Source organism: Deinococcus marmoris DSM 12784 (assembly GCF_000701405.1).
Taxonomy (GTDB): Bacteria; Deinococcota; Deinococci; order Deinococcales; family Deinococcaceae; genus Deinococcus; species Deinococcus marmoris.
Genome location: NZ_JNIV01000036.1, coordinates 1 through 42,641, shown reverse-complemented (window position 1 = coordinate 42,641; position 42,641 = coordinate 1). Strand labels below are relative to the sequence as shown.

The window sequence follows — 42,641 nt, the reverse complement described above, 5'->3', positions numbered from 1 at the left end:
AACGCCAATCCTGCCGCGCCCCCAGTGCCAGGCCGCCGGGGAAAACCCAGGCAAACTCCGGGCCGGAATTTGGCCTTGCGGTGTCAGAAGCACCGAGATGCGGTGCTTCTGTTTCTCGAACGGGACGACGTTCCCTTCGACAACAACCAGGCGGAACGGGATATTCGGATGTTCTGTATCAAGCGCAAAGTGTCAGGTGGGTTTCGGTCTCTGACTGGTGGAGCGGCGTTCTGCCGGATTCGCAGCTATATCTCCACACTTCGCAAGCAGGGCATACATGTCTGGCAGGGCCTCGTGAGTGTATTTCGCGGTGACATCCTCATGCCCGACTTCTCGCGCTGAGTAGTTACCATTGTACTTCGCCGTACTCGTGCGTTCAGCCCTGTTCTTTAGGATGAATATCAATCAAGCCGCCTAGATAGAGGATTATCTAGCTACTTCCGTTCCAAGCTAACTCATTCCAATTCTAATAGAGCTAGATGGATTCAGGCTTGAATCGGTGACATTTTTAAAACGTTCTATTTTTGCACAAAAGGAGACCGATATGTTTAAGAAGACCACACTGATGTTAACGGGTGCGCTGATGCTTTCCGCCGTGGGGGCCGCACAGGGAACGACGGCGGCTGCGCCCACCCAGACGATTGCCGAAATCGTTTCCACCAACCCCGATTTCAGCACGCTGCTGGCGGCAGTCAAGGCCGCCGGACTGGTGGAGACCCTGAGCGGCGCTGGCCCGTTCACCGTCTTTGCGCCCAGCAACGCAGCCTTCGCCAAGATTCCCGCCGCCGACCTGAACGCGCTGATCAACGATCCAGAAAAGCTCAAGTCCATCCTGCTGTACCACGTCGTGGTGGGCAAGGCGACGGCCGCCGACGTCATTGAACTGAACACGGCCAAAACGGTCAACGGCGCGGCGGTGAATCTCAAGGTCAACGGCGGCAAAGTGATGGTCAACGATGCCACCGTGACCCAGGCCGATGTGCAGGCCACCAACGGCGTGATCCATGTGATCGACACCGTGCTGATGCCAACCGCCAACGCGGCGGCGGCTGCGCCCACCAGCACGGCGTCGGCTGAGCCGACACAGACCATCACGGGCATCGTCTCGATGGACCCCAATTTCAGCACCCTGCTGGCGGCGGTCAAGGCCGCTGACCTGGAAGCCACCCTGCTGGGCAAGGGACCCTTCACGGTGTTTGCGCCCAGCAATGCGGCCTTCGCCAAGATTCCCAAGGCCGATCTGGACGCCCTGCTTGCGGACCCGGAAAAACTCAAGGCTGTCTTGCTGTATCACGTCGTGGCCGGTCAGGTCATGGCCGCCGATGTCGTGAAGCTCACCACCGCCGACACGGTGAACGGCGCAGCAGTGGATATCCAAGTCGATGGCAGCACCGTGATCATCAACAACGCCACGATCACCAAGGCCGATGTGCCCGCGATCAACGGTGTGGTTCACGTCATCGACACCGTGTTGATGCCGCCCGCGAAGTAAAACCAGCGCTCATTCCTTCCCACACACCGCGAGTCAGGCACACTGCCGACTCGCGGTGTTCCTTTTGTCGGTTGCTGCCGCAGATTGTCCCCGATAAATGAAGCGGCATTGCGTCTCTGGCCTGCTCTGGCACAGGACTGGGCATTGCCCCACCGCCCGCGTGCCCCGTGAACCGCCACCGGCCCACCGTTGACGATTCGCCAAAAGCCCTAGAATGCCCGGCATGTTGTTTCTGTCGGCCCTGTTGTTGCTGGTGGCCTTTCTTGTGGGCAGCCTGCCGCTGGGGTACCTGCTGCTGAGCCGCGCCGGGGTCAATACCCGCCTGAGCAATGCCCACAACCTGGGTGTGGAAAATATGCTGCGGCTGGTGGGGCCGGGGCTGGCCACCGCCTCCGCCGTGCTGGACGCGGGCAAGGGCCTGCTGGCGGTGCTGATGGCCTCCAGTCTGGGCCTGCCGGAAGTGACCGTGCTGGCGGCGCTGGCGGCGTATCTGGGGCATCTCAATCCGCCGAACGCTCTTTACCTGCCACTCTACGGCTCAGCTTTTGGACGGGTGCCGCCGCGCGGGCGCGGGAATCTGGTGCTGCTGGGCGTGCTGGCCGGGGTGGCGGTCACCGGGGCCGTGCCGCTGTGGGCCGCCGCCCTGCCCGTGGTGGTCTATGCGGGCGTCACCGGCTACTGGGGTTACGTCAGCGCGGCCACGCTGGCAGGACTGGCGGCCTTCGCTGCCGTGGTGGCACTGCTGCCGGTCGGCGTTCCCGCCAAGCTGGGGGCACTGGGACTGCTGGTGGCGGCGGGCTGGCGTTTCAAGGAAAACATCGGGCGGATGCTGGACGGCACCGAGCCGAAATTCGGCGAGGAAGTGCCGCTGGCCGGAAAGCGCGGCGACGAGGTGGTGGCCGCCTTCATGATCCACCCGATGACGCTGGAGAATTTCTGGTCTGCCCAGCGCTTCGCGTGGCTCAGACCGCTGGTGGAACGCGGCGTGATCAGCGAGGCGACCGTGCGTCAGATGGCCGCCAACCTGCGCCCCATGAAGATCGGCGAGCTGCGCGGCATCCGCACGCCCGAGGGCCAGAGCATCCGCTGCTACCTGCTGTCCAGCCCACTGCTGCCGGACGTGTTCGACACCCAGCCGGAACTGGCCACCCGCCGGGCCATCGAGGGCGCGCGGCTGGCGCATGAGCTGGGCGCGGAAGTGTTCGGGCTGGGCGCGTTCTGGTCCGTGGTGGGCAACAAGGGCGTGGATGTGCAGGCCGCCGTGCCCGAAATCACCGTGACCAACGGGGGCGCTTACACCTCCGGGACCATCAAGGCCGCCATTCCGGGCATCCTGAAACACTTTGAATCCGGGGGCCGGGACCTGAAAGCTGCCACCGCTGGCATCGTGGGCGCGAACGGCGTGGTGGCCTTTGGTATCGCGCGGACCATTGCGCCGCAGGTGGCCAAACTGATCATGCTGGGGCGCAACCTGGACAAGCTGGAGCGCAGCGCCGCCACCCTGCGCCGCGCGAATAAGGACACCGAGATCATCACCACCACCGACTACGCCACCCTCAAGGACGCGGACCTGATCTTCACCGCCACCAGCGACCCGCTGCCTGTCATCTTTCCGCAGCACGTCAAACCCGGCACCTGGATCTTCGACGAGGGCCGCCCGGCAGATGTGGATGAAAGTGTGGCGGGCATTCCCGGCGTGCGCATTATTCCCGGCGGCGTGGTGCGCCCGCCCGGCGGCATGACCAGCAACATCGACCTGCAATTCGGCGAGGGCGCGGTGCCCGCCTGTCTGGCCGAGACGCTGATCATCGCCGCCACGGGCGAGCATCACCGCAAGAGCCTGGGGCCGCAGACGTTGAGCGAGAACATCAATTTCTTTGTGGAACAGGCCGCGCGGCTGGGCTTTGAAGTGGTGGACTAGAGCGGCTGCCGCGAGAGCCGTCGGTTGCTGTCCAAACAAATCGAGGAATTGTGACCTACCAACGGATAAATCCGTTGGCTTCTCAGGCAACGCTTGCGTTGACTACCGCTACGTTGATGCCTGATGGGACGGCCCGCCCCAGGATGTTCCGCGCTGCGTTCAGGTCCGCATTCTCCTGATGACCGCAGGCGACACACCGAAACCGCGATTGACTGGCCCGGTTCTCCCGGCAGGTGTGGCCGCATTGGTTGCACGCCTGTGAGGTGTATCGGGGGTCTACGGCGACAACCTTTCGAGCGGCCCATGCTGCCTTCTGCGAAAGGAGAGAAAAGAACTGACCCCAGCCGACATCGTGGATAGACCGGGCCAGATTGCCCCGCGCCATCCCACCGACATTGAGGTCTTCGTGCGCGATCAAGTCGTTCTCCCGGACGAGTTGGAGAGCGGTCTTGTGGTGGAAGTCCAACCGCTGGCGGCTGACCTTGCGGTGCAGCTTGGCGACCCGCTGCACGGCCTTCCGCCTGCGGTTGCTGCGTTTGTTTCGCTTGCGGGCGACCGCACGCTGAGCGACCCGCAACTTCTTCATGGCGGTCTGGAAGTGCCGGGGGTTCTCCACAAACTCGCCATCGGAGGTGATGGCAAACCATGTCGTTCCCACGTCCACCCCCACTGAGCTTCCCGTTTCGGGAAGTGGTTGAGGCTCCACTTCGCAGACGTAGCTGACGTACCACTCAACGCAATCGCGGGTGATGGTAGCCGTCTTGATCTTGCCTTCCAGCGGGCGGTGCAACCGGATTCGGATGTTGCCGATCTTGGAAAAGAACGCCGTCTTCTCGGAGACGCTGAATCCCGACTGCGGGTAGCACATGGAGTCGTACCTGTCCCGGCCCTGGAAGCGGGGATAGCCGGGGGTCTGCCCTGCCTTGACGCGCCGAAAGAACGCCTGGAATGCTTTGTCCAGCCGCTTGAGAACGTCCTGCAACACCTGCGAATAGACGCCCTTGTATTCTGGCAGTTCCGCCTTGATCTCGCTGAGATGCTTCATCTGATCGTATCCAGTCAACGTCTTTCGGGCCTTCTTGTATGCCGTTTTGCGCTCCTCCAACGCGGCGTTGTACAGGGTGCGGCAAAGACGCAACTGTTCGTTCAGCGCAGCTTCCTGCACTTTCGTGGGGCAGAGACGGTAGCGGAAGGCTTTCAGCATTCAGTCTCTCGTCTTCTGAGCGGCGATGTACTTCTCGATGGTTTCGGCGCTGACGTTGCCCGCCGTGCTGACCCAATAGGAACGTGTCCACAGGGACGGCATGGTTTGCAGCTTGGGGAACTCCTGACGCAGAACACGGGAGGTGTAGCCCTTGAGGGCGTGCATCACCTGAGTAGGCGATACGTCCGGGTCTGTACCGATGAACAGGTGGACATGATCAGGCATGATCTCCATTGCCACGATGCGCCAGCCCAGTTCGGCGATTTTGTCTTCCAGAAGTTCCTTGAGCCTCAGCGCCACGTTTCCCACCAAGACCTTTCTGCGCCGCTTGGGACACCATACGAAATGGTATCGCAACAGCGAGACAGAAGTGTTCTTGTGAAGATAGGACGTCGACACTTCCACAGTTTAGCACGACGGGGCGGCGTGTGGGTAGCGCCTCGGCATCAACGTTCAGCATCAGCACGACCTCCCTATCGGGAGGCGTGGGCTATCCATCCCAGGGTTAAAACCCTGGGCTTTCCGCCCACACCCTTTGTTGTAAGTTTCTTCCCCCCTGCACGCTGACCATCACTTGACTTTCACTTGACCTCCGCGCCCAACCTGACGACTCTCTGAGAACGTTCAGGACGTGCCTTGAAGTGCGGCTACGCGGGAGTTCAGCGCGTCTATGCTGCGGCGTGATCTTCCGCGCCCTGCGTCCACTCCTGACCCTGGTGGCCCTGGCCTGCGGCGGGTGGGGGCGGGCGGCGGAGGTGCCACTTTTTCTGGGGCCGGTGCTGCCCGCTGCGCCCCTGACCGACCCCATCTGTGCCCCGCCCACCGACCCGCTGGAGCTGGCGCTGTGGACAGTGGTCACGGCGAATGGTCAGCCGGACCTGAGTTGCGACAATGCCTTCGTGGGGTATCTGCGGACGCCGCGCAGCCTGACCACACCGCTGGACGCTTTCGAGGTCACGGCCAGCGGAATCGCCAACGCCCGGAGCGAGGTGCTGCTGGCCAGCATGGAATGGCGCGGCGGTCCGGGAAATCCAGGCTGGATCTTCGCGCAGGCGGTGGCCAACCTGTACGGGCGGGTACGCGAGGATCCAGCCGCGTACCCACAGGGCATGACGGTGCGGGCGCTGCTGGGCGGCTACCCGGACCTGCTGCGCCCGGACGGCAGAACGCAGCCGCTGGCCCTGCTAGACGATCTGCTGGGGCTGGGCGTGCCGCTGGAGGACGCCCGCGTGGGCTGGAAACTCAGCGTCCTCAATTACCGCTACCTGCCGCACAGCCACGTCAAGCTGCACGTCATCGACGGCCAAGACCTGACCGTGGCCGGGTACAACTACACCGACTGGCATCTGCCCGCCTCCGAACCGGGGGGACGCGGTCTACATGACCTGGGACTGCGGATGACCGGGCCAGTGGCGCAGAGCGGCGTGGCCGCCTTCGACGACCTGTGGCGGCACAGCTCACAACTGCGCTGCCCGGAAGGGGTGACGCGGGCGCAGGCCGAGGCGCTGTGCCAGATGACGCCACCGGACCCGGTGACGCACCCGGCAACCGTGCGCAAGGCTGTGCCCACCGGCACGGCGCGGGCCTTCATGCTCTACCGCCGTCCCGGCCATGACGAGGCGGACCTCGCCCATCTGGCGCTGCTGGGCGCGGCAAGAGGGGAGATCGAGCTGATGCAGGCGGATTTTGGCCCCACGCTGAACTGCTGGGGCGCGTACCTGAACCCGCAGGGCTGCGGCCCGGAGTCGTGGCCGGTGTACATGACCGCCGTGCTGGGGGCGCTGGAGCGTGGGGTCCGTGTCCGGCTGCTGACCGTGGATTACGGGATCGGCGCGGCCCCCAACCGCAGTGGGATCACCCTGCTGCGTCAGGAGTTGCGCCGCCGGGGCATCGAAAGCCGCTTCGAAGCGCGCTACACCACCTTCAACATGCACACCAAGGCGCTGACGGTGGACCGCCGCGTGGTGGTGGTGGGCAGCATGAACTTTCACTTCAGCGCGTGGGGCAGGCTGGGACTGGCCGAGGCCGCGCTGGCCACGGGCGATCCGGCAGCGGTGCAGGAGCAGCAGACCAGCTTCGAGACCATCTGGAAGACCGCCAGCCGCCCCGTGCCGGACGAGTGGTGGCTGAAGAACGTGACCCCTGATCTGACGCCAGAACCCGCTGCCGGGACAGCCGACACGGTCACGCCCCGCCCCGGCCCGTAAACTGGGGCCATGACTGACCTCTCCCCCGTTCTGCCCACGCGTGCCTCACATGGTTGAGCGCCTGTATCTGGCCAAGCCGCGCGGCTTCTGCGCGGGCGTGGTCATGGCCATCGGCGCGGTGGAGCGGGCCGCCCGGACCGAGGAAAAACCTGTGACGGTCTACCATTCCATCGTCCACAACCACACCGTCGTGGACCGGCTGGCACGCGACCACAGCGTGCATTTCGTGGAAAATCTGGACGATATCGAGGCCCTGCCGGAAGGCGGCGAAACGGTGGTGTTCTCCGCGCACGGCATCAGCCCCCTGGTGCGCGAACGGGCGCGGGCGCTGGGTTTGAGTACCATCGACGCCACCTGCCCGCTGGTCACCAAGGTCCACACCGAGGCCAAGAAATACGCCCGCGAGGGCTACACCATCCTGCTGATCGGCGACAGCGCCCAGCATCAGGAGGTGATCGGCACGCGCGGCGAGGCCCCGGGCAGCACCATTCTGGTGGGCGTACTGGGCAAGCGCGGCGAGGGCCTGCATGACCCGCACACGGTCACGGTGCCAGACCCCGACAAACTGGTGGTGCTGACCCAGACCACCCTGAGCGTGGACGACACGCGGCGCACGGTGGACATCCTCAAGGCCCGCTTCCCAGAACTGATCGTGCCCCCCAGCGAGGATCTGTGTTACGCCACCAAGAACCGCCAGGACGCGGTCAAGGCCATCGCGCCCAACGTGGACGCCTTTCTGGTGCTGACCAGCACGCATTCCAGCAACGGCATGCGGCTGCTGGAACTGGCCGCCGACACCTGTGGCCGCGCTGAGCGCCTGGAAACGGTGGCCGATCTGGCGCACCTCGATTTAAGCGGCGTGCGGAACATCGGCATCACCAGCGCCGCCAGCACGCCCGACGATCTGGTGCAGGAGGTGGTGGCCCACTTCCGCGCCCTGAATCCCGAATTACAGGTGACCGAGGAGGGCGAGTGGGAGAACATCGAATTCCGCGAGCCGAAGAAGATTCTGGCCAGCCAGCCCCTGCCGCGCACGATGGGCTGAGGCGGGCGGTCAGCGGATAAAGCGCCGGGTGGTGACCCTGAACCACCGCAACGGGTCACGCTTTTCCGGGGCCAGGGTCAGTTCAGCGCGGGCGGCGATGATCTGCGCCACCTGACTGATCCTGAGTTCCCCCGTGTTCAGGTGGGTGGCGAAGGCCGGATGCTTCAGATCGCTCAATCTCGCCTCGACCTGCCGTCCGGCCCACGACTGCCGTCCCTGGGCGCGGCGGCGCAGACGGCTGTGGATCACATCCGGCGGGGCCAGCAGGGTGAAGTGGTGAACGCCCAGGCCCCTGTCCCGTAGCCCCCCCAACAGGGCCGCGTGACGGGCCAGGTCCGTGACGGTCATGGGAACCATCACCGCGCCGTGGGCCACCGTGGCGGCATGCTCCAGGGCGTCCAGCACGAACGGCACCCACAGCGGGTGACGCTGAAAATCACCACTGGACCCCGGCGTCAGGTGCTGGAGCGTGAAGCCGAGTTCCTCTGGATCGAACAGAAAACTGCCCTCCACGCGCTCTTGCAGGTGCGCGGCGGTATGCGTTTTGCCCACACCGAAGGGACCGTTGATCCAGATGACAGGCGCGCTCATCTGCCCAGCTTAAGGGCGCGACACCCGGCCAGGAGCGCGCTAGCATGCCCGGCATGAGGGTACGAGTTTGATTGTGGTCAAAGTGGGCGGCAGCGCCGGGATCGATTACGACGCGGTGTGCGCCGATCTGGCGGCGCGCTGGAAGGCGGGAGAGAAATTGATTCTGGTCCACGGGGGCAGCGGCGAGACCAACCGCGTGGCCGAGGCGCTGGGCCACCCGCCCAGATTCGTGACCAGTCCCAGCGGCTACACCTCCCGTTTTACAGACCGCCAGACCCTGGAAATCTTCGAAATGGTCTACTGCGGCAAGATCAACAAGGGCATCGTGGAGCGCTTGCAGCGCCTGGGCGTCAACGCGGTGGGCCTATCGGGCCTGGACGGGCGCATCTTCGAGGGCCGCCACAAGGACAGCGTGCGCGCCGTGGAGAACGGCAAGGTGAAGATCCTGCGCGGCGATCACACCGGAACGGTGGAGAAGGTCAACACGGGCCTGATCGAACTGCTGCTGGGCGCGGGCTACCTGCCAGTATTGACCCCCCCCGCCAGCAGCTATGAGGGCGTGGCGATCAATGTGGACGGGGACCGCGCCGCCGCCGCGCTGGCCGTGGCCCTGAAAGCCGAGGCGCTGCTGCTCCTCTCCAACGTGCCGGGACTGCTGCGCGCCTACCCGGACGAATCCAGCCTGATCCGCCAGATTCCGGCGAATGACGTGGAATCCTACCTGGAATTCGCCCAGGACCGCATGAAAAAGAAGGTGCTGGGGGCGGCGGAAGCAGTGGCGGGCGGGGTCAAGCGCGTCATCTTCGGGGACGCCCGCGCCGGGCAGCCGATCACGGCGGCGCTGGACGGGGCCGGAACGGTGGTGTCGTAAGCATGGACACTGGAGGGCAAGGAGACACATGGACAAGATCATGATCACCACCGCCAACGAACTGGAGGGCTTCCGCATCGTGCGGCAACTGGGCGTGGTGCGCGGCCTGACCGTGCGCTCGCGCAGCGTGCTGGGCAACATCGGCGCGTCGCTCCAGACCCTGCTGGGCGGCAACATCACCCTGTACACCGAACTGGCCGAGAAAGCCCGTCAGGAGGCGTATGACCTGCTGTTGCAGCACGCCCAGGAGCGCGGGGCCAACGCCATCATCGCCATGCGTTACGACGCCAACGACATCGCCGACGGCGTGACCGAGGTGCTGGCCTACGGCACGGCAGTCGTGGTGGAACAGCGCTGAACTTGACACCCACCGAACTCCTGAACTTTCTGAATGCCAGGGGCGGTCAGGAATACCGCGCCACCGCCCTGCTGCATGTAGGCAGGGGCAAGAAGGCCAGCGTGCGCGAGCTGGGCGAATACCGCCTGAACATGCGCGGCAGCCACGTCCAGGCCACCGGCCCCAGCGGGCAAACGCGGCTACTGGACCGGGGCGAGTTCATGGCCGTCTTCAGCAGCTACTCGTTCAGCCCCGCGACGCCCACCGGGGAAATGACCGATCTGGGACCGCTGTTCGGGTAGGCGAGCCTGTGCTTTTCGGCCTCACTTTCAAATGTCCGGCACAGCAAAAAGAAGAAGGGGGCAGAGGTCACAACCCCCCGCCCCACTTCTCCCACCCGGTCTGGATTTACTGCTGTTGCGCTTCCGGGAAGGCCACGTCGCCCAGATTGACCGTGACCTCGCGGGTCTGGCCGCCGCGCACGACGGTCAGCTTCACGCTGTCGCCCATGCTCTTGCCCAGGATGGCGCTCTGGAGGCTGTTGTCGTCGGTGATGGGCTGGCCGTCAATGGCCGTGATCAGGTCACCGTCGGTGGACACCGTGGTGGTCTGGCCCGTGGCGGGGTTGGTCAGCCTGATGCCGCCGTTGCTGCCCGCCTGCAAGCTGGCATTGGCGGCGGGGCTGCCCGGCACCACTTCCTGAATCAGCGCGCCGCTCTCGGGCAGTCCGGCGGTCGCGCGCTGGGCGTCGGTCAGGCCGCTGACGTCGGTGAACTGGATGCCCATGCGCGGCGGCTGCACCACGCCGCCCTGGCCCGCCTGAAGCTGGGGCAGCAGCTTTTTGACCGTGTTGACCGGGATGGCAAAGCCCACGCCCGCACTCTGGCCCGCGCCCCCGGTCAGGATCTGGGTATTGACGCCGATGACCTCGCCGGAGCTGTTCAGCAGCGGCCCGCCGGAGTTGCCGGGGTTAATCGCCGCGTCGGTCTGGATCAGACTCTGGTAGATGCCCTGCGCGCCCACCGGGGCGGTGCGTTCCAGGCTGCTGATAATGCCCTCGGAGACGCTGAAGTCCAGGCCGAAGGGTGCGCCCATCGCCACCGCTTTCAGGCCCACGTCCAGCTTGCTGCTGTCGCCCAGCGGAATCGGCTGGATCAGGTTCTTGGGCAGGCCCTCGGGGCGGATCAGCGCCAGATCGAAGTCGGGGGCGCGGGCAATGACCTTGGCCTTGTACTCGGTCTTGTCGCCGTGGACACGGATGGTGATCTCGCTGGCTCCGTCCACCACATGGTTGTTGGTGATGATGTCGCCCGCAGCAGAGACGAAGAAGCCGCTGCCGGTGCCGGTCTGGGGCCGGGGCGTGCCACCACTGCCGTCCTCGCTGCCATCGCCAAACGGAAAGCCGAAGGGCATCTGCTCCTGCATGCGCTTGCGGAGCTGGGCCTCGGGGCTGCCGGAGCTGTCGGCCTTCTCTGTCACGCTGATATAGACCAGCCCGCCCTGCCGCTGCTTGACCACGTTCACCGTGTTCGTCTCGGACTCGGTGCGGGCGCGGCTCCCGCCAAAGGTCTGGGTCTGGGGGACCTGGGGTGGCGTCGCCAGGGTCTGAACGATTTTTCCCTGGGTGTTTTGCGCGGCGGTGGCGGGCGAGGCGGTCTGGGCGTCGCTGCGCTCATTGATGCCGTAACCGACAAACGCGCCGAGGGCCAGTGTGCCCGACAGGGCCAGGATAGATAGGTTCTTCTTCATGCCCGCAGTGTGGCGCGGCCCGGTTACACGGCGGTTAAAGCCCTGGCAAAAAAACTACGGTGGCAAACTTGACTTGCTAGACTCCCGTTATCGTGGCTCGCCAACATCGTCGTCATGCCCCAGACCGAGAAGAAACGCTGCACCGACTGGCTCCGGTGTGTCCCATCTGCGGCGCATTCGCGCCTCTGGATTACCACAACAGCCGTTGTCTCGTCGGGATGCAGGAGCAGGTAAGGTACACCCTCAAGATTCGTCGCTGTCAGAACCAGGCGTGTGGCTGGTTCCGTAAACCCCTCCGCCCAGAAGCAGAAGGGCGATTGGCCCTTCCATACAGTGAATATGGTTTTGATGTCCTGGCTTTCATCGGCCAGGAACGCTTTGCGTTCCACCGCACTGTCCCGGAAATCCACACCCTGTTGGCTCAGCGGCAAGTGGATATCAGTCAGCGTCAGGTCACCCACCTGATCGCCCGTTACGAGGAATTGCTGGCATCCAAACTGATGCGCCCGGATCACTGGCAGGCCAGGTTGCGAGAGCAAGGCCGGGTCATCCTCAGCTTGGACGGCTTACAGCCCGATGTCGGTCACGAAGTGCTGTGGCTGATTCGGGAGGTCCTTTCAGGAGAAGTCCTGCTGGCCCGGCCCCTGGTGACGAGTTCGGAAGATGACCTTGCTACGCTGCTGACCGAAGTCAGAGAGGCGCTCGGTGAGCGCCTCCCCGTGCTTGGGGTCATCAGCGATGGACAGCGGGCCATTCGCCTGACGATCCAGCAGGTCTTTCCAGGTGTTCCCCATCAGTTGTGCCAGTTCCATTCGCTACGCGAAGCCGCCCGGCCACTTCTGGAGGTGGACCGTCATGCCAAAGTGCAACTGAAAAAGCGCCTGCGCGGCATCAAGAAGATCGAATCTGCTCTGGAACAGCGCTCAGACCCCCAGGCGCGCATCTTGCTGAACTATGCCCTGACGGTCAGAAGCGCCCTGACCGATGACGGGCGTCCACCACTCGTTGCCAGCGGGTTACGGCTTCAAGACCGGGTTCACCGAATTCATGACTCGCTGGAGCGCCTTGAAACTGCGCCTCAGAAAAAAGGGGGGATCAAACGGATCAAGAACTGAGTCGTCTCCGACGACATCTTCAGAAAGCCCTTCAGGAAGATGATCAACCCTGGCAGGTGCTGAGCGACGCACACAACGCCATCATGCGTGTGGCACAGGTTCTTCAGAATCCCGGTGAGGACGACGCGCACGTCGTCCAGCAACAGTTTCAGCATGTTCTGGCGCAAATACAGCCCCGGTCACAAGGCCTGCCTGAGATTTCGGGTGCGCTGGCGCACTTCGTCAAGGTGTTGACCGCTCAGCAGGACTGGCTCTTTCATTGCTACCGCGTGCCGGGTTTGCCCCGAACAAACAACGCACTGGAACAATATTTTGGCTCGGCCAGGCGGTATGAACGTCGGATCAGCGGTCAAAAATCAGCTTCACCAGGGCTGGTGATTCGTGGGCAGGTCCGTCTGGTGGCCGCAGCGGCCACCAGAAACAGCGTCATCACGCCACAAGATCTTCAGCCCACAGATGTGGAGGATTGGCGTGTTTTACGTCAAAAACTGGAAACCCGTCATGAAACCCGCCGCCTTCAGTCGCGATTCCGACGTGCCCCCCAGGCTTGCCTGGACCAACTTGAGGCAGAGTGGGACAAGCTAGTTTTGCCACCGTAGAAAAAAAACTCCCGGCTACAGGGAGCCGGGAGAACTGAAGCCAAACCAGATTTATTTCTTGCGTTTGGTGCTGGTGCTGCCGCTGCCGGGCTTCTTGGGGCCGCCCGTGGTGGTGCGCTCCTTGGCGTCGCGCATGAAGGAGCGCAGCTTGGCCTCGAACTGCGGACTCTGCCGCCCGATGGCGCGCGGACGCGGCACTTCTTCGGGTTCTTCGAGCAGTTCCTTGATGGACAGGTCCAGACGGCCCCGCTCGTCACGGCCCAGCACCTTGACCTCAATGTTCTCGCCCTCGCGCACATGATCGTGGATGTTTCGCACGAACGAATGGGCGATCTGCGAGATGTGGACGAGGCCCGTCTCACCGTTCTCGAACTGGATAAACGCGCCAAAATCGGTTACGCGAGTAATGCGGCCCTCGGCCACCGCGCCAGAATCAAGTTGCACTAAAGGGTTTCTCCTAGGGAAAGCATGGCTCATATGGTACACCATGCGGACGGAATACGGGTTACATTTTAAACGTGAGATCAAGCGCAGATAGAAAACGCCGTCCAGACGCATGAAAACCGGCGCATGAAAAAGCCTGGACCGTCCGAAGACCGTCCAGGCTTGGCGAGGGATTCAGGGACTCAGGGGCAGACGTTTTTCGGCGAGGCGCTGTTGCGCGGTGCGGGCGCAGTCGCCGTGAAGTCGGTGCTGTTCTTGTTGGCGTCGGTGCAACCGTTGCCTGCACGCAGGGCGGCTGTCGTGTTGCTCAGCCCCGGCGCGGCGGCGTTGCCCTCGGACTCGTTGGCCGTGCCGTAACCGACGAAATCGAGCAGGTCCGTATCCGCAATGCCGGTAGCGGCCTCGATGTTATTGGCCAGAGCAACCTTGCCGTTGCTGCCGCTGAGGGCCAGCGTGCCAGTGGCATCAGGGGTGGGCAGTTCAGCCGTGCCGCCCATGCCTCTATCAAGCTGAATCAGGTAATACGCACCCGGCTGAATGTTTGCAGCAGGCAGGGCCAGCACATTTTTGGCATCGAAAACCCCTCCCGAGCTGGTGTACTGCACGCTTTTGCCCGCTGTGCTGATCGCCACTTTTCCGGCATTGAACAGTTCCACGAAATCGTTCTTGAACTGTGCCCCAGTGTTGCCGCCGCCGCCATAGACCTGACTGATCACCAGTCTGTCTGCGTTGGTGGGCGCGGGGTTTTGCACCATGACCTTCAGGGTGGTGGTGTCTGTGGCCTTGTCACTGTCCCGCGTCGCCGTCACCTTGATGGTGTAGGGGCCAGCAGCCTTGTAGGTGTGGATGTGCGGGCCGCTGGGCGCAACCGGAAACAGCCCCTCCACCGCGCCGTCGCCCCAGTCGGCGGTCAGCGCCGTGGGATTGCCGCCCGCCGTGACATTGATGGTGTAGACCTGACCCACGGTGGCGGTGGCCGGCCCGGTCGCGCCCACGGTCAGCGGAACGGCGACTGCGCCGTCTGCCTTGAGTTTCAGGCCCACCACCACGGGATCGTGGTCACTGCTGCGGTAGGCGGTAGGCGCGTACAGACCAGCGATCTGCTCGGGCGTCTTGAACTCGGTGTTGTAGTCCAGCACCGTCGGCTCGTCGGAGTTGATGTGCCACTCGGTGATGCCCGTGACCTGACCCCCCAGGCCCGCGCTGGCCAGGGCATGGTCCAGATAGCCGAACTGGCCGTCGAACTGGTAGGAATAGCGGTCTTCCAGCGCAATCCGCTTGTTCAGGCTCTCGAAGCCGCCCGTCTCCAGCGCCTTGACCGGGTCTTCCTCGCCGTAGGCGTTGAGGTCACCCATCAGCAGTACGTCTGGATCAGTTACTTTCAGCTTGTCGGCGAAGGCCAGCAAGGCTTTGGCCTGATCCACGCGCAGCATGTTCCAGCAGCCCTGACCGGTGTCCACGTCGCCGGTCTTGGGGCAACTGCCCTTGCTCTTGAAGTGGTTGGCCACCACCGTGAACACGCCCTTTCCGGCCAGATCGCGGAAGGTCTGGGCCACCGGCTTGCGGGCCTGATCAAACGCGGGATTGTCGTCGATGCGCGCGTTCCCCACCGTTTCCACCTTGCCGGGGCGGTAGATGATTGCCACGCGGATGGCGTCGGTGCCCACCTTGCCGGTCTTGACGCTGGCGTACTCGACCTTGCCAGCAGCGGTGTTCAGGGCGGCCACGAGATCGTCCAGGGCCATCTCGCCGTTGTTCTCGATTTCCATCAGGGTGATGACGTCGGCGTCCAGGGCGCGCAGTTCGGCCACGATCTTGGCCTTCTGGCGGGTGAACTCCAGGGCGTTGTCCGCGCCGCGCGCATTGGAATCGACGTCGCCCAGCGTGGTGAAGTAGTTCAGGACGTTCGCGCCCGCCACTTTCAGGGTGCTGTCGCCCACCGATTTGGGCGCGGCGGTGCGGGGGTTGGTGTTCACGAACGCGGGCGCTTTGGTGGGTTCCAGTTTGTAGGCATTGTTGGCGTAGTGCATCACGCCTTCCAGCCCAGTCACGGTGTCTCCGGCGCGGCGGGTGTTGTCGGCGTTCAGGTAAGGAATGGTGGGCGGGTTCTGCTTGCTGACGCCGTCGTCCAGCACCAGGGTCCGCAGCGCGTTGGAGGCCAGCGTGCCGCCCTGCCCGTTGGTGGGATTGAACAGCCGCCCGCCGCTGGAAAGGCCCAGTTCGCCGAAACGGCCCAGCGTGAAGGTGTTGGTCACGGTCATGGTGTTGGTCACCGTGACCAGCATGCCCTCGACGTTTTCCAGCGCGTCCGGCGCGGACAGCGGGTAGGTCAGCTTCGTGGGCGCGGGCAGCGTCGTGGTCCCGCAGGAGGTCACGGTGGTCACGCTGTCGAGCTGGGTGGAACCGAAGAACTCCTTGACCGTGCCGCTGATTTCCAGCACCTCGCCCACCTTGACGGCGTTGGGCGCGGCGGCGGTGTACACGAACAGGCCCTCGCTGGTCTTCGGGTCGCTGTCGGGCGTCACGTCCTGCACGAAAAAGCCGCTGAGGCCCGCCTGCGCGTCCTGCGTGACCACACCGCGAACGGTCACCACCTTGTCGGCCAGGAGACTGGCTGCCCCGGTGCCCTGAACGGCAGAAATGGGCGTGACGGTGGAACCCACCGGACAGGCGTAGGCAGGTACGGGCGGCTGGGTGGTGTCGGGGGTGTTGCAGGCGGCCAGCAGCGCGGTCAGGCCGAGCAGCAAAGCGCCGCCTTGCAGAAATTTCATGGTCATGGGGACTCCGTGTGAACAGGGGAAAGAGGCGAAATGATTGTGATGGAGCGGTAGTTTAGCGGCTGCGCCCCCACGCCGTCATGAGCGGCCCAGGGCTGACGCAGGGGCAGAGGTACGCGGTCCCACGCTGCACTCACAATGTCAGGGCAGGTTCAGACTGTTGCCCGCTTCAGACGGTCACCCGCAATGGGCCAGAGCGCCCCGCACCACGTCGTGCGAGATGCGGCCCGCGCCCGCCACCTTGAGCAGCAGTTCCAGCCGCAGCCGCCACAGCAGGCCCGGATCGAGTCGCCCGGCCCAGCGGTGCAGCGCAGGCTCCAGCTCATCCAGCACGGCGCATTCGTGTTCCAGGGTGGCCCAGCCCGCGTTGCCCCAGTCCAGCAGTCCGGCGTAATGGCCCTGTGTGTCGGCCAGCAGGTTGTGGCCGTACACGTCGCCGTGGACGAACACGGGCGCAGTCAGCGGGTAGGGCGTGGTCAGCACCCGCCGCAGCCTGATCCGCTCGGCAGGGGTCCAGGCAGCGCCGCCGATCAACCCCGGATCGCCCACCCACAGTTCTGACAGGCGCGGCGAATACGCTTCAGGTGGGGCGGCGTGCAACCGTTCCAGATCGTCCAGCACGGCGTTCCAGAATTGTGGCGTGAGTTGCGCGGGCGTGGGCACCCTGCCGGGCAGGCGCTCCCACAGGCTGTAACCCGGTCCCCAGAACAATGGGACGGCGGTCTGGACCCCTGCCGCCCGTGCGCCCAGAGCAACCGCCACCTCCCGCCCGTGGTCCGCACCGGGGCCTGGGTGATGCAGACAAGTCTCTCATGATTGTTTCCCGATCTCCCAGCCGAGAAAAATCGCATCGAAGCGTTCCAAACCCCGGCGGATAATTTGAAGGCCCGGTTTGCCCGAACCATGCCAGTGGCCCAGACGGGCCACGATCCACACTGCCCATGCCACGCTTTGCGCGGCATATGGGTTGCTCTGAGTCTTGGTGTTGCCCTCGCACCTCGGTAATAACTCATGAAGACATAGCAACTCGTCCTCACCGAAGAAAATACTGGCCTGTGTCACCTCGTCATCCCGACGCTTGACCAGTTCCGTGAGTTTTGCCGCGCTCCATAGACTCATGACCCCCAGCTTCATCACGGCCAGGCCGCTTTTCAAGCGGCTGGCTTCCACATCCAGTCCCCGCGTCTTCAGGGCGCTGAAGGTGTCTTCAGCGCGCCAGCGAAACATGTACCATTTCACGATCTGCAACGCTTGCTGGACGGTTTCCACAGTGTGGGTGGTCAGCAGTCGCCAGACCACTGGCGACTCACCACACGGCACACACGCCGTGCATTCCCGCACCTCCACCGCCTGAAGCTGGACGCTCCCCCGTTTGCCCGCCCGTCCAGCGCGGGGACTCCGCAACCTCACCGTGCGAAAACGTAGCGCCATCATGCTGCGCCGGGCTGCGCGTCCCCGCTTGGGGTCTGCCGGGATAGACAGCTCGAACAGTGCACTGGGTGCAGCGGCCTCCAATGCGGCCCACAGCCGGGTTGGCCCACCTGGATAATCCGGGATCAGCGCCCGGTCCTGCCGGGCGCGGGTGATCAGGTGCGTTTGGCACTGCATGACCTGAAACCACAAATCATAGATGTCGCCTTCTCGGTCATGGACCAACGTGACCGTTGGCGTCAAACCTTGCACGTCACGGGTCACGTGAAACCACTTCTGCGATTCGCACGCCCCAAAATCGACATGGCCGCCGCGCGTCCAGAGTTGGGCTGAGACGCAGCCCAAGGGACGCCCGTGTTCCGGGTCAAGCGCAAATCCAGCGTGGATGAAAAAGCCTGGATCGCTATTGTTGCCTGTGACCCCCAACTCGGCTGCCGGACGGTAGCCCATCGTCGCTTTGAGGTTGACCTCCGTGGTGTCGCTACAAACCAGCACATGGGCGTGTCCAGCGTGCTGGACACGCTCTCTCCCAGCGCGGGTGGCTGCGTAGATCAGTTGATCGAGATGAACGTGGTCGTGATGCAGAAAGCCCGAAAACGCCACCTGTTCTGCGCGGTTGGAGGCCAGCCGACTCAATGTGCCAGTACAGGTCCTGTGGATCGCTCCCACGAGTTGTTCAGCTCTGCGTTCCAGACGGAGATCACGGAAGCCGATTCGTCCACTGAGACCCTGTTGTGAGACATACATTCGATTATGAGTGAGATGTCTGCATCACCCAGGCACCGGGGCTGAGGCGCAGCACTGCCGTCTCGCTCAACCAGACCGCGTTGGAAAAGCCCGTGTCGGCGCGGCGCAAGCCCGCAAGGCCCAGGCCGTGGCGCGTGAAATAGCTGGTGGGATCGGCAGTCATGGGCAGGGCGGTCAAGAAGGACTCTCCCGCCGACAAATCATGCCATGTCCGGTGGCGACACGCCGCAGAACCATCCAGTAGGTGACGGTAGGCCCGGAAAAACACCGTCCGATGGACTACCCTGAAGGACGTGACGCCGCCCACCTCCACCTCCTCGCCCCAGACCCGCGCAGCCCAGACCCGCCCGGTCAAGCCCCTGTGGGTGGCGCTGGGCTTCGTGCTGTGCGCGTTGGGCTTCGTGGGATTGGTGCTGCCGGGGTTTCCGGGAACGGTGTGGTTCGTGCTGGCCGCCGCCTGTTTTGCGCGGGGCGATCCGCGCTGGGAGGCGTGGCTGCTGTCGCGCCCGGTGATCGGGCAACTGGTTCAGGACTACCGCAACGGCCTGGGCATGCCCCTGCGCGCCAAGTGGATCGCCTGCACCTGCATTGCCGTGGCGGTCAGCTTCAGCCTGGGACGCATTCCCGTGCTGGTGGGGCAGGTGGGCTGGGTGCTGGTGGGACTGTTCGGAATTTACTACATCTGCCTGCGGGTGCCGACGAAGCGCTGAGAATCCTGAGTTGCGCGGCCCACACTCACCTATCCCTGTGTCTGCGGAACGACTCCACGCACCTTCGGTGTCACGCTTGCCAGCACCACGCCACCCACGCAGCCCAGCAGGCCCACCAGGGCCAGGGCGCTCAGGCGTTCGCCGTACAGGAAATACGCCTCAATGACCACCAGCGGCGGCACCAGATAGAACAGGCTGCTCACGCGGGCGGCGGGCATTCGGCGGATCAGGGTCAGCAGCAGCAGAATTGCGCCCACCGACAGCGCCAGCGTGAGCCAGACCAGCGAGACGATAAATTCCGTGTTCCAGTTGATATATGCGCCGCCGTGGACAGCGGTCAGGGTCAGCATGGCCACGGCACTGGCCGCGTACTGTCCCGTCGTGCCTCCCAGCAACGGAACGTCCGCTCCCGAACGCCGCTGATACAGCGTGCCCAGCGTGGTGGCCAGCAGGGCGAACAGCGCCGCCAGCAACGCTGGAGCCGTGTACGCGCCGCTCCCCGGTGCGCGGCCCAGCACCACCAGAACCACGCCCACGAAGCCCAGACCCAGCCCTACCCACTGCCGATTACTCACCGACTCGCCCAGCAGTGGCCCCGACAGCAGGCCCGTCAGCAGCGGTTGCAGTCCCACGATCACCGACATCACCCCCGCCGGAAGGTGCTGCGCGATGCCGTACGTGACGGCCCCCAGATACCCGGCATGTAGCAGCAGTCCGCTGACCGCCGCCTGGGTCCACTGCGCCCGGCCTCGCGGCCACGGGGCGCGCAGGGCCAGTGTCAGCCCGGCCATCAGGAGTGCGGCCAGCACGAAGCGCACGCTCAAAAAGGCGAAGGGATCGGCATTCAGCGCCGCGCCCTTGGTCCCGATAAACCCGGTACTCCACAGAAAGACGAACAGCAGCGGGGCCAGCGTGGTGGCCGCTGGACTGGAGGAAAGTGATACGGGCGGGCGGGGGCGCGGCACAGGAGAAGCCTAGTGCAAGCGCGTGGACAGCATCCCTGTCTCCCCTCTCAGGCAGCCTGAGGCTTCAGGCCATGAATTCTCAGACGCGCCCACCCACCACATGTTCGTCAAAAAACGCCATCACGCGGTTCCAGGCGTCCACGCTCGCCACCGCGTCAAAGTTGGGACCCTGGTTGGCGAACGAGTGTTTCATGCCCTCGTACACCTTGATGTCGTTGGGGATGCCCGCCGCCGTCAGTTCGTCGCACAGCGCCTCGCCCTGCTTGCGGGTCACGTCCTGGCCGGGATAGCTGCCCACCACCGGGCAACTGCGCCTCACGGCCTCCAGTGGGCGCGGGTTGAAGCCGTAATACGGCGCGATGGCCCTCACGCGGTCATCGGTGCAGGCCATCGCCACCGCCAGACTGCCGCCCATGCAAAAGCCCACCGCCCCCAGCCGGGAGGCGTCCACGCCGTCCAGTTCACCCAGCACGGTCAGCGCCCGCTTGGTGTCCTGCACGCCCCCATGCTCCAGCGAGTTCAGGAAGATGCCCGACATCATGCGGGTCATGCAGACCACGCGGTGTTGCTCCGCGAACAGGTCCACCGCCAGCGCCACGTAGCCCGCCTGCGCGAAACGGTCCGCGATGCCCCGGATGTCGGCGTTCAGGCCAAAGGCTTCGTGGATGACCAGCACGCCGGGAGCGTCCCCATCCATCAGGGCGGGGCGGGCAAGGTAGGCGGGCAGGCTGCGGCCCTCCGACTGAACCCGGATGGTCTGGATATTTCTGGGGGAGGTCATGGGACAGACTAGCGCCGCAGCCCCCTCCCCCACAGCCCCGGCTCAGGCTTCAATCACTCTGCAATTCTCCTGCCACCGCTGCCAGCGCAAAGGCGTATTCCTCCGCCGCCTCGTTCAGGGCGTCGTAGCGTCCGCTGCTGCCGCCGTGGCCCGCGCCCATGTTGGTCTTGAGAACCAGCACGCCACTGCCAGACCCCTCCAGCGTCCGCAGCCGGGCCACGTACTTGGCCGGTTCCCAGTACGCCACGCGCGGATCGTTGAGACCGGTGGACACGAACAGGTGCGGGTAGACGCCCGCCTTCAGGTTGTCGTAGGGGCTGTAGGCGCGCATGGCGGCGTAGGCTTCCGGGTCATTGGGGTTGCCCCACTCGTCGTATTCCCCGGTGGTCAGCGGGATGCTGGCGTCCAGCATGGTACTCAGCACGTCCACGAACGGCACGCCCACGAAGGCCGCCTTCCACAGGTCCGGGCGCAGGTTGACCGCCGCGCCCATCAGCAGGCCGCCCGCGCTGCGGCCCATCGCCACCAGATCGCCCGCCACGCCCGCCGCCCGCAGGTGTTCGCCCGCCGCCACGAAATCGGTGAAGGTATTCATCTTGTGTTGCAGCCGCCCCGAGTCGTACCAGCGCCGCCCGCGCTCCGAGCCGCCCCGGATGTGGGCGATGGCCCAGACCCAGCCCCGGTCCAGCAGCGGCAGCCGGGTCATGGAAAAGGCGGGATCCACGGGAATTCCGTAACTGCCGTAGCCGTACAGCAGCGTCGGGGCGGGCAGCGCGGTGTCGCGGCGGCGCACCACACTGACGGGCACCTGCTCGCCGTCCGGTGCAGTGGCCCAGACCGATTCGGACACGTACAGGCCCAGATCGTAACCGGGAACCGGGGTGGCCTTCACCAGCGTGGTTTCTAGCGTATTCAGGTCAAGGTCCAGATGTTCGTTGGGCCGGGTCAGGCTGCCGTAGAGGATGCGGGCCGTGTCGGTGTCGTAAACCCGGTTCCCGCCGATGCGGACGGTGGAGCTGTCTTCCGGGAATTCCACCCGGCGGGCTGCGCCGTAGCCGTCTGCGGTGCGCGGCAGCACCCACAGACGCGTATACCCGCCCTCGCGCCCGGAGAGCAGCAGGTGGTTTCTGAAGAGGTGCATCCCAGTCAGGTAACGCTCAGGGCTGTAGGGCAGAACTTCGGCAGCCTTTTGAAGATCCAACTCCCCTTCTTTGGGCAGCCGCACCAGCTTGAATTCTTCCGCACCGCCCGCGTTGGTCAGGGCCAGCCAGTGACCTCCGCCGTCGGCCAGCATCACTTCCGTTCCCCGCACGCGCGGCAGCAGCATCTGCGGACGGGCGCTGACGTCGCGCGCATTCAGAACCAGCCATTCCTGCGCCATGTTGGCCTCGCTGACCAGCAGCAGCGTTTCCCCATTCTCCGAGAGGGACGCGCCCACGCGGAAGGTGGAGTCGTCTTCCTGCAACAACAGTTCGTCGGCACTCTGCGGCTGACCCAGCGTGTGCCTCCAGACCTTATCGGGGCGCTGGGTGTCGTCCTCAGTGGCGTACAGCAGGGCCGAGCTGTCGGCGTGCCACGCCAGCGTCCAGCCACTGATGCCTGTCAGCGCCGCCTCCGCAAGTTCACCCGTCTGGGTATCCAGCACGCGCAGTTCCCAGACCTCCTGCCCAGTTTTATCCATCAGGTAGGCCCAGTAACGCCCGTCCGGGCTGGGGCGGGTCAGGTAGACCCACACGTTGTCCAGGCCCTCGCGCGTCTTCAGAACGTTCAGGTCCAGCAGGGTCTGCTCATCGCCTCCAGCCACCGGACGGCGCAGAAAGACCGGGTGCGCCTTGCCCTCCAGCGTGCGGATAAAGTAGTGCCAGTCGCCGTCCTGCACGGGGGGCTGCTCGTCGTCTTCCTGAACGTGCGAGAGGAGTTCCCCGTAGATCGTGGCCTGCGTCCCGCGCAGCGGCGACATCACCGCGTCCAGGTGGGCGTTCTCGGCCTCCAGATGGCCCAGCACCAAAGCGTCGGCCTTGCCGCGCGTCTTGAGCCAGTGGTAGTCGTCCAGGCGGTCCTCACCGTGCATGGTGTGGGTGATCGGTTCGCGGTCTGCGGTGGGCGGCTGGATGGTGGTGGGCCGACTCTCTGAAAGATCAGGCATGGGTAGAGGGTAACAGCAGCCGAACGAAACGGGAATGCACGGGCCACAGTTCTTTCGTGAGCGTTTTGTCCGGCGTGATGGTGGGCCGGGCAACCCAGCCTCAGTCTGCCTGTCCGCCCGCCTTCGTCACGGGCTGCCCGGCTTCGGTCCAGGCTTTGATGCCGCCGTCCAGATGGGCGACGTTGGTATAGCCCATTTGTTGCAAGGTGTCGGCGGCCAGAGCCGAGCGGCCTCCAGAAGCGCAGTGCAGGATGACGCGGCGGTCTGGGACAAACTCGCTGCGGTGGTAAGGACTGCTGGGGTCGGCCCAGAATTCCAGCATCCCGCGCGGCGCGGAGATGGCCCCTGCAATCTGCCCGGTCTGTTCGTATTCAGTGGGTTCGCGAATATCGACGAGTACGGCGTCTCCGCCCTCAAGCTCGGCGGCGACCTGTTGGACCGAGAGGTTTTCGATCCGTTGCCTGGCATCCTGAACCATCTGAGAGGCAGTTTTCGGTGACATTCGGCTTCCCCCTTGGTGAATTTAATGGGTTGAATTTAATGGGTTGAATTTGATGGGTTGAACTCAATGTGGAGTGGAGATCGGCCTGCTCTGCTCGCCCCTTTGGCCTTGAGCTGGCCCGGCCCGGCCATCCGGCGACCCGCACTGCGTCCCTTAGCGGCGCTGACTTTTCCGATTGTTTTGGGCCTTCACCTCCGGTCTCATCAGAGACCTGATCCGTCCAGAGAAGAATGTGAACTGTGGCAGATAACGCAGGAGGCAACAAACGGCGAAAACGGCATTGAGGCCGGCTTTGGGGGGAACGCGACTATACACCGCCGCAATGGCAACCGTCATTCTTCTGGCCCTCTTTTCCGGCACGGCGTTTCTTGTGGCCCCACGTCGGTCCACACGGTGAAGTGATGCGGCAGTACCCTGCGCCCATGTTCCGCCGCGATCCCGTCAAACTGGCCCTGGCCCGCGTTTCGGAGGTGCTGGAGGTGGACGCCCGGCCCCTGCTGGGGCTGACCCGCATGGTCTTCCGGCGCGGCGGCGTGCTGGCGGTCTCGCAGCAGGGAAAGCGTGTCTTGATACCGCTGCGTGGCGTGGAGGTAGGCGGCGTTTTTGAACTCGCCAGCGTGACCAAACCTTTTACCTCCGCACTGGCTGGGGCGCTGGTGGAAGGCGGACGGCTGAACTGGGAAGCGCCGCTGTCCAGTCTGGACGGCCCATTTCGCCGTCTGCCCGCCCACCTGACTCCACTCTCTCTCGCCACCCACACGGCGGGCCTGCCGATGCACCCGGCGCGGGCGGCAGTCACCGTCTTTACACGCTTCCACGATCCCTACGGCGGCATGAGCGCCTCCGACGTGATCGCCAGTGCGCGGCGCTGGTCTGGTCTGGGGGGGGCACAGCCTTCTCGCCAGCCCAGGTTCATCTATTCCAACCTGGGCGCGGGTCTGCTGGCCCTGGCCCTGGCCCACGCGGCGGGCGAGGAGGCCAGCGCGGCAGGCTACGGACGGGCGCTGACGGACTGGGTGGCTGGGCCGCTGGGGCTGGGCGTGACCCTCGCTCCGGCGGGCGCGGTGGTGCGGCCCTCGGGCCTGCTGGGGGCAAGCAGTCTGACTGGCTTTGGCCCACTGGCCGGAGCAGGCGGTCTGTTCGGCACGGCGGCAGACCTGCTGACTTTTGGCGGGTCCAGACTGGATGCACCGCTCTCGCCGCTTCTTACACCACAGGGGCTGCCCCGCCACCTGCGCGGTGTGGCTCCCGGCTGGATGGTCTCCGGCCCAGACAGCGAGGTGCGCTGGCATGACGGACTGGCACGCGGCACCCGCAGCGGGCTGGGATTGAACGTTCAGTCCGGCGCGGTGGTGGCGCTGCTGTCACGCGGCACCGATTCACCGCTGGGCGTGCGCGGGGCCATGCCTGCGCTGCTGCTTTCGCTGCTGGGGGCAGGCAGGTAAGCCTGGGCAGAGCCGTGCCTCCTCCCCGTCCCCGCCTCCTGTGCCACAAACGCACATAGACGTTCAAACCAGCCCCCAGATCCCGTGCCTGTCCATATTGCAAGCCTGTGAGGCACATGCTAGAGTCCCTTTCGCCCGTGTTGCGCCGGGCCGCACGCAGTGCAAGACCAGAGGTCCGGGGCCATAGCTCAGCTGGGAGAGCGCGTCGTTCGCAATGACGAGGTCAGCAGTTCGATCCTGCTTGGCTCCACCACACAGAGTCCGTCTATGACGGGCTTTTTCTTTTTGTCAAGAAGGCGTTCAAGCCAAAAAACTCCCAAATCTGGTGAGGGTGTCACCACAAGGTTCGCCGGGCAGTCGTTGGTATAGGTCGACATTGGGTCTGCTGAAGTGATGTCTGTGGGGAACGCAACCTGATCGCTACCGAGCAGCGCAACGAGGATAATCCATTCTCATAGACGTGAGAAAAGACTGGCCACTATCCCAAATCCAAGCAGGAAAGTTCGGCGCGGAGCTGCCAGTGGGCTGGGGCACATTCCCACATTCCTTGGCAGCAAAGGGGCCGTCAGGCCCTGCGACTGCCAGAAGAGATTCTTCAGACAGTGCCAGCTCTGTCGTCGGTGGATTCGCCATGCGGGTGGGTCACCGGCAGCAGACCAAGCTAAGAAGGTGGGCGCGAACGTCAAGATGTTCGCGCCCACCTCCAAAATTTCAAGAAATCACTCTCCGCCCGTGGCTACCGCTCGTCCCCGGCCAGAGGTCAGCGTTTAATCCAGGCCGTCCGCAGCCCGATGTAGCTGGTGTTCGGGAAGTGCGCGTAACCCTGAACGGCCTTGCGTGCAGCCTCGTACTGGGTGCTGGAGTAGAGAAACACCATCGGCGAGAGGTCCACCAGGCGTTCTTGCACGTCCACGTAAAGCTTCTTGCGCGCCGCCGGATCGGCCACCTGACGGCCCTGGTCCAGCCACTTGTCGATGGTGGCGTCCTTGAAGTTGGTCAGGTTGCCGCCACTGTCGGAAGCAAACGGCGTGTACAGGTAGTCGTCCGGGTCCCCCTGGCCGCTCTCGCCCAGGATGGTGGCGGTGTATTTCTTGGCCAGGATGTCGGGCAGGAACACACTCCATTCCAGGGCGTTGATGTTGACCTTGATCCCGATGGGGGCAAGCTGGGCCTGGATGATCTCGGCAGGCACGCGCAGGAAATCGTAGGTGCTGGTCACCTTGAGATCCAGGGTGAAGCCGTTCGGGAAGCCTGCCTCCTTGAGCAGGGCGCGGGCCTTATCCAAATTGGGCTTGCCGTAGCTGGCGTCTGGAGAGGCGTAATAGTTGCCGTCCGGGAACACCGTTCCTGGCGAGGCAATTCCGCCCACGCCCAGCAGCGCGACGTCCACGATCTCCTGGTTGTTGAGGGCATAGGCGATGGCGCGGCGCACCTTGGGATTGTCCAGTGGCTTCTGGGCCACATTGAAGAACAGCGCACGGTAATTGGCAGCGGGGCCGCCCAGCACATTCACGCCAGCGTCGGCCTTGAGCGTCTGAATCGAGGTGGACGGCACGTACTCGATCCAGTCCACGTTACCGGTCCGCAGGGCGGTCACGCGCGCTGTGGCGTCGGGCAAATACGAGTAGGTGATGCCGTCGAGATACGGCAGCTTGTTGCCCTTGGCATCCTTGCCCCAGAAGTTGGGATTTTTCTTGAGGACCATGCGGGTCTGCGGCACGTACTCAGTAAAGGAGAAGGGGCCGGTCCCGACAGGCTTGGTGTTGAGGGTAGCCGCCGCCTCTTTGGGCACGATCACATTCAGGGTAAAGGCCAGTTTGCTCAGCAGCGGCGAGAAGGGCTTACTCAGGGTGATCACGGCGGTGGTCTTGTTCGGCGCGGTCACGGCCTTGATCAGCTCGAAGTCGCCGCTGCGAGGGGATTTGGTGGCCGGGTTCTTGATGCGGTTAATCGAGTACGCCACGTCGCTGGCCTCGAAAGCGCGTCCGTTATGGAACTTCACGCCACTGCGCAGGGTGAAGGTCCAGGTCAGCCCGTCCTTGCTGGTGGTCCATTTGGTGGCCAACGACGGCACGATCTTGCCGCTGGGATCGAAGGCCACCAGGGTGTCGTAGACGTTTTCCAGTTGGTTGCGCGTGGAGGTCGCCTGCGTGACATGCGGATCGAGGCCCACAGGATCGGCCTGCATCCCCGCGCGCAGGATGCCCCCGGCGGTCTGGGCCTGGGCTGAAGTTGAAGTGGCCGCGCCAGTGAGCAGGAGCAGGGTGCTGAGACCGAGGATGCGGGCAGTGTGCTTGTTTTTGAACATGGGTCCTCCTGTGGGGGACGTGCAATGGGTGTGAAGAGAGTCTAGCGGCCCAGCCGGGGATCGAGGGCGTCGCGCAGGGCGTCCCCCAGCAGGTTGAAACCCAGCACCGTGACCATGATCGCCAGCCCCGGTGCCACCGAGATCCAGGCGTTGAGTTCCAGGAAAGGCCGTCCATCGGCGATCATCTGGCCCCAGGCCGGGGCGGGCGGCTGCGTGCCCAGGCCCAGGAAACTCAGGGCGGCCTCGCCGAGAATGGCGTAGGCCAGCCGCAGCGTGACCTCCACCAGAATCGGCCCCAGCGAGTTGGGCAGGACGTGTCGCCACAGCAGCCGGGTGTCGGACGCGCCCAGCGCAGTGCTGGCCTCCACGAACATGGTGTCGCGGCTGCGCAGAACTGCGGCCCGCACCACCCGCGCAAACGGGGCGGTGAAGGCCACCGCGATGGCCAGCGTCAGGTTCCAGAAGCCGCCGCCCAGGAAGGCCAGCAGGGCGATGGCCAGCAAAATGGCCGGGAATGCCAGTAGCACGTCGGTCAGGCGCATGATCAGGGTGTCCACCCATTTCAGGTAAAAGCCCGCCAGCGCGCCCAGCAGACCGCCCACGATCAGCGCGAAGGACACGCTCAGCACACTGACCGACAGACTGATGCGGCTGCCGTAGATCACCCGCGACAGCAGGTCACGCCCGTACAGATCGGTCCCCAGCCAGTGCCGCACCGATGGCCCCTGCATCCGGTCGGCGGGCAGGTACTGCACCGGGTCATACGGGGAGATCTGGGCGGCGAAGATGGCGCAGATGATCACCAGCAGCACCAGGGCCAGTCCCACCACACCGCTGGGCGTGCGGAAAAAGAGTTGCGCGGCGCGGCGGGCGGGCGAACGCGGAACGGCGAATTCGGGCTGAGAGGCGGCACTCACGAGTAGCGCACCCGGCTGTCGATCACGCCGTACAGCACGTCCACCACCACGTTGACCAGCACGTAGCTCACGGCGATCCACAGCACCGCGCCCTGCACCACCGGGTAGTCGCGCAGGTTGATGCCCTCCAGCGCAAAACGCCCGATTCCTGGCAACCCGAACAGTTGCTCGATGATCACGGCCCCGCCCAGCAGGTTGCCCACCTGAAGGCCGATCACCGTGATCACCGGAATCAGGGCGTTGCGCAGGGCGTGGCGAATCACCACCGCACCGCCGCTCAGCCCTTTGGCGCGCGCGGTGCGGATAAAGTCCTGCGACAGCACGTCCAGCAGGCTGGCCCGCACGATCCGGGTGGTGGCGGCGGCCAGACCGAAACTCAGGGCCAGCGCGGGGAGAAACAGGCTCTTGAGGTTGCCGATCAGCGACTCGCCCGGTGAGACGTAGCCGTTGGGCGGAAACCAGCCCAGATTGAGGCTGAACAGCAGAATCAGCAGGATCGCCAGCCAGAACTCCGGCGCGGCCAGACCGACGAGGACGAAGGAGCTGGAAATCAGGTCGGCGGCCTTGCCCCTCTTGAGCGCGGCCAGGATGCCCAGCGGCAGGCCCACCAGCAAGGCAAACAGCAGGGCCATTGCCGAAAGTTGCAGTGTGACCGGGAAGCGCAGCAGCAAATCAGCGAAGACGGGGCGGTCTGTGCGGAGACTGACGCCAAAATCGCCACGCAGCAGCGCACCGAACCAGCTCAGGAACTGCATCCAGATCGGTTGGTCCAAGCCGAACAGACGGCGCATCTCGGCCTGCTGCGCGGCGCTGACATTGCCTTCCAGGCCGATCAATTGCGTGACCACGTCGCCGGGGATCAGCCGCAGCAGGGTAAAGACCAGCACCCCAACGCCGAAGGCGGCCAGCAGAGCCAGCAGCACGCGCCGGACCAGCCAGCCTCCAGTCAAGGTTTCGCCAGCAGCACGTAGCTGAGGGTCACGTCCTCCAGAACTTCGGCTTCGTGAACTTCGCCCGCCGGGATCAGGGTCACGTCGCCGCCGCGCAGGGTATAGGTCTGACCACCGCTGATGGCCCGGAGCACGCCGCTGTGAATGAACGAGATCTCATCCTGGTCATGGCTGCCCTGCGGCAGGACTGTGCCCGCAGCGAAGCTCAACACGCCGACGCGGGCGGGCAGGGCCGTGAACTCTCCGACGTTGACGCTCTCGCTCATGGTCAGCCGTTCCATACGTTCTCCTTTGTGCTTTTGCCCCTCCACTATGGCGCGTTCGCGACGCGGCGGGCGCACTCAGGCAGGCAAGGTCAGCCGGGCAAAGTAAGACTGTCCAGATCGCGCGGGTAATCGGTCAACAGCTCCATGCCCGTGTTCGTGATCAAAATGGTGTCGGAGTGCCGGAAGCCACCCAGTCCCGGCACGTATAGCCCCGGCTCGACGCTCAGCACCATGCCTGGCTCCAGGGGGCGGCTGTCGCCGACATCCAGAAAGGGACTCTCGTGGATCCGCTGGCCCAGGCTGTGGCCGACGTGGTGTCGCCAGTGGTCCCAGAGGCCCTCGCGCTCGTAGTACGCGCGTACTGCCTCGTCGACGGACGCGCAGGTTCGGCCTGGTTTGAACGCGTCGAAAGCGATGTCCTGCAAGTTGAGCATGTGCTGAAAGAAGACCTTCTGCGGCGCGTTGGCCTCTCCGACGAACATGGTGCGCTCCAGCTCGCTGATGTAGCCCCAGACGGCGGCCCCGGCCCCGGTGACCAGGGTATCGCCATGCTGAAACGTCGCACCGGTGGTCATGGCGTGCGGCAGGGCGCTGTGGACGCCGATCTGCCCCCGGTACAGGGCCACCGCGCCGCTCATCCAGCGGTTCTGGCCCCGGTAGGTGTCGCCCAGTGCGGCGATCATGTCGGCGGTGGCCTCTTTGGTGGCGCGGGCCTCGACCTCGGTCTCGTTCTCGCCGACACGGGTGTACTTTTGCAGGAGGTGGTGGGCGTGTGCGCCCCAGCGGGCACTTTCCTTGATCAGCTCCACCTCGGCGGGCGATTTGAGCGCCATCTGGTGGTCCAGGGCGCGCGACACCCGCTGAACTTTCGCCGCTGGCAGCGCCTCACTCAGCGCCGGGCCGTCATAGCCCATCACGGGCGGATAGCCATCGTAGTCCACGCCGATGGCCGCTTTTTCCAGCCCCAGTTCGGTCAGTAGATCGGCCAGTTGCCGCAGCGGGTGACGCTGGCCGGGAAATTCCGGGTAATCGGCCACGCGCTCGGTTTCGCCCATCTGCTGGGCGTGTTCCCGTTCCAGACGAGGAACGAACAGGATGCGCTCGCCCTCCCGCGTGATGATCAGAGCAACAGGCCGTTCTGTGGGGAAGAAGGCGAAGCCGCAGTAATAGAAGATGAACTGATCGTCGAACAGTACCAGGGCGTCTTGAGGTGACTCCAGATGATCGAAAACGGACTTTGCCCGTCCGGCACGTTCCTCGCGGCTGATCGGCTGAGCGGTCATGCGTTCACCGCCGACAGGCGACGGGCCAGGAACTCGCGCACGGTCTGAAGGTAAAGGGACTGTTCTTCCAACTGCGGCGAATGCCCGCTGTGGTCAAAGACCACCAGTTCCCCCTTGGGCAGGTGCGTAGCCAGTTCCTCGCTGGCCTCCAGCGGCGTGATCCAGTCGTGGCGACCCACCGTGACCAGCACCGGCACCCCGATTTCTTTGAGTCGGTCTACCACGTCATAGTTCGGCTGGTTGCGCGAGAAGGCCCAGTTGTGCGTCTGGTAGCGAAAAGGGATTTTCGACAGGCGTTCGGCTTCCACCGCAGGATCGCGCTCCACGGTATACAGCGGCTGAATCTGGGCGAAGCTGGCCCGGAAGTCATCGTCATCGCGCATCTGGCCGGAGAACATGCGGTCCAGTGAATCCTCGTCCATCGGAAACTCGCTGTCCATCGCCCGCTTCTTGCTGGTGTCCTGGAAGCGGTTGCTGGCCGCCGTGTCGCGCAGAATCACGGCCTGGAGGTTCTGCGGATGGGCCAGCGCGTATTCCAGGGCCAGAAAGCCGCCGTAACTGCCGCCCAGCACGACAATCTTGCCGAGATTCAACTGAACGCGCAACGCCTCCAGATCGGCCACGAACTGCGCGTGGGAATACGGCTCGCCCCCCTCCGACTGGCCGTTGCCACGTTGATCGTAGGAAATCAGGCGGAACTCGTCGGTCAGCGGCTGAAAGGCGGCCCAGTCCCCGGCGCGGCTGCTCATGCCGGGGCCACCATGCAGGGTAACGATGGTGGCCTGCTGGCCCTCCCTGAATCCAGAATCGTCGTACACAAGGTTGACCCCATTCACTTCGATGTTTTGACTCACCGGCACCACGCTTCCTTCAACACCCTCATCACGTTGCCACCCACGGCCTTGGCGATGTCACCGTCGCTGTACTCATGCTTGACCAGCCAGCGCACGATGTTCGGGAACGCCTCGGCAGGGTTCTCGATGCCGTCGACGTACTCGACTTTGTCGTATTGAAGGTGGCCGCGAGACGCGCCGATGGACAGCGCCTCGGACAGTGCGGTGTGCAGGCCCACGTGGTCACCAAACAGCACGTCTGGCCCGAAGGCGACGTGATCGATGCCCACCAGATTCACGCAGTACTCGAAATGCTCCATGAACGACTCGAGGCTGTGGCGCGGGTGCTTCTCGGTCAGGGTGGTGTGCGGCGCGGCCTCGATACCGATCACGCCGCCCTTGTCGGCGCAGGCCCTGATCACGTCGTCGGGCTTGAGGCGGTTGGAATTCCACAGCGCCCGCGCACCCGCGTGCGTGATGAAGATGGGCTTCTCGCTGACCTCGATGGTGTCCAGCGCGGTCTGATCGCCGCTGTGACTGACGTCGATGGCGATGCCGAGCTGATTCATGCGCCGCACCGCCTGCCGCCCGAACACGGTCAGGCCGCCGTCGCGCGGTTCCTTGAGACCTGCCCCCAGCGCGTTGCCCTCGCTGTAGGCGATGCCCATGCAGCGCACGCCCAGTCCGTACAGGATGTCCAGGCGGTCCAGCTCGTTCTCGATCATGGCCGCGCCTTCAAGGGAGACGATGAAGGCGATCTGGCCGTTCTTCTTGGCGTCGACGATGTCTGAAGTGGTCTTGCAATGCACCACCATCTCCTGATGCGCGATGTCGGACAGGCGCATGCCCAGGTCAAAGATCACATCGTCCCACTTCCAGCCGCCGCGCGAGGTGATCATGGCCGTGCCGTTCATCAGGTTGTCGAACACGGCGTCCAGACCCGAGACGCTCAGGCCCTCATAGCCGGTAAAATCCCGGCCCCAGCGGCGAAACTCCAGAAACCGCGACAGGTCTTGCGGAGCCACGAAACAGTGGTCATGCAGCGAGATCATCAGTTCTTCCTGGAACAGACGCCGCACCCGCGCTTCCTGCTCTGGCGTGACTTCGGGCGCGCGGCTGGGCACGCGGTTCAGCTCTGGCGTCAGCGGCCAGTCCGGGTAGTCCTTGCCGGCCTCCAGGTAGGAAAAGGATTTGTAGCCGCTGTAATTCTTTTTCTGCATGGGGGTCTGGGTGGTCTGGGCATCCTTGAGATCGGTCATGCTGCCTCCTGGGAGTGAACGAGAGAGGATGAGGGTTCGGGGTGGCTGCCACGGTTTGACCCCTCTGCTTCGCAGCTCTGCGAGTCCGCCCCTCCGGGGCACCTCCCCTGAGAAGGGTGGCAAGGTGCTTTCTCGGCTCCCTTCTCAGGGGAGCTGGCTGCGAAGCAGACTGAGGGGTTATCTTTTCGCCTTTCAACTCACCGCTCTGCCCTACTTCTCCACGGTGTCGAGCTTCTCAGACCCCGTCGGACTGGGAATCCAGCCCTTGACGCCCACGCCGCTGGCGACGAGCAGGCGGGAATGCACGATGGGAATCCGCACGGCTTCCCTGAACATGATCTCGTCCACCTTCTGGTACAGCGGCAGGCGCTGGGCGGGGTTGGACAGCTTGCGGGCACTTTCCAACGCGGTGTTGGCCTCCGGGCTGTTCCAGTTGATGTCGGTGGTGGAGCCGGGCGCGATCAGGTAGGTGTAGGCGCTGTCGGGATCGGTGACGTACACGAAGCCCAGCATGAATGCCTGGAACTTGCCGTCCTGGCGGTCTTGCAGGTACTTGGCCCAGTCCTCGGTCTTCAGGTTGACCTTGATCCCGATGGCGCTCAGGTCGGCGGCCATGGCCTCAGCGATGGGCTTGGGCGTGGGATAGTACGGACGGCTGACGGGCATGTACCACAGGTCCAGACTGAACCCGTTGGGATAGCCTGCGTCGGCCAGCATCTTCTTGGCGGCAGCCGGGTCAAATTTGTAGTCGGTCACGTTCTTGGCATAGTTCTTGGCGAGGGGCGGCGGCAACAGGTGGCCGTCGGTGATGCCCAGACCGTTCCAGAAGGTCTCCACGATGGCTTTCTTGTTCAGGGCGCTGGCAATAGCGGTGCGGACGCGTACGTCGGCCAGCGGCTTGTAACTGGTGTTCAGGCCCAAGTAGCCCAGATTCAGGGCCGGGCGCAGCACCGCGTTCAGCTTGGTGTTGCTCTGGATCGACTTGAGCTGATCGGGCAGCAGTTCGGCGGCGATGTCCACCCCACCGGTCAACAGCTCGTTGAGACGGCTACTGGGATCCTTGACGAACCGGAAGAGCAGCGCTTCGGACTTCGGCAGCCCGGCGCGGAAGTAGCTGGGATTGCGGACGAGATCGACGTTGACGCCGCTGGTCCACTTCTTCAACATGAAGGGGCCAGTGCCCACAGCGATGCCCGCTGGCGTGCCGTACTGGGCCGGATTCTTCTTGATGGCCGTGGGAGAAGCGATACCGAACAGCCCGGAATCCGCCAGGATCGAACCCAGGGCGGGATACGGCTTGTCCAGAATGATGTCGATGGCGTACTGGTTGCGGACCTTGATGTCCTTGACCAGAGATCCGGCCTCGCCCTTGAAGCCGCCCAGGTTGTTTTTCCAGCCCAGGAACGGCTTTTTCGCACCAAATTCGTTGCTGGGGTCCCACCAGCGCATGAAGTTGAAGCGCACGGCCTCAGCATTCAGCGGTGTGCCATCGTGAAACTTGACGTTCTGGCGCAGGTAGAAGGTCCAGGTCAGGCTGTCGTTGCTGACCGTCCAGCGCAGCGCCAGGTCCGGTTGCAGCTCCACGGTACCGGGCTTGAAGCTGATGAGGCTGTTGTAGATCTGGGTGGTCACGTAGGCAGTGTTTCCGTCGGCAGTCACGCTGGGATCGAGGCTGATGGGTTCACCGCTCAACCCGAACACGATGGTTTTTGCGGACGCGCCGCCCGCCATCAGGAGTCCTGCCAGAAGCCATTTGCGTGTATTCGTCTTATTCATGTTTGTCTCCTTGGGTGGCCCTTGGCCCCCGCGTGAATTCGTCCAGAAAGGTGACCATCGAACGCTCGAAGTCCAGAATGCCCGCCACCGTGCAGTACTCGTTGCTGGAGTGCTGCCGTGAGCCGTGGCCCAGCCCACCCGTGACATAGGGCAGGCCCAGCAGCCGCTCGAACACGTAGTACGGCGCGCTGCCGGGGTTGATCGGCCACAATTCCAGTTCGCCGTGCAATCCCTGGTAGGTGCGGATCATGGCCTGCACGGCGGGTTCGTCCAGGCTGAGTTTTGACCAGGGATACTTGTTGTAGACCTTGATCTCGATGTCAGTGAAACCTCCTTTGTCCAGGTGGGCGCGCAGTCCGGCCAGCACCCTGTCGGGGTCCATGTCCGGCACCATCCGCACGTCCACCTTGGCCGTCGCCTGATGCGGCAGCACGGTCTTGGTTTCCGGCCCGGTGTACCCCGCGAACAACCCGTCGATGTTGAGCTGCGGCTGCGAGAACAGGCGGTGCCAGGCCCGGCGGTCATCGCTGTCCTTGAGCTGCCGCACCGCGTAGGCTTCGCGGAACACCCCGGCGTCAAAGCGGCCCGCGTCAATCTGTTCGTCAAGCAGGGCCGCCTCGCGCCCGGAAAGGGGGCGCACGTCGTTGAAAAACCCGTCCACCAGAATGTTCTCGTCGTCGTCCACGAAGCTGGCCAGCGCCCGTGTCAGCCGCCACACCGGGCTTTTCACCCAGGCGTTGTAGCTGCCGTGAATGCCACGGTCCGTGGGGCCACCCCACTCGCCGCCGGTACAGATCAGTTCGACGTACAGCATGCCCTTGGTCCCCAGCACCAAGCTGGGCATCCCGGCCTCGTCCTGTTCAAAGAACGGAAAGAGGACCGCGTCGGCGCGCTTGAGCTTTTCGGCATACTGCTCGGCAAACGCGGGAAAGGAGCGGCTGCCCATCTCCTCCTCGCCCTCGACGGCGAACAGCAGGTTGACGGGCAGCTTCCCCTCGACCCGCAGGATGGAGTGCATGGCCGTAAAGAAGGCGGCCAGCGGACCTTTGGTGTTGACCGCACCCCGGCAGATGATGCTCGGCCCCAGCCCCGGCAGGTCGTGGATCTCGGCCCCGAACGGTTCGGCCATCCAGCCGTCCTCGTCGGTGGGCATCACGTCGTACATGCCGTAGATCAGCAGCGTTTTGGGGGCGTCCTGCCAGAGTTCGCCGTACACGATGGGGTGTCCCGGCGTCTGCACCACCTCGGTCTCGCCGCCCAGTCCGGTGATCAGGTCGGCCACGGCCTGCGCGGTCTCGGCGATGCCCTCTCCGGTGTAGCTGATGCTGGGCTGCCGCAGAAACTGGCGGATGTCTTCCAGGTCCCCATCGAAATGCTGCTGTAAGTCGGCGTGAATGGCGTTGACGTTCATCTTCCTCCTTGTCGTGGGGCTTAACCGTGAAATTCAGCGGCCCTGGGGATCGCTGGCGTCGCGTAGGCCGTCGCCCAGCAGGTTGAAGGCGACGACGGTGATCAGGATCAGTGCGCCGGGATAGACCGCCAGCCACGGCGACGAATACATGTAGTTCTGCGCGCCGGTCAGCATGTTTCCCCAGCTCGCATCCGGCGGCTGGATGCCCACGCCAAGAAAGGAGAGCGCCGACTCGGTCAGGATGGCGAACGAGATCCCGATGGTGGCGTTGACGATCATGGTGGGGTACACCTGCGGCAGCACATGCCGCCACAGCACCCGAAGCTCGGACGCTCCCAGCGCGCGCGCCGCCTCCACGCTCAGTTCCTCGCGTTCGCGCAGCACCTCGCCGCGCACCAGCCGCGCCAGTCCCATCCAGGAGGTCAGCCCGATCACCAGCACCAGTTGGGTCAGGCCCGCGCCGAAGAAGGTCAGGGCCAGCAGGCTGATGAAAAAGCCCGGAATCGCCAGCATCCCGTCGGTAAAGCGCATCAGCACTGAATCTGTGACGCCCCGGAAAAAACCGGACAGCCCGCCAATCAGCACACCGAAGACCAGAGAGACGGCCACCGCGAAGAAGCCCACCGCCAGCGACACGCGCCCCCCCAGCATCAGGCGGATCAGCACGTCGCGGCCATTCTCGTCGGTGCCCAGGGGGTGATCCCGGCTTGGCCCGGCGAACTGCCGGGAAAAGTCGATGGCCTCGGGCGAGGCGCGGTAGACCAGCGGCCCCAGCAGCGCGAAGGCCACGATCAGTAGCAACACGGCCAGAGACCCCACGGCAGTCGGGTTGCGCCGCAGTCTCTGGACGCTGCGGCGCGTGGGCGAGAGCGCCACGGGTTGCGGCACCGTCCCCTGCACCTCAGCCCTCCGCCCGCACGCGCGGGTCGAGCCAGGGGTACATCAGATCGATCAGCAGGTTGAACGTCACCACCGCCAGCGCCACGAACAGCGTGATCCCCATGATCAGCGGGTAGTCGCGGCCCAGAGCAGCCTCCACGCTCAGGCGGCCCATGCCCGGCCAGCCGAAGATGGTCTCGGTGATGGCCGCGCCGCCGATCAAGCGCGGCAGTTGCAGGCCCACCGCCGTCAGAATCGGGATGGCGGCGTTGCGCAGGATGTGGCGGTAGCGCAGCGCCCACTGCCCCACCCCCTTGGCGCGGGCGGTCCGCACGTAGTCCTGCGTGCTGACCGTGCGCGTGCTGGAGCGGGTATAGCGCAAAATCTCGGCGATGCTGGCAGCCGACAACACCACGGCGGGCAGGATCAGGTGCCGCAGCAGATCAGGCAGGTTGCCCTCCTGACCAGCGGTGTTCATGCCGCCCGCAGGCAGAATGCGCCACGTCACCGCGAACAGAATGATCAGCAGCAACCCGAACCAGAAGACGGGCACGGCCACGAACACCAGACTGACGGTACTCGTGATCCGGTCAAAGGCGCTGCCTGGGCGCAGGCCGCTCGCCAGGCCCAGTGGCAGCGCCACGACCAGCGTGAGCAGCAGCGAGGTTCCTGCCAGAATCAGGGTGTTGGGGAGCCGGGTCATGATGATGTCCACCGTGGGTGCGCCGTACAGAAAACTGCTTCCCAGGTTGCCGCGCACCGTCTGACCTGCCCATTTGCTGAATTGAACTGGGAGCGAATCATTCAGGCCCAGCCGCTCCTCGATGGCCTGACGCTCGATGGCCGACAGTTTGGGATCGGCCAGCAGCGACGGCCCACCGGGGGCCAGGCGCACCACGAAGAAAGTGATGATGCCGACCATGACCAGCACGATCAGGGCGTGGAACACCCGCTTGAGCAGATATGAAAGCGTCATCTCTCCTCCTCCAGGAAGTTCCTGCGCGTCTCAGTGCCTGAACCTACCCTCACCGCCTCACTTCAACTGAAAGTCCTCACTGTGGCGCAGCGCGTCGCGGATACCCAGATCCGGCACACCACTCAGGTTCTTGCGGATGGCCTGCAACTCTTTGGGGTAATACAGCACCAGGACCGGCGGATCGGTCATTTGCAGGCGCTGGAAGCTGTTATAGATCTGCTGGCGCAGCGCCACGTTCGCCGTCTCGCGTCCCCGCTTGAGCAGTTCGTCGGCCCTGGGGTTGGAGAAATACGCGCTGTTGTTGTCCTGACCAGTGGCGTAGTAGGCATACTGGTCCGGGTCAGGTGGCGTGGTCCACCAGATCAGGTTGGCGTCGTATTTGCCCGGCAGCAGGTAGTCGCGCACCAGCGTGGCAAATTCCAGTGGCTGGAGCGTCACGTCCATGCCGATCTTCTTCAGGTCCTGCTGCACCGCCAGCGCCGCCTGTTCGCGGCTGGGATTGCCCCGGTCCACGATCAGGGTGAACTTGAACGGCTCGCCCTTGGCGTTCACCAGTTGCCCCCTGGCGTCCGGCTTCCAGCCCGCCTGCGCCAGCAAGGCTTTGGCGCGGGCCGGATCGTACTGGATGGGCTTGATGGTCTTGTCGTAATACTTCTTCAGCGCAGTGGGCAGGGTGCCGGTGGGGTAGTCGGCGTAGCCCTTCAGCACGCCGTCAATGATGGCCTTGCGGTTGACCGCGTACTGCATGGACTCGCGCACCTTGGCAGGAGCAAACAGCGGGTTTTTCTGATTGAAGAACACCAGGAAGTGTTGCACCGCGTTGGCCTGCTTCAACGTGATGTTGGGATCGTTTTGCAGGCTGGTCAGGCTGTTCGGCTCGACGTTCACCCAGTCGAGTTCACCGGACCGCAGTTGGGCCACCTGCGCGTTGATGTCGGGCACCACCTTGAAGACCATGCCGGCCAGCTTCGGCTTGGTGCCGTAATAGTCCTTGTTGGCTTCCAGCGTGATGCTGGCACCAGGGACCACCCGCGTGACCTTGAACGGTCCGGTCCCGATGGGTGTTGAGCGGTTAAAGGCGGTGGCGTCGTTCAGAGGTTTGCCGTCCAGCAGGTGTTTGGGCAGGATGCCCGCGTTGTGCCCCAGCAGCGTCAGGAACGGCGCGAAAGGCCGCGAGAGGGTGAACCTGACGGTGGTGGGGTTCACGGCCACCACATCCTTGATCGGAGAAAAATCGGACACCAGCCGGGACCCGGACTTGGGATCGGTGGCCGCCTTGAAGGTGAACACCACGTCGGCGGCGGTGAAGGGCTTGCCGTCGTGCCACTTCACGTCATTGCGCAGAATGAAGGTGTAGACCAGTCCAGCGCCCGTGATGGTCCAGGATTTTGCGAGGTCCGGTTCAGGCAGCAGGTCCTCATTGGGCCGCACCAGGCCGGGAAAGATCACTTTGTTGATCAGCACCGATCCCAGATCCGGCGCGATCACCGGGTTCATGATCGGGTCATTGATCAGCGGCAGTTTCAGGATGCCAGTTTGCGCGTGCGCGCTGCTGATGGTCAGGGCGAAACTGAGGGTGAGTAAGCCAACGCTGAACAGACGCCTGGGCATGGGGTTCTCCTTGTCGGACCGGTGAGGGGCGAGGAGGAACGGGCTTGCTGCTCTTGAAAAGAATAGTTAGTGTGGGACAGGCATCTTCAGCGCCCGCTCTACAGCGGTATGCGCTTCACGTAGGGCCGCCATGATCCGGTTTTGCCCGCGCATCAGGTGGGTGCGGTAAAAGCCGATGCGTTCAGGGGAAGTGTGGGGGATTTCCTCGGCCACGGCCAGATCGGGCAGCGGCGGGATCGACTCGGCGGGATCATGGAAAAACGCAGCCTCGCGCGTGAAGTTCACCCGCACGAGCTGGCGGGCCAGGCATATCTGCGCGTCGTTGACAGCCTGCACTTCGGGCGAGGTCAGCGGCTGATCTTTCAGGCTGGCGGCCAGCGCACCGAGGTGCTGCACGGCGGAGCGCAGTCTGGCGATTTCCGCACGCAACGGCTCAAAGCTGAAGTGATCGCCCGCCGCCGACTGATACCGTTCCACAGTGGCGCTGAAATCGTCCAGCGTCAGCGTGAAATCAAAGGGAATCGCCGTACTGTTGGCGGTTCGCATGGCGGCCAGCAAATAGATTTGAATGTCCTTGAGCAAAATGTCCCGGTCTGCAACGTCCAGCAAATCGTCCTCGGTGTGCCAGGCGATGTTGCCGCCGCAGCCGCCCACGGCGTAGTAGTCCTTCTCGGCGCGCAGGTCGTCGGGCATGGTGGACAGCAGCATGAAATACCCGCTGAGACCGATGTTATTGAACGAGTAGTCCCCGGCCTGGTGGGGCCGCTCGGCGCGGAGTTCCTTGCCCGTCACGTCGCGGATCAGCTCAGCGGCGAAGCGCTCGGTTTCGGGCATCAGGCTCACGTCCTGATACTCGGTGGCCCAGCGGCAGCCGGGGGAATCGCAGTTGATCTGCGCGATGCAGTTCTCGTCGAGTTCCAGCCCGAAGGCGTCGGAGTACCAGGTGCTGCCCGCGTAGCGCCCGGTGGAATGGCCCGGCCACCACGCGATTTTCACGCTGCGGCGCAGTTTGTCCTTGTTCGCCCACAGCACCCGCGCGATTTCCAGCAGCGTGGCGTCGCCCACGGCGTTGTCGCCGATGCCGTAGTCCCAGGAATCGTAGTGGCCGTGGAGCAGCACGAACTTGTCGGGGTCTTCCGTGCCGGGAATGGTGACGACGGGCACCGGGGACTCGAACCAGCCCTCGTTCAGATCCGTCTTCAGGGTCGCCTCGCCGCCGGATCGCGCCCATTCGATCAGGCGCTGCCCGTCCTCGGCGTTCACGTTGACCACCGCCACGCCCGGCTTGCGCGGCAGGTCATACAGGTCCGGGCTGCCCCAGATGGTGGTGCAGACGCCCCAGTGGGCGCGCTTGCCCGGGTTGATGGCGATAATGCCCAGCGCGCCGCGCCGTTCCAGGTCGCTGACCTTGCCGGGCATCCCGAAGCCCTCGCTGACCACGATCTTGCCCCGCACGTCCAGCTCGTCCACCGGGGCCTGGCGTGAGAACAACTCGTCGGCGTCCAGCGCGTAACCGCTGGGTTGATACACCAGCGGCGCACTCAACCCCTGCGGAAAGACGGCGCTCATCGCCATCGCTTTGGCAAACAGCGTCGTGTCGCCGATGGTCACGCTGGCTGAACGTGGAATGCTCAGAAACAGTTCGGGGCGGTGAATCTCCACCGGAACGCCGTGCTGGCCCAGGCGTTCAGCGATCAGCGACGCGGCCTGCTTCACGTCTTCGGGATCTTCTCGCTTGAGGGTGGTGAACCGTTCGATCAGTTCCCACGGAGTGTCGAGGTTAATGGCGTCCAGGATGGCCTGCTCTGCGGAGCTGATCATGGTTCCCCCTCAATCGGTTCACTGTGTGAATCACCGATTCACTAAATGATCCGGTTAAGCCGCTAGTCTGTGGGAAGCGCATGAAAAAGTCAAGCGAAGTCATCCAGGCAACCCCATCCCAGACAGCCGAGCCGGAATACGGCATTACCGCTCTTGAATCCGCCCTCCAGGTGCTGGAGGCCGTGGGCGAGCATCCTGGTCTGAAAGCCCGGCAACTGGCTGAACTGACTGGTTTGACCAAGAGCAAGGTCTTCCGCATCATTCGGACTCTTGAACATCTGGGCTACGTGGATCTGGACGCGGATCACGCCAGTGTCCTGGGACGCAGCGCTTATCTGCTGGGCAAGCGCGCCGAGCAGCAGTGGTCCCTGTCGCGGGCGGCCACACCTGTTCTGGACGAGTTGGCGGCCCTGACCCTGGAGAATGTTCATCTGGTCGTTCGGGAAGGGCTACACTCGCTGGTTCTGGACGTCCGCATCTCTCCCCAGCCCATCCGCATGTATGCCCAGGTGGGCCGCATCGGGCCGCTGCACGCGGGCGGCACGCCCAAAGTCCTGCTGGCCTACGCGCCTGAAGAAGTGGTTCAGAAGGTCCTGCACTCCAGTCTGGACCAGTTCACCGGCACCACGGTCAGCAACGCCGATGATCTGGAAGACATTCTCCGGCGGATCCGGACCGACGGCTACCATCTGGCCCTCTCTGACCTTGAAGAGGACACGTTCTCGATCGCCGCACCAGTCTTCGGCCATCAGGGCCAGGTGATTGCGGCGCTGAGCGTCGCCGGCCCCCTGATGCGGCTGGACTCCAGAAAGCGCCGTGACTTTATTGATCTGGTGGTGGGGGCCGCGCGTCAGTTGTCGCGTTCTCTGGGTTACCGCAGCGAAGTGTCGTCGCTGGGCCGGGCTGCCGACTGAAGAGGAAAAGCGGGGGGCCGGATCATCCAGGGCTACCGCAAAGTCAGGGTAGGGTGGTGGGTGTCATCCAAAATTATTCGTCAAGCAGACCTGATCACGCTGACCGCCACCTTTGCCACCCTTGATGATCCCCGTCAGGCACGGGGAATTCGACATTTGCTGTGCGACATTCTGGTGATCAGCGTTCTGGCGGTGATCTGTGGGGCAACGAACTACGCCTTGATTCACACCTTTGCCGTTCACCGACAAGTGTGGTTGCGCCGTTTTCTGAGGCTGCAAGGCGGTATTCCCAGCCAGGATACGTTTGAGCGTATTTTTGGGATCGTTGCTCCTGACACGTTCCGAGCCGTTTTTTGTG

At 64.2% G+C, this 42,641-nt stretch carries 38 protein-coding genes, 1 tRNA gene and 1 pseudogene; 14 read left to right on the top strand and 26 right to left on the bottom strand.

Features of this window, described 5'->3' with window-relative positions; all coding sequences use genetic code 11:
- The 3 genes from Q319_RS24435 to Q319_RS0110590 form a co-directional block, all read left to right on the top strand.
- A partial coding sequence (locus Q319_RS24435) for an IS66 family transposase (RefSeq protein WP_029482437.1) occupies window positions 1-342 on the top strand: 342 nt, incomplete at its 5' end.
- Window positions 343-544: 202 nt separating this feature from the next.
- On the top strand, window positions 545-1,492 hold the full coding sequence (locus Q319_RS28655; RefSeq protein WP_081845984.1) for a fasciclin domain-containing protein: 948 nt from the start codon (window positions 545-547) through the stop codon (window positions 1,490-1,492).
- A 223-nt stretch (window positions 1,493-1,715) separates the two neighbouring features.
- Complete coding sequence (locus Q319_RS0110590) at window positions 1,716-3,413, top strand: glycerol-3-phosphate acyltransferase (protein WP_029482435.1); 1,698 nt, start codon at window positions 1,716-1,718, stop codon at window positions 3,411-3,413.
- An 82-nt stretch (window positions 3,414-3,495) separates the two neighbouring features.
- Here Q319_RS0110590 and Q319_RS0110585 read toward each other — a convergent pair whose 3' ends face one another.
- Both Q319_RS0110585 and tnpA read right to left on the bottom strand, forming a co-directional pair.
- Window positions 3,496-4,617 carry an RNA-guided endonuclease InsQ/TnpB family protein gene (locus tag Q319_RS0110585; protein ID WP_029482434.1) on the bottom strand — a complete coding sequence of 374 codons (1,122 nt, stop codon included), beginning with the start codon at window positions 4,615-4,617 and terminating at the stop codon, window positions 3,496-3,498.
- Window positions 4,618-5,016 (bottom strand): IS200/IS605 family transposase, encoded by a 399-nt coding sequence (gene tnpA, locus Q319_RS0110580; protein WP_029482432.1) that lies wholly within the window; start codon window positions 5,014-5,016, stop codon window positions 4,618-4,620.
- Window positions 5,017-5,297: 281 nt separating this feature from the next.
- On the opposite strand from tnpA, the gene Q319_RS0110575 reads away from it, so the two are divergent.
- Window positions 5,298-6,824, top strand: coding sequence for a phospholipase D-like domain-containing protein (locus tag Q319_RS0110575; protein ID WP_245619113.1), 1,527 nt, complete (start codon window positions 5,298-5,300; stop codon window positions 6,822-6,824).
- 49 nt (window positions 6,825-6,873) lie between these two features.
- Complete coding sequence (gene ispH / locus Q319_RS0110570; protein WP_029482430.1) at window positions 6,874-7,869, top strand: 4-hydroxy-3-methylbut-2-enyl diphosphate reductase; 996 nt, start codon at window positions 6,874-6,876, stop codon at window positions 7,867-7,869.
- A 9-nt stretch (window positions 7,870-7,878) separates the two neighbouring features.
- On the opposite strand, the gene Q319_RS0110565 is transcribed toward ispH, so the two are convergent.
- Window positions 7,879-8,460: an AAA family ATPase gene (locus tag Q319_RS0110565; RefSeq protein ID WP_029482429.1), complete on the bottom strand. Its 582-nt coding sequence runs from the start codon at window positions 8,458-8,460 to the stop codon at window positions 7,879-7,881.
- Window positions 8,461-8,527: 67 nt separating this feature from the next.
- On the opposite strand from Q319_RS0110565, the gene Q319_RS0110560 reads away from it, so the two are divergent.
- Genes Q319_RS0110560 through Q319_RS0110550 form a run of 3 tightly spaced genes read left to right on the top strand, consistent with a single transcriptional unit; the run spans window position 8,528 to window position 9,970 of the window.
- Window positions 8,528-9,331, top strand: coding sequence for a [LysW]-aminoadipate kinase (locus tag Q319_RS0110560; protein ID WP_029482428.1), 804 nt, complete (start codon window positions 8,528-8,530; stop codon window positions 9,329-9,331).
- A gap of 28 nt (window positions 9,332-9,359) precedes the next feature.
- The gene (locus Q319_RS0110555) at window positions 9,360-9,689 is read left to right on the top strand and encodes a YbjQ family protein (RefSeq protein ID WP_029482427.1); all 330 of its coding nucleotides are present in this window, start codon (window positions 9,360-9,362) and stop codon (window positions 9,687-9,689) included.
- Window positions 9,690-9,691: 2 nt separating this feature from the next.
- On the top strand, window positions 9,692-9,970 hold the full coding sequence (locus tag Q319_RS0110550) for a hypothetical protein (protein WP_029482426.1): 279 nt from the start codon (window positions 9,692-9,694) through the stop codon (window positions 9,968-9,970).
- Between the two features lie 106 nt (window positions 9,971-10,076).
- Here the strand turns inward: Q319_RS0110550 and Q319_RS0110545 are convergent, their stop codons facing one another.
- Window positions 10,077-11,417: a S1C family serine protease gene (locus Q319_RS0110545; RefSeq protein ID WP_029482425.1), complete on the bottom strand. Its 1,341-nt coding sequence runs from the start codon at window positions 11,415-11,417 to the stop codon at window positions 10,077-10,079.
- 218 nt (window positions 11,418-11,635) lie between these two features.
- On the opposite strand from Q319_RS0110545, the pseudogene Q319_RS29115 reads away from it, so the two are divergent.
- A pseudogene (locus Q319_RS29115) lies at window positions 11,636-13,131 on the top strand (ISNCY family transposase).
- A gap of 51 nt (window positions 13,132-13,182) precedes the next feature.
- Here the strand turns inward: Q319_RS29115 and Q319_RS0110530 are convergent.
- From Q319_RS0110530 to Q319_RS0110505, 5 genes are all read right to left on the bottom strand, one after another.
- Window positions 13,183-13,608, bottom strand: coding sequence for a S1 RNA-binding domain-containing protein (locus tag Q319_RS0110530; protein ID WP_034414643.1), 426 nt, complete (start codon window positions 13,606-13,608; stop codon window positions 13,183-13,185).
- Window positions 13,609-13,757: 149 nt separating this feature from the next.
- Window positions 13,758-16,352 (bottom strand): ExeM/NucH family extracellular endonuclease, encoded by a 2,595-nt coding sequence (locus tag Q319_RS0110525; protein ID WP_029482421.1) that lies wholly within the window; start codon window positions 16,350-16,352, stop codon window positions 13,758-13,760.
- A gap of 177 nt (window positions 16,353-16,529) precedes the next feature.
- Entirely contained in the window at window positions 16,530-17,114 is a 585-nt protein-coding gene (locus Q319_RS0110520; RefSeq protein WP_162178641.1) for a phosphotransferase, read from the bottom strand.
- 48 nt (window positions 17,115-17,162) lie between these two features.
- A complete protein-coding gene (locus tag Q319_RS0110515; RefSeq protein ID WP_162178640.1) occupies window positions 17,163-18,419 on the bottom strand; it encodes an IS4 family transposase in 1,257 nt (418 codons plus the stop codon).
- A gap of 115 nt (window positions 18,420-18,534) precedes the next feature.
- Window positions 18,535-18,708 (bottom strand): hypothetical protein, encoded by a 174-nt coding sequence (locus tag Q319_RS0110505; protein WP_156039284.1) that lies wholly within the window; start codon window positions 18,706-18,708, stop codon window positions 18,535-18,537.
- A gap of 115 nt (window positions 18,709-18,823) precedes the next feature.
- On the opposite strand from Q319_RS0110505, the gene Q319_RS0110500 reads away from it, so the two are divergent.
- Complete coding sequence (locus Q319_RS0110500) at window positions 18,824-19,240, top strand: DUF454 family protein (protein WP_051655281.1); 417 nt, start codon at window positions 18,824-18,826, stop codon at window positions 19,238-19,240.
- Between the two features lie 29 nt (window positions 19,241-19,269).
- On the opposite strand, the gene Q319_RS0110495 is transcribed toward Q319_RS0110500, so the two are convergent.
- The 4 genes from Q319_RS0110495 to Q319_RS0110480 form a co-directional block, all read right to left on the bottom strand.
- Window positions 19,270-20,205, bottom strand: coding sequence for a DMT family transporter (locus Q319_RS0110495; RefSeq protein WP_051655280.1), 936 nt, complete (start codon window positions 20,203-20,205; stop codon window positions 19,270-19,272).
- Between the two features lie 79 nt (window positions 20,206-20,284).
- Window positions 20,285-20,986 carry a dienelactone hydrolase family protein gene (locus Q319_RS0110490; protein WP_029482414.1) on the bottom strand — a complete coding sequence of 234 codons (702 nt, stop codon included), beginning with the start codon at window positions 20,984-20,986 and terminating at the stop codon, window positions 20,285-20,287.
- Between the two features lie 49 nt (window positions 20,987-21,035).
- Window positions 21,036-23,132 carry a S9 family peptidase gene (locus Q319_RS0110485; protein WP_029482413.1) on the bottom strand — a complete coding sequence of 699 codons (2,097 nt, stop codon included), beginning with the start codon at window positions 23,130-23,132 and terminating at the stop codon, window positions 21,036-21,038.
- 100 nt (window positions 23,133-23,232) lie between these two features.
- The gene (locus tag Q319_RS0110480) at window positions 23,233-23,634 is read right to left on the bottom strand and encodes a rhodanese-like domain-containing protein (protein WP_029482411.1); all 402 of its coding nucleotides are present in this window, start codon (window positions 23,632-23,634) and stop codon (window positions 23,233-23,235) included.
- 422 nt (window positions 23,635-24,056) lie between these two features.
- On the opposite strand from Q319_RS0110480, the gene Q319_RS0110475 reads away from it, so the two are divergent.
- Complete coding sequence (locus tag Q319_RS0110475; protein ID WP_029482410.1) at window positions 24,057-25,079, top strand: serine hydrolase domain-containing protein; 1,023 nt, start codon at window positions 24,057-24,059, stop codon at window positions 25,077-25,079.
- A gap of 177 nt (window positions 25,080-25,256) precedes the next feature.
- Window positions 25,257-25,332, top strand: a tRNA-Ala gene (locus Q319_RS0110470).
- A 507-nt stretch (window positions 25,333-25,839) separates the two neighbouring features.
- Here Q319_RS0110470 and Q319_RS0110465 read toward each other — a convergent pair.
- From Q319_RS0110465 to Q319_RS0110405, 13 genes are all read right to left on the bottom strand, one after another.
- Window positions 25,840-27,387: an ABC transporter substrate-binding protein gene (locus tag Q319_RS0110465; protein WP_051655279.1), complete on the bottom strand. Its 1,548-nt coding sequence runs from the start codon at window positions 27,385-27,387 to the stop codon at window positions 25,840-25,842.
- A 41-nt stretch (window positions 27,388-27,428) separates the two neighbouring features.
- Window positions 27,429-28,304: an ABC transporter permease gene (locus tag Q319_RS0110460; protein WP_029482408.1), complete on the bottom strand. Its 876-nt coding sequence runs from the start codon at window positions 28,302-28,304 to the stop codon at window positions 27,429-27,431.
- Window positions 28,301-29,254, bottom strand: coding sequence for an ABC transporter permease (locus Q319_RS0110455; RefSeq protein WP_029482406.1), 954 nt, complete (start codon window positions 29,252-29,254; stop codon window positions 28,301-28,303). The genes Q319_RS0110460 and Q319_RS0110455 overlap by 4 nt, the downstream gene beginning before the upstream one ends.
- Window positions 29,251-29,535: a cupin domain-containing protein gene (locus tag Q319_RS0110450; protein ID WP_029482404.1), complete on the bottom strand. Its 285-nt coding sequence runs from the start codon at window positions 29,533-29,535 to the stop codon at window positions 29,251-29,253. Before Q319_RS0110450 ends, Q319_RS0110455 begins: the two co-directional genes overlap by 4 nt.
- 74 nt (window positions 29,536-29,609) lie before the next feature.
- Window positions 29,610-30,803: a M24 family metallopeptidase gene (locus Q319_RS0110445; RefSeq protein ID WP_029482402.1), complete on the bottom strand. Its 1,194-nt coding sequence runs from the start codon at window positions 30,801-30,803 to the stop codon at window positions 29,610-29,612.
- Window positions 30,800-31,663, bottom strand: coding sequence for an alpha/beta fold hydrolase (locus Q319_RS0110440; protein ID WP_245619110.1), 864 nt, complete (start codon window positions 31,661-31,663; stop codon window positions 30,800-30,802). Before Q319_RS0110440 ends, Q319_RS0110445 begins: the two co-directional genes overlap by 4 nt.
- Window positions 31,654-32,895, bottom strand: coding sequence for a dipeptidase (locus Q319_RS0110435; protein ID WP_081845982.1), 1,242 nt, complete (start codon window positions 32,893-32,895; stop codon window positions 31,654-31,656). The genes Q319_RS0110440 and Q319_RS0110435 overlap by 10 nt, the downstream gene beginning before the upstream one ends.
- A gap of 210 nt (window positions 32,896-33,105) precedes the next feature.
- Window positions 33,106-34,671: an ABC transporter substrate-binding protein gene (locus Q319_RS0110430; protein ID WP_034414637.1), complete on the bottom strand. Its 1,566-nt coding sequence runs from the start codon at window positions 34,669-34,671 to the stop codon at window positions 33,106-33,108.
- Window positions 34,664-36,082, bottom strand: a complete 1,419-nt coding sequence (locus Q319_RS0110425; protein ID WP_029482394.1) for a M20/M25/M40 family metallo-hydrolase — start codon at window positions 36,080-36,082, stop codon at window positions 34,664-34,666. Before Q319_RS0110425 ends, Q319_RS0110430 begins: the two co-directional genes overlap by 8 nt.
- Before the next feature lie 33 nt (window positions 36,083-36,115).
- Window positions 36,116-36,982, bottom strand: coding sequence for an ABC transporter permease (locus Q319_RS0110420; protein ID WP_245619109.1), 867 nt, complete (start codon window positions 36,980-36,982; stop codon window positions 36,116-36,118).
- Between the two features lies 1 nt (window position 36,983).
- Window positions 36,984-37,937, bottom strand: coding sequence for an ABC transporter permease (locus tag Q319_RS0110415; RefSeq protein WP_029482390.1), 954 nt, complete (start codon window positions 37,935-37,937; stop codon window positions 36,984-36,986).
- A gap of 57 nt (window positions 37,938-37,994) precedes the next feature.
- Window positions 37,995-39,548 carry an ABC transporter substrate-binding protein gene (locus Q319_RS0110410; protein ID WP_029482388.1) on the bottom strand — a complete coding sequence of 518 codons (1,554 nt, stop codon included), beginning with the start codon at window positions 39,546-39,548 and terminating at the stop codon, window positions 37,995-37,997.
- A gap of 66 nt (window positions 39,549-39,614) precedes the next feature.
- Entirely contained in the window at window positions 39,615-41,369 is a 1,755-nt protein-coding gene (locus Q319_RS0110405; RefSeq protein WP_029482386.1) for a M28 family peptidase, read from the bottom strand.
- A gap of 80 nt (window positions 41,370-41,449) precedes the next feature.
- On the opposite strand from Q319_RS0110405, the gene Q319_RS0110400 reads away from it, so the two are divergent.
- Window positions 41,450-42,283 carry an IclR family transcriptional regulator gene (locus tag Q319_RS0110400; RefSeq protein WP_029482384.1) on the top strand — a complete coding sequence of 278 codons (834 nt, stop codon included), beginning with the start codon at window positions 41,450-41,452 and terminating at the stop codon, window positions 42,281-42,283.
- 60 nt (window positions 42,284-42,343) lie between these two features.
- Window positions 42,344-42,641 (top strand): transposase family protein (locus tag Q319_RS0110395; protein WP_162178639.1); only part of this gene is annotated, 298 nt, incomplete at its 3' end.

What these genes read in the sequence shown, in the direction of transcription:
- Q319_RS0110445 (WP_029482402.1), bottom strand. Translation starts at nt 30,803, where the DNA reads ATGACCGCTCAGCCGATCAGCCGCGAGGAACGTGCCGGACGGGCAAAG.
- Q319_RS0110410 (WP_029482388.1), bottom strand. Translation starts at nt 39,548, where the DNA reads ATGCCCAGGCGTCTGTTCAGCGTTGGCTTACTCACCCTCAGTTTCGCC.
- Q319_RS0110545 (WP_029482425.1), bottom strand. Translation starts at nt 11,417, where the DNA reads ATGAAGAAGAACCTATCTATCCTGGCCCTGTCGGGCACACTGGCCCTC.
- Q319_RS0110425 (WP_029482394.1), bottom strand. Translation starts at nt 36,082, where the DNA reads ATGAACGTCAACGCCATTCACGCCGACTTACAGCAGCATTTCGATGGG.
- Q319_RS0110450 (WP_029482404.1), bottom strand. Translation starts at nt 29,535, where the DNA reads ATGGAACGGCTGACCATGAGCGAGAGCGTCAACGTCGGAGAGTTCACG.
- ispH (WP_029482430.1), top strand. Translation starts at nt 6,874, where the DNA reads ATGGTTGAGCGCCTGTATCTGGCCAAGCCGCGCGGCTTCTGCGCGGGC.
- Q319_RS0110490 (WP_029482414.1), bottom strand. Translation starts at nt 20,986, where the DNA reads ATGACCTCCCCCAGAAATATCCAGACCATCCGGGTTCAGTCGGAGGGC.
- Q319_RS0110530 (WP_034414643.1), bottom strand. Translation starts at nt 13,608, where the DNA reads ATGAGCCATGCTTTCCCTAGGAGAAACCCTTTAGTGCAACTTGATTCT.
- Q319_RS0110475 (WP_029482410.1), top strand. Translation starts at nt 24,057, where the DNA reads ATGTTCCGCCGCGATCCCGTCAAACTGGCCCTGGCCCGCGTTTCGGAG.
- Q319_RS0110400 (WP_029482384.1), top strand. Translation starts at nt 41,450, where the DNA reads ATGAAAAAGTCAAGCGAAGTCATCCAGGCAACCCCATCCCAGACAGCC.
- Q319_RS0110555 (WP_029482427.1), top strand. Translation starts at nt 9,360, where the DNA reads ATGGACAAGATCATGATCACCACCGCCAACGAACTGGAGGGCTTCCGC.
- Q319_RS28655 (WP_081845984.1), top strand. Translation starts at nt 545, where the DNA reads ATGTTTAAGAAGACCACACTGATGTTAACGGGTGCGCTGATGCTTTCC.
- Q319_RS0110465 (WP_051655279.1), bottom strand. Translation starts at nt 27,387, where the DNA reads ATGTTCAAAAACAAGCACACTGCCCGCATCCTCGGTCTCAGCACCCTG.
- Q319_RS0110585 (WP_029482434.1), bottom strand. Translation starts at nt 4,617, where the DNA reads ATGCTGAAAGCCTTCCGCTACCGTCTCTGCCCCACGAAAGTGCAGGAA.
- Q319_RS0110430 (WP_034414637.1), bottom strand. Translation starts at nt 34,671, where the DNA reads ATGAATAAGACGAATACACGCAAATGGCTTCTGGCAGGACTCCTGATG.
- Q319_RS0110485 (WP_029482413.1), bottom strand. Translation starts at nt 23,132, where the DNA reads ATGCCTGATCTTTCAGAGAGTCGGCCCACCACCATCCAGCCGCCCACC.
- Q319_RS0110415 (WP_029482390.1), bottom strand. Translation starts at nt 37,937, where the DNA reads ATGACGCTTTCATATCTGCTCAAGCGGGTGTTCCACGCCCTGATCGTG.
- Q319_RS0110565 (WP_029482429.1), bottom strand. Translation starts at nt 8,460, where the DNA reads ATGAGCGCGCCTGTCATCTGGATCAACGGTCCCTTCGGTGTGGGCAAA.
- Q319_RS0110480 (WP_029482411.1), bottom strand. Translation starts at nt 23,634, where the DNA reads ATGTCACCGAAAACTGCCTCTCAGATGGTTCAGGATGCCAGGCAACGG.
- Q319_RS0110405 (WP_029482386.1), bottom strand. Translation starts at nt 41,369, where the DNA reads ATGATCAGCTCCGCAGAGCAGGCCATCCTGGACGCCATTAACCTCGAC.
- Q319_RS0110435 (WP_081845982.1), bottom strand. Translation starts at nt 32,895, where the DNA reads ATGACCGATCTCAAGGATGCCCAGACCACCCAGACCCCCATGCAGAAA.
- Q319_RS0110525 (WP_029482421.1), bottom strand. Translation starts at nt 16,352, where the DNA reads ATGACCATGAAATTTCTGCAAGGCGGCGCTTTGCTGCTCGGCCTGACC.
- Q319_RS0110590 (WP_029482435.1), top strand. Translation starts at nt 1,716, where the DNA reads ATGTTGTTTCTGTCGGCCCTGTTGTTGCTGGTGGCCTTTCTTGTGGGC.